Source organism: Phenylobacterium koreense (assembly GCF_040545335.1).
GTDB lineage: Bacteria > Pseudomonadota > Alphaproteobacteria > Caulobacterales > Caulobacteraceae > Phenylobacterium > Phenylobacterium koreense.
Window position 1 is genome coordinate 393411 of the sequence record NZ_JBEPLU010000003.1, and the last position, 55055, is coordinate 448465.

General features: G+C 69.2%; 51 protein-coding genes (1 of these 51 only partly in view). 22 read left to right on the forward strand and 29 right to left on the reverse strand.

Annotated elements, in window-relative coordinates:
- On the reverse strand, window positions 1–402 hold the beginning of the coding sequence (gene argJ, locus ABID41_RS17890; RefSeq protein WP_354298343.1) for a bifunctional glutamate N-acetyltransferase/amino-acid acetyltransferase ArgJ. 1029 nt of this gene lie to the left of the window's left edge; only the first 402 of its 1431 coding nucleotides appear in the window; its start codon is at window positions 400–402; its stop codon lies off the left edge, out of view.
- On the reverse strand, window positions 399–1307 hold the full coding sequence (locus tag ABID41_RS17895; RefSeq protein WP_354298420.1) for a peptidylprolyl isomerase: 909 nt from the start codon (window positions 1305–1307) through the stop codon (window positions 399–401). Before ABID41_RS17895 ends, argJ begins: the two co-directional genes overlap by 4 nt.
- Window positions 1308–1515: 208 nt before the next feature.
- Here ABID41_RS17895 and ABID41_RS17900 point away from each other — a divergent pair, with 208 nt between their 5' ends.
- From ABID41_RS17900 to ABID41_RS17915, 4 genes are all read left to right on the forward strand, one after another.
- Complete coding sequence (locus tag ABID41_RS17900; protein WP_331932817.1) at window positions 1516–2688, forward strand: acetyl-CoA C-acyltransferase; 1173 nt, start codon at window positions 1516–1518, stop codon at window positions 2686–2688.
- A gap of 398 nt (window positions 2689–3086) precedes the next feature.
- On the forward strand, window positions 3087–5795 hold the full coding sequence (gene secA, locus ABID41_RS17905) for a preprotein translocase subunit SecA (RefSeq protein ID WP_435530038.1): 2709 nt from the start codon (window positions 3087–3089) through the stop codon (window positions 5793–5795).
- 121 nt (window positions 5796–5916) lie between these two features.
- Window positions 5917–6714, forward strand: coding sequence for a class I SAM-dependent methyltransferase (locus tag ABID41_RS17910; protein ID WP_354298345.1), 798 nt, complete (start codon window positions 5917–5919; stop codon window positions 6712–6714).
- Between the two features lie 226 nt (window positions 6715–6940).
- Complete coding sequence (locus ABID41_RS17915; protein ID WP_354298346.1) at window positions 6941–8440, forward strand: serine hydrolase domain-containing protein; 1500 nt, start codon at window positions 6941–6943, stop codon at window positions 8438–8440.
- A 34-nt stretch (window positions 8441–8474) separates the two neighbouring features.
- Here ABID41_RS17915 and ABID41_RS17920 read toward each other — a convergent pair whose 3' ends face one another.
- The 3 genes from ABID41_RS17920 to ABID41_RS17930 form a co-directional block, all read right to left on the reverse strand.
- Window positions 8475–8849 carry a nuclear transport factor 2 family protein gene (locus ABID41_RS17920; protein WP_331932821.1) on the reverse strand — a complete coding sequence of 125 codons (375 nt, stop codon included), beginning with the start codon at window positions 8847–8849 and terminating at the stop codon, window positions 8475–8477.
- Window positions 8846–9826, reverse strand: coding sequence for an NADPH:quinone reductase (locus ABID41_RS17925; RefSeq protein ID WP_354298347.1), 981 nt, complete (start codon window positions 9824–9826; stop codon window positions 8846–8848). Before ABID41_RS17925 ends, ABID41_RS17920 begins: the two co-directional genes overlap by 4 nt.
- A gap of 100 nt (window positions 9827–9926) precedes the next feature.
- Window positions 9927–11315 (reverse strand): carotenoid oxygenase family protein, encoded by a 1389-nt coding sequence (locus ABID41_RS17930; RefSeq protein WP_354298348.1) that lies wholly within the window; start codon window positions 11313–11315, stop codon window positions 9927–9929.
- 125 nt (window positions 11316–11440) lie between these two features.
- Here ABID41_RS17930 and ABID41_RS17935 point away from each other — a divergent pair, with 125 nt between their 5' ends.
- The 3 genes from ABID41_RS17935 (at window position 11441) to ABID41_RS17945 (ending at window position 14317) form a co-directional block, all read left to right on the forward strand.
- Complete coding sequence (locus tag ABID41_RS17935) at window positions 11441–12043, forward strand: TetR/AcrR family transcriptional regulator (protein WP_331932824.1); 603 nt, start codon at window positions 11441–11443, stop codon at window positions 12041–12043.
- Window positions 12044–12125: 82 nt separating this feature from the next.
- Window positions 12126–13271: an epoxide hydrolase family protein gene (locus ABID41_RS17940; RefSeq protein WP_354298349.1), complete on the forward strand. Its 1146-nt coding sequence runs from the start codon at window positions 12126–12128 to the stop codon at window positions 13269–13271.
- Between the two features lie 38 nt (window positions 13272–13309).
- On the forward strand, window positions 13310–14317 hold the full coding sequence (locus tag ABID41_RS17945) for a threonine aldolase family protein (protein ID WP_354298350.1): 1008 nt from the start codon (window positions 13310–13312) through the stop codon (window positions 14315–14317).
- Window positions 14318–14398: 81 nt separating this feature from the next.
- Here ABID41_RS17945 and ABID41_RS17950 read toward each other — a convergent pair whose 3' ends face one another.
- Together ABID41_RS17950 and ABID41_RS17955 are read right to left on the reverse strand one after the other, a co-directional pair.
- Window positions 14399–15394, reverse strand: coding sequence for an NAD(P)H-dependent flavin oxidoreductase (locus ABID41_RS17950; protein WP_331932827.1), 996 nt, complete (start codon window positions 15392–15394; stop codon window positions 14399–14401).
- A 207-nt stretch (window positions 15395–15601) separates the two neighbouring features.
- Window positions 15602–16564 (reverse strand): acetyl-CoA carboxylase carboxyltransferase subunit alpha, encoded by a 963-nt coding sequence (locus ABID41_RS17955; protein WP_331932828.1) that lies wholly within the window; start codon window positions 16562–16564, stop codon window positions 15602–15604.
- Window positions 16565–16743: 179 nt separating this feature from the next.
- Here ABID41_RS17955 and ABID41_RS17960 point away from each other — a divergent pair, with 179 nt between their 5' ends.
- Entirely contained in the window at window positions 16744–17598 is an 855-nt protein-coding gene (locus ABID41_RS17960; protein ID WP_354298351.1) for a hypothetical protein, read from the forward strand.
- A gap of 68 nt (window positions 17599–17666) precedes the next feature.
- On the opposite strand, the gene ABID41_RS17965 is transcribed toward ABID41_RS17960, so the two are convergent.
- Together ABID41_RS17965 and ABID41_RS17970 are read right to left on the reverse strand one after the other, a co-directional pair.
- Complete coding sequence (locus ABID41_RS17965) at window positions 17667–18575, reverse strand: site-specific tyrosine recombinase XerD (RefSeq protein ID WP_354298352.1); 909 nt, start codon at window positions 18573–18575, stop codon at window positions 17667–17669.
- Window positions 18572–19885 carry a hypothetical protein gene (locus ABID41_RS17970; RefSeq protein ID WP_354298353.1) on the reverse strand — a complete coding sequence of 438 codons (1314 nt, stop codon included), beginning with the start codon at window positions 19883–19885 and terminating at the stop codon, window positions 18572–18574. The genes ABID41_RS17965 and ABID41_RS17970 overlap by 4 nt, the downstream gene beginning before the upstream one ends.
- Before the next feature lie 64 nt (window positions 19886–19949).
- On the opposite strand from ABID41_RS17970, the gene ABID41_RS17975 reads away from it, so the two are divergent.
- From ABID41_RS17975 to ABID41_RS17985, 3 genes are all read left to right on the forward strand, one after another.
- Window positions 19950–20498: a shikimate kinase gene (locus tag ABID41_RS17975; protein WP_331932037.1), complete on the forward strand. Its 549-nt coding sequence runs from the start codon at window positions 19950–19952 to the stop codon at window positions 20496–20498.
- Window positions 20495–21604, forward strand: a complete 1110-nt coding sequence (aroB, locus tag ABID41_RS17980; protein ID WP_354298354.1) for a 3-dehydroquinate synthase — start codon at window positions 20495–20497, stop codon at window positions 21602–21604. The genes ABID41_RS17975 and aroB overlap by 4 nt, the downstream gene beginning before the upstream one ends.
- Before the next feature lie 151 nt (window positions 21605–21755).
- Complete coding sequence (locus ABID41_RS17985; protein WP_331928415.1) at window positions 21756–22133, forward strand: response regulator; 378 nt, start codon at window positions 21756–21758, stop codon at window positions 22131–22133.
- A gap of 34 nt (window positions 22134–22167) precedes the next feature.
- Here the strand turns inward: ABID41_RS17985 and ABID41_RS17990 are convergent, their stop codons facing one another.
- From ABID41_RS17990 to ABID41_RS18005, 4 genes are all read right to left on the reverse strand, one after another.
- Window positions 22168–24432 carry a xanthine dehydrogenase family protein molybdopterin-binding subunit gene (locus ABID41_RS17990; RefSeq protein ID WP_354298355.1) on the reverse strand — a complete coding sequence of 755 codons (2265 nt, stop codon included), beginning with the start codon at window positions 24430–24432 and terminating at the stop codon, window positions 22168–22170.
- Window positions 24429–25382 carry an FAD binding domain-containing protein gene (locus ABID41_RS17995; protein ID WP_354298356.1) on the reverse strand — a complete coding sequence of 318 codons (954 nt, stop codon included), beginning with the start codon at window positions 25380–25382 and terminating at the stop codon, window positions 24429–24431. The genes ABID41_RS17990 and ABID41_RS17995 overlap by 4 nt, the downstream gene beginning before the upstream one ends.
- Entirely contained in the window at window positions 25379–25885 is a 507-nt protein-coding gene (locus ABID41_RS18000) for a 2Fe-2S iron-sulfur cluster-binding protein (protein WP_331931831.1), read from the reverse strand. The genes ABID41_RS17995 and ABID41_RS18000 overlap by 4 nt, the downstream gene beginning before the upstream one ends.
- A gap of 78 nt (window positions 25886–25963) precedes the next feature.
- Window positions 25964–26239, reverse strand: a complete 276-nt coding sequence (locus ABID41_RS18005) for a BolA family protein (protein ID WP_331931832.1) — start codon at window positions 26237–26239, stop codon at window positions 25964–25966.
- A 52-nt stretch (window positions 26240–26291) separates the two neighbouring features.
- Between ABID41_RS18005 and ABID41_RS18010 the strand changes: the two genes are divergently transcribed.
- Window positions 26292–26948: a J domain-containing protein gene (locus tag ABID41_RS18010; RefSeq protein WP_354298357.1), complete on the forward strand. Its 657-nt coding sequence runs from the start codon at window positions 26292–26294 to the stop codon at window positions 26946–26948.
- 163 nt (window positions 26949–27111) lie between these two features.
- Entirely contained in the window at window positions 27112–28188 is a 1077-nt protein-coding gene (locus ABID41_RS18015; RefSeq protein ID WP_354298358.1) for a flavodoxin family protein, read from the forward strand.
- A gap of 128 nt (window positions 28189–28316) precedes the next feature.
- Here the strand turns inward: ABID41_RS18015 and cobS are convergent, their stop codons facing one another.
- Together cobS and ABID41_RS18025 are read right to left on the reverse strand one after the other, a co-directional pair.
- A complete protein-coding gene (cobS, locus tag ABID41_RS18020; protein ID WP_331932687.1) occupies window positions 28317–29321 on the reverse strand; it encodes a cobaltochelatase subunit CobS in 1005 nt (334 codons plus the stop codon).
- A 117-nt stretch (window positions 29322–29438) separates the two neighbouring features.
- Entirely contained in the window at window positions 29439–30443 is a 1005-nt protein-coding gene (locus tag ABID41_RS18025; RefSeq protein ID WP_354298359.1) for an AraC family transcriptional regulator, read from the reverse strand.
- Window positions 30444–30579: 136 nt separating this feature from the next.
- Between ABID41_RS18025 and ABID41_RS18030 the strand changes: the two genes are divergently transcribed.
- Window positions 30580–31443 carry a TauD/TfdA dioxygenase family protein gene (locus tag ABID41_RS18030; RefSeq protein WP_354298360.1) on the forward strand — a complete coding sequence of 288 codons (864 nt, stop codon included), beginning with the start codon at window positions 30580–30582 and terminating at the stop codon, window positions 31441–31443.
- 3 nt (window positions 31444–31446) lie between these two features.
- On the opposite strand, the gene ABID41_RS18035 is transcribed toward ABID41_RS18030, so the two are convergent.
- Window positions 31447–31929, reverse strand: a complete 483-nt coding sequence (locus tag ABID41_RS18035; protein WP_331932785.1) for a GNAT family N-acetyltransferase — start codon at window positions 31927–31929, stop codon at window positions 31447–31449.
- 233 nt (window positions 31930–32162) lie between these two features.
- Here ABID41_RS18035 and ABID41_RS18040 point away from each other — a divergent pair, with 233 nt between their 5' ends.
- Window positions 32163–33407 carry an MFS transporter gene (locus ABID41_RS18040; protein WP_354298361.1) on the forward strand — a complete coding sequence of 415 codons (1245 nt, stop codon included), beginning with the start codon at window positions 32163–32165 and terminating at the stop codon, window positions 33405–33407.
- A gap of 33 nt (window positions 33408–33440) precedes the next feature.
- Entirely contained in the window at window positions 33441–34358 is a 918-nt protein-coding gene (locus tag ABID41_RS18045) for an SDR family NAD(P)-dependent oxidoreductase (RefSeq protein WP_331932783.1), read from the forward strand.
- Window positions 34359–34452: 94 nt separating this feature from the next.
- Here the strand turns inward: ABID41_RS18045 and ABID41_RS18050 are convergent, their stop codons facing one another.
- On the reverse strand, window positions 34453–35049 hold the full coding sequence (locus tag ABID41_RS18050) for a GNAT family N-acetyltransferase (protein WP_354298362.1): 597 nt from the start codon (window positions 35047–35049) through the stop codon (window positions 34453–34455).
- Window positions 35050–35121: 72 nt separating this feature from the next.
- On the opposite strand from ABID41_RS18050, the gene ABID41_RS18055 reads away from it, so the two are divergent.
- Together ABID41_RS18055 and ABID41_RS18060 are read left to right on the forward strand one after the other, a co-directional pair.
- Window positions 35122–35541 (forward strand): hypothetical protein, encoded by a 420-nt coding sequence (locus tag ABID41_RS18055; RefSeq protein ID WP_331933062.1) that lies wholly within the window; start codon window positions 35122–35124, stop codon window positions 35539–35541.
- Window positions 35542–35745: 204 nt separating this feature from the next.
- Window positions 35746–38616 (forward strand): hypothetical protein, encoded by a 2871-nt coding sequence (locus tag ABID41_RS18060; protein ID WP_354298363.1) that lies wholly within the window; start codon window positions 35746–35748, stop codon window positions 38614–38616.
- An 82-nt stretch (window positions 38617–38698) separates the two neighbouring features.
- On the opposite strand, the gene ABID41_RS18065 is transcribed toward ABID41_RS18060, so the two are convergent.
- The 5 genes from ABID41_RS18065 to ABID41_RS18085 all read right to left on the reverse strand — a co-directional run bounded on the left by ABID41_RS18065 (window position 38699) and on the right by ABID41_RS18085 (window position 43086).
- Entirely contained in the window at window positions 38699–39178 is a 480-nt protein-coding gene (locus tag ABID41_RS18065) for a GNAT family N-acetyltransferase (RefSeq protein ID WP_354298364.1), read from the reverse strand.
- Window positions 39179–39267: 89 nt separating this feature from the next.
- A complete protein-coding gene (locus ABID41_RS18070) occupies window positions 39268–40125 on the reverse strand; it encodes an SDR family oxidoreductase (RefSeq protein ID WP_354298365.1) in 858 nt (285 codons plus the stop codon).
- The gene (locus ABID41_RS18075; protein ID WP_354298366.1) at window positions 40122–41081 is read right to left on the reverse strand and encodes an oxidoreductase; all 960 of its coding nucleotides are present in this window, start codon (window positions 41079–41081) and stop codon (window positions 40122–40124) included. The genes ABID41_RS18070 and ABID41_RS18075 overlap by 4 nt, the downstream gene beginning before the upstream one ends.
- Before the next feature lie 4 nt (window positions 41082–41085).
- A complete protein-coding gene (locus ABID41_RS18080; protein WP_354298367.1) occupies window positions 41086–41865 on the reverse strand; it encodes an enoyl-CoA hydratase-related protein in 780 nt (259 codons plus the stop codon).
- A gap of 156 nt (window positions 41866–42021) precedes the next feature.
- Window positions 42022–43086, reverse strand: coding sequence for an MBL fold metallo-hydrolase (locus tag ABID41_RS18085; protein WP_354298368.1), 1065 nt, complete (start codon window positions 43084–43086; stop codon window positions 42022–42024).
- Window positions 43087–43244: 158 nt separating this feature from the next.
- On the opposite strand from ABID41_RS18085, the gene ABID41_RS18090 reads away from it, so the two are divergent.
- On the forward strand, window positions 43245–44567 hold the full coding sequence (locus ABID41_RS18090; RefSeq protein ID WP_331932006.1) for a hypothetical protein: 1323 nt from the start codon (window positions 43245–43247) through the stop codon (window positions 44565–44567).
- 123 nt (window positions 44568–44690) lie between these two features.
- Here ABID41_RS18090 and ABID41_RS18095 read toward each other — a convergent pair whose 3' ends face one another.
- The 5 genes from ABID41_RS18095 to ABID41_RS18115 form a co-directional block, all read right to left on the reverse strand.
- Complete coding sequence (locus ABID41_RS18095) at window positions 44691–44816, reverse strand: hypothetical protein (protein ID WP_331932005.1); 126 nt, start codon at window positions 44814–44816, stop codon at window positions 44691–44693.
- Between the two features lie 48 nt (window positions 44817–44864).
- Window positions 44865–45278, reverse strand: a complete 414-nt coding sequence (locus tag ABID41_RS18100; protein ID WP_331932004.1) for a four-helix bundle copper-binding protein — start codon at window positions 45276–45278, stop codon at window positions 44865–44867.
- 75 nt (window positions 45279–45353) lie between these two features.
- Window positions 45354–45674: a hypothetical protein gene (locus tag ABID41_RS18105; RefSeq protein WP_354298369.1), complete on the reverse strand. Its 321-nt coding sequence runs from the start codon at window positions 45672–45674 to the stop codon at window positions 45354–45356.
- A 14-nt stretch (window positions 45675–45688) separates the two neighbouring features.
- A complete protein-coding gene (locus ABID41_RS18110) occupies window positions 45689–47230 on the reverse strand; it encodes an acetolactate synthase large subunit (RefSeq protein WP_354298370.1) in 1542 nt (513 codons plus the stop codon).
- 1 nt (window position 47231) lies between these two features.
- Entirely contained in the window at window positions 47232–49001 is a 1770-nt protein-coding gene (locus ABID41_RS18115) for a feruloyl-CoA synthase (protein WP_354298371.1), read from the reverse strand.
- A gap of 275 nt (window positions 49002–49276) precedes the next feature.
- On the opposite strand from ABID41_RS18115, the gene ABID41_RS18120 reads away from it, so the two are divergent.
- Complete coding sequence (locus ABID41_RS18120; RefSeq protein WP_331932519.1) at window positions 49277–50458, forward strand: DUF3089 domain-containing protein; 1182 nt, start codon at window positions 49277–49279, stop codon at window positions 50456–50458.
- A 210-nt stretch (window positions 50459–50668) separates the two neighbouring features.
- Here ABID41_RS18120 and ABID41_RS18125 read toward each other — a convergent pair whose 3' ends face one another.
- On the reverse strand, window positions 50669–51088 hold the full coding sequence (locus ABID41_RS18125; protein ID WP_331932520.1) for a YciI family protein: 420 nt from the start codon (window positions 51086–51088) through the stop codon (window positions 50669–50671).
- A 182-nt stretch (window positions 51089–51270) separates the two neighbouring features.
- Here ABID41_RS18125 and cobT point away from each other — a divergent pair, with 182 nt between their 5' ends.
- Both cobT and ABID41_RS18135 read left to right on the forward strand, forming a co-directional pair.
- Complete coding sequence (gene cobT / locus ABID41_RS18130) at window positions 51271–53223, forward strand: cobaltochelatase subunit CobT (protein ID WP_354298372.1); 1953 nt, start codon at window positions 51271–51273, stop codon at window positions 53221–53223.
- A gap of 62 nt (window positions 53224–53285) precedes the next feature.
- Window positions 53286–54251, forward strand: a complete 966-nt coding sequence (locus ABID41_RS18135; RefSeq protein ID WP_354298373.1) for an esterase-like activity of phytase family protein — start codon at window positions 53286–53288, stop codon at window positions 54249–54251.
- A 214-nt stretch (window positions 54252–54465) separates the two neighbouring features.
- Here the strand turns inward: ABID41_RS18135 and rpmB are convergent, their stop codons facing one another.
- Window positions 54466–54762, reverse strand: coding sequence for a 50S ribosomal protein L28 (rpmB, locus tag ABID41_RS18140; protein ID WP_331932403.1), 297 nt, complete (start codon window positions 54760–54762; stop codon window positions 54466–54468).
- Between the last annotated feature and the right edge of the window lie 293 nt (window positions 54763–55055).

Below are 55055 nucleotides of genomic sequence, written 5' to 3' on the forward strand. Positions count from 1 at the left end.
GAGGTGTTTGCGGCACCAGTCCACCGGCGCCGAACCGATCCCGTGGCGGGTGAAGACCCCGGCACCGGAGGTCCCGCGCGCGAAGCGCATGACCATCAGGTCCTCGCGGTCCTGCTTGTAGAAGCCGGCACGGCCCGTCGCGAGCTGCACGCCGGCGATCGGCGGGATCTTGGGGAACGGCACGGCCAGCGGCGAGACCGGCATGGCGTTCTTCGCCGGCTTCGGCGCGGCCGCCTCGGCCGCCGCCTTCTTCGGCTGCGGCTCGGTCTTCTTGGTGGTCGCGCGCTTCAGGGCGGTGGCCAGCGGGTCGAGGGCGCGTTCCAGCGCCTCCACCGGCTTGGCGGCGGCTTCCAGCGCCTTGCCGGCGGGGGACTTCTTCGGGGCGGCGGGTTTGCGGCTCATGGCGTAGCGGCCTTGGCTGGAGCAGAGATGACCGCGGTCGCGGCCTTGGCGGGCGGAGGGGCGTCGGCCGGTTCCTTGGGTCGCCCAGGAACGTCCTGGGGCTGACCGATCAGGTTTTCGACCTTTGCCCGACTTCGGAGCTTCTCCAGCAGGTCTCGCACCTGGTCATAAGTCAGGAAGCGTACAATCTGCGGCCGCGCCGCCTCGAAGGTGATGGGCTGTTCCAGCCGCTTGTCCTCGACCTTGAGGATCGCCCAGCCGCCGTCGATGGCGAAGGGCCCCACGATGTCGCCGACCTTGGCCGTCTTCAGGTTGTTCGTATAGGCCTCGGGCATGACGTCGGCCGTGAAATAGCCGAGGTCGCCGCCGTTGAACCGCGTCGCCGTGTCGGTGGAGCGCTCCATCGCCAGGGCCTCGAACGAGGCGCCGGTCGCCAGCAGCTTCTGCACCGCCTGGGCCTCGGCCTCGGTGGCCACGACGATCTGGCGGGCGCGGATCTCTTCCGACTGCTTGGCCAGCTTGAGCTGCTCCTGGTAGAGCGCCCGGATGGCGTTGTCGTTGACCGCGTCGGAGACGACGTTCTCCACCAGCATGTCGCCCAGGATGCGCTCGCGCGCCGCGGCCAACCGCTTTTGGGCCGCGGGGTCCTTATCCAGCTTGCGCTTGACCGCCTCGGCGGCCAGCAGCTTCTGGTCCACCACCTCGTCCAGCACCCGGCGGAAGAGGTCCGAGGAAACGTCGAGCGGCTCGCCCTCGCCGATCAGGCCCTGCGCCACGGCCTCGCGCTTGACGTCCGAGGCCCAGACCGTCTTGCCGTCGACCTTGGCCACCGCAGTGTCGCCCGGCGCCGGCGCGCCCTCGCTCGCGCCGCGCTCGCCGCAGGCGCTCAGCGTCACCGCCGCCATGCTGAGTATGGCCAGCAGCGCCAGGGCGTTGGGGACGCGGCGTAAGATTGAGCTCGTCATCGGCGACGCACCTCGAATGCGAAAAGCGCCCACCGGCGCTGTCCGTCCCTAGCCAACTCGGCGCAGGGATGCAAAGGTCGCGCCCGCTCAAACGCCGCGACGGACGGATAACCGCCTTGGCGCTCTCATTTTTTGGAGGAATCATTTCATGACGCGGGAAGCCGTAATCGTCTCCTACGCTCGTACGGGCCTGGCGAAGTCCCAGCGCGGCGGGTTCAACATGACCCCGACGGTCACCATGGCCGCTCACGCCATCAAGCACGCGGTTGAGCGCGCGGGGATCGACAAGGCCACCGTCGAAGACGTCGGTCTCGGCAACGTCGCCCACGGTTCGGGCAACCTGGGCCGCCAGGCCGCCCTGCTCGCCGGCCTGCCGATCACCACCTCCGGCGTGACCGTCAACCGCTTCTGCTCCTCGGGCCTGCAAACCATCGCGGCCATGGCCAACTACATCCGCAATGACGGCGCCGAGATCGCGGTCGGCGCGGGCGTCGAGTCGCTCTCGTTCCCGGGCGGCGGCGGCAGCCGTGAAAACAACGACCCGAACCTGACCAAGCAATACCCGGCGATCCACATGCCGATGATCGACACCGCCGACATCGTCGCCGAACGCTACAAGGTCAGCCGTGAATCCCAGGACGAGTACAGCCTGGAATCCCAGCGCCGCATGGCCGCCGCTCAGCAAGCCGGCCTGTTCAAGGACGAAATCGTCCCGCTCGCGACCAAGATGAAGGTCGTGAACAAGGAAACCAAGGAAGAGAGCATCGTCGACTACGTGGTCGATCGCGACGAATGCAACCGTCCGGACACCACCCTTGAAGGCCTCGCCAAGCTCCAGCCGGTCCGCGGCGAAGGCAAGTTCATCACCGCCGGCAACGCCAGCCAGCTCTCCGACGGCGCCGCCGCCGTGGTGCTGATGGAAGCCAAGGCCGCCGCCAAGGCCGGCATCGAGCCGCTCGGCGCCTTCCGCGGCTGGGCCGTCGCCGGTTGCGCCCCTGACGAAATGGGCATCGGCCCGGTCTTCGCCGTTCCGCGCCTGCTGGAACGTCACGGCCTGAAGATCGACGACATCGACCTGTGGGAACTGAACGAAGCCTTCGCTTCGCAGTGCGTCTACTCGCGCGACCAGCTCCACATCGACCCGGCCAAGTACAACGTCAACGGCGGCTCCATCGCCATCGGCCACCCCTACGGCATGACCGGCGCCCGCCTGACCGGCCACATCCTGCAGGAAGGCAAGCGCCGCGGCGCCAAGTGGGGCGTTGTGACCATGTGCATCGGCGGTGGCATGGGCGCCGCCGGCCTGATCGAAATCTTCTAAATTCGATTTCGATTGAGCGCCAAGGATCGGCCCTCCCTCGCGGGAGGGCCTTTTCTTTTTCTGGCGCTTCCTTCCATTCGTCATGGCCGGGCCGTCGGTCGGGCCAGATGTTCATGGCGCCCATGCGCCCACCCCGCGCCGATGGCAAAAATTGGCAAGAAAGCGCGTACTCGCTCTGCGACCGGATCTGCGTCACTCTTGTCGTGAGACTCCACCCTCGCGTTGACACTGGCATGGGCGCTGCTTAAGTCTCCCGCGCCCTGAAAAGAGCGGAATTTTCGGGCAGGCGGAGGGCTTACGAACGCCGCCGCCGGGCCATCCCCGCAAATCCGGAACGGTTTCCCTTGAGCATCTTCCAACGCTTCTTCGGCTCTTCCAACGACCGCAAGGTCAAAGGCATGAACGCGCGGGTCGCCAAGATCAACGCGCTAGAGCCGCAGATGCAGGCGCTGTCGGACGACGAACTCCGCGCCAAGACCCAGGAGTTCAAGGACCGGCTCGCCCGCGGCGAGACCCTCGACCAGATCCTCGAGGAAGCCTTCGCCGTGGTGCGCGAGGCCTCGCGCCGGGTGCTCGGCCAGCGTCACTTCGACGTGCAGCTCATTGGCGGCATCGTCCTTCACAACGGCGGCATCGCCGAGATGCGGACCGGTGAAGGCAAGACCCTGGTCGCCACCGCCCCGACCTATCTCAACGCGCTGTCGGGCAAGGGCGTCCACGTCATCACCGTCAACGACTACCTGGCCCAACTCCACGGCGACTGGATGGCCCAGGTCTACGGCTTCCTCGGCCTGACCAGCGGCGTCATCGTCCACGGCCTCAGCCAGGGACAGCGCCAGGCCGCCTACCAGGCCGACATCACCTACGGCACGAACAACGAGTTCGGCTTCGACTACCTCCGCGACAACCTCGTCTACGACGCGTCCGAGATGGTCCAGCGCGGCCACAACTTCGTCATCGTCGACGAAGTCGACTCCATCCTGATCGACGAAGCCCGCACCCCGCTGATCATCTCCGGCCCCACCGAGGACCGCAGCGAGCTCTACAAGACCATCGACCTGGTCATCAAAGAGCTGATCAAGGATCCCTCCACCTATGACCACGACGAGAAGCAGCGCCAGGTCATCCTGACCGAGGAAGGCTCCGAGAAGGTCGAGGAGATGCTGGCCGCCGGCGGCCATCTGGAAGAGGACTCCACCGGCCTCTACGACGCGGCGAACGTCTCCATCGTCCACCACGTCAACCAGGCGCTGCGCGCGAACATCCTCTACACGCGCGAGAAGGACTACATCGTCCGCGACGGCGAAGTGGTGCTGATCGACGAGTTCACCGGCCGCATGATGCACGGCCGCCGCCTGTCCGAAGGACTGCACCAGGCCATCGAGGCCAAGGAAAGCGCCAACATCCAGCCCGAGAACCAGACCCTGGCCTCGGTCACCATCCAGAACTACTTCCGCCTCTACACCAAGCTGTCGGGCATGACCGGCACGGCGGCCACCGAGGCGCAGGAGTTCGGCGACATCTACAAGATGGACGTGGCCGAGATCCCGACCAACCGCCCCGTCGCCCGGATCGACGAGGACGACGAGGTCTATCGGACCGAGCGCGAGAAGAACGCCTCGATCATCAAGCAGATCGAGGACTGCTACGTCCGCGGCCAGCCGATCCTGGTGGGCACGGTCTCCATCGAGAAGTCGGAGCAGCTTTCCGAACTGCTGAAGGCTCACAAGTTCGAGGTAAATGGGAAGAAGCAGACCGGCATCCCGCACAACGTGCTGAACGCCCGCTATCACGAGCAGGAAGCCATGATCGTGGCCGACGCCGGCGTGCCCGGCGCGGTGACCATCGCCACCAACATGGCCGGCCGCGGCACCGACATCCAGCTCGGCGGCAACATCGACATCCGCGTGCTCAAGTGGCGCGAGGAGCAGAAGGGCCTGGGCATCGAGGTCACCCCCGAGGCCGCCGCCGAGGAGCGCGCCCGCATCGAGGCCGACACCAAGGCGCTGAAGGAACAGGCCCTGGCGGCCGGCGGCCTCTACGTGCTCGGCACCGAGCGCCATGAAAGCCGCCGTATCGACAACCAGCTCCGCGGCCGGACCGGCCGCCAGGGCGACCCTGGCCACTCCAAGTTCTTCCTCTCCTGCGAGGACGACCTGCTGCGCATCTTCGCCGGCGAGCGCCTGGACGCGATCATGCGCACCTTCGGTGTCCAGGAAGGCGAGGCGATCACCCACAAGTGGCTGAACGCCGCCATCGAGAAGGCGCAGAAGCGGGTCGAGCAGCGCAACTATGAGATCCGCAAGAACCTGCTGAAGTACGACGACGTCGTGAACGACCAGCGCAAGGCCGTCTTCGAGCAGCGCGCCGAGTTCATGACCGCCACCGACCTCTCGGACATCATCGCCGAGATGCGCCACGACACCGTCGAGGACCTGGTCGAACGGCACCTGCCGCCCAAAGCCTACGCCGAGCAGTGGGACATCGAGGGCCTGACCGAGCGCGTGCAGGAACTCCTGGGCCTCGAACTGCCGCTGGCCCAATGGGCGGCCGAGGAAGGCATCGCCAACGAGGAGATCCAAGACCGCCTCATGAAGGCGGCCGACGTCCGCGCCGCCGAGCGCGAGCAGTTGATCAGCCCCGAGCAGATGCGCAACATCGAGAAGAGCTTCCTGCTGCAGATGATCGATCTGCAGTGGCGCGAGCACCTCATGCACCTGGATCATCTGCGCAACGTCATCGGCCTGCGCGGCTATGGCCAGCGCGACCCGCTGAACGAGTACAAGACCGAGGCCTTCTCGCTCTTCGAAAAGCTGCTGGTCGACCTGCGCCAGAACGTGACCCGCTGGCTGATGACGGTGGAGTTCGCCTTCACCGAGCCGGAGCCGGTCTCGCCGCTGGCCGGCCTGACCGAGGTCCACATGGACCCGCTCACCGGCGAGAACGCCGCGCAGATGGGCATGCTTCCCGAAGGGCTCTCGGCCGAACAGCGCGAGGCGCTCCCGATCACCGCCCTTCCGGACGGCTGGGAGCACACCGGGCGCAACCAGGCCTGCCCCTGCGGCTCGGGCAAGAAGTTCAAGCACTGCCACGGCGCGCTGGTCTAGAGCGCGTTCCGCAAAGGTGGGAACCGGCTTTGCGATTAGAACGCGCTCAAATATTTGAATCTAAAACGCGATCCGATCAGGCGATTCCGTCTGATCGGATCGCGCCTTAGGGGAAGGCCTGATGGGACAGTACCGCCTCGAAGTCGAAGGTCACTGCCCCGTTTGCGAAGCCTCGGCGACGTTCGTCGCCGAGGATCCCTGGCTGAGGGACCACTTCCTCTGCGCCGGCTGCGGCTCGCAGCCCCGCGAGCGGGCGCTGTTCTCGGTCCTCTCGACCCTGCGCCCCGACTGGCGCGACCTCGCCATCCATGAGTCCTCGCCCGGCACCGCCGCCAGCCGGCGGCTGCAGGACCAGGCGCCCGGCTATCTCCCCAGCCAGTTCGATCCGAAGCTCGGCTGGGGGAACGTCCATCCCCAGCTCGGCTATCGCGCCGAGGACCTCGAGCGGCAGACCTTCGACGACGCCAGTTTCGACCTGGTCGTCACCCAGGACGTCATGGAGCACGTCTTCGCCCCCGACCTGGCCATGAAGGAGATCGCCCGCACCCTGAAGCCGGGCGGGCTGCACATCTGCACGGTGCCGATCGTCAACAAGGACAAGCCCTCGGTCCGCCGCGCGGCCCGCCGCCCCGACGGGACGGTCGAAAACCTGCTGGAGCCGGTCTATCACGGCAACCCGATGGACCCGAACGGCTCGCTGGTCACCATCGACTGGGGCTATGACATCGCCGCCTACTGGGACGCCGCCAGCGGCCTCTCCACCACCATCTGGACCATCGAGGACCTGAGCCGCGGCATCCAGGCCGAGTACATCGAGGTCTTGGTCTCCCGGAAGACCGGCCTCCCAGACCTCGCCGGCGACACCCCGCCGGCCCCCGCCGCCACCAAGCGCGGCCTGCTCTCCAAGTTCTTCAACTAGCTCCGCCCCGCCCCCCTCCTTCAGGTGTCATCCCGGTTTGCGAAGCAGACCGGGACCCATTCGCGCCGCGCTGGACGAAGGTGGCGCCGCATGGCCACTCCTGAACAATCCGGCGTTCATGGATCCCAGTCTTCGCCATACGGCCGAAACTGGGACGACAACCTCGACTTTGACTCCCCCGCTCCAAGCGACAATCCTGCCCTCCTGACGAGGGGAGCTGATCATCATGCGCATCGTACTGGCCGCGCTGCTGGCCATGGCCCTGAGCGCTCCTGCGCACGCCCAGAGCGCCGACGCCCAGGCCGCTGAGCAGGCCAAGGCCTTCTCCCGTCTCGACCCGATCTTCGCGCGCTTCGCCGCCGAGCGGCACACCCCCGGCCTGGTCTTCGGCGTCGTCGCCGACGGCAAGCTCGCCTATGTGAGGGCGTCCGGCGTTCAGGACACCGCCAGCGGTCGCCCGGTCACGCCCGACACGGTGTTCCGCATCGCCTCGATGTCGAAGAACTTCACCGCCCTGGCGGTCCTGAAGCTCCGCGACGAGGGCAAATTCAGCCTCGACGCCCCCGTCGAAACCATCGTCCCCGAGTTCGCCGGCCTATCCTATACCACCAGCGACAGCCCCAGGATCCGCGTCCGCGACCTCCTGAACCACGCCGGCGGCTTCGTCACCGACGATCCCTGGGGCGACCGCCAGCTCGCTATGTCCGAAGCCGACTTTTCGGCCCTGATGAAGTCTTCGCCGCCCTTCTCGCGCGCCCCGGCCATGGCCATGGAGTATTCCAATTTCGGCTACGCGGTGGCTGGCCGCATCGTCACCAACGCCTCGGGCCAGCCCTTCGCGGCCTATATCGGCCAGAACATCCTGGCGCCCCTGGGCATGGCCGCCTCCACCTACGACATCTCGAAGATTCCCGCTGAGCACCGGGCCGTCGGCTACGACTGGATCGACGAGGAGTGGGTGGAGGAGCCGGTCCTCGGCCCCGGCGCCTTCGGGGCCATGGGCGGCCTCGCTGTCAGCGCCGCCGACTATGCGAAATACGTCGCCTGGGTGCTTGACGCCTGGCCGCCGCGCGATGGCGCCGACGATCCGATCCTGCGCCGCAGCTCCCGGCGCGAGATCGTCCAGGGCTCCAACTTCCCGATGGTCGTGACCCGCTCCGGTCCCGACACCTGCGACCGCGCCCGCACCTACGGCATGGGGATGATCGTCTTCGCCGACTGCATGCTCGGCCCGCACTTCACCCATTCGGGCGGCCTGCCGGGCTACGGCTCCAACGTCCTCTTCCTGCCCGAGCGAGGGATCGCCGTCTTCGCCTTCGCCAACATGACCTACGCCCCGGCCAGCCTCTACGTCCGCGAGGCCGCGCTGGAGCTGGTGAAGTCAGGCGCCTTCCCGGCCCGCGTCCCGCCGGCTAGCCACCAGCTCCAGGCCGCAGCCCGCGACCTCGCCGCAGTCTACGCCGCCGGGGATATCATGAGCCGCAAGGACGCCTTCGCGATGAACGTCCTGCTCGACAGCGACGCGGCCCACCGCAACGCCGACCTCGCCGCGCTTCGAGGCAAGCTGGGGACCTGCGGCGCGCCCGAGCCTTTCGTCTCCGACACCGCCATGTCCGGGACGACCTACCTTCCCTGCCAACATGGCCGCCTGAAAGCCCAGGTCATCCTCGCCCCCACCCGTCCCCCGACCATCCAGAGCTACGTCCTGACCGCCGAGAACCGCTGAGCTGCGAGAAGCCTCAGCTCGGGACGACACAGCCTCACCTTAGCGTCACGAAGGTCTCGCTCTCGATCACCCACTGGCCGCGGTCCTTCTTCCAGACCGCCAGATAAGGCCCGCTGGAGGCCGCGTCCTTCCAGGTCGCCTGCCACTCGCCGACCTCGGCCGCACGGCCGCCGTCTGCGTCCAGGGTCACGTTCTGCGTCGTCCGCAGATAGGTCACGAAGCTCGGATCGCGGAACTGCGCCTCGAAGGCGGCGATGATCGCGCCCGCGCCCATCAGCAGGCCGCCCTCGCCGGAGATCAGGTTCGCCTGCGGATCGAAGAACGGCCGCAGCCGCCCCGCATCATGGGCGGCGATCAGCTTGTTGGTCAGCTTGCGCCGCGCCCGGATGGCGTCCTCGGGCGCCGTCACGGCTCGACGACCACGGTGCCGACCTTGCCGCCCGCCTCGACCAGCTCGTGCGCGCCGGCGCAGTCCTCCAGCGGGAAGCGGCCAGCCACCGACAGGATCCGCTCGCCGGTCCCGATCCAACGGGTGATGTCCGCCTGCGCCCGCCGCCGCGCCTCGTGCGGCGATACCGGCAGGTAGACCCCGTTGATCGAAAGGTTCAGCCGCATCACCTCCCCGGCTGGCGTCGCCGGCGCCCGCGCGCCCTTGGTGGCGTAATAGGCGATCGACCCGTTCAGCCGCAGGCTGGCCAGGGTCGCGGCCAGATTGCCCCCGAAGTCCACGTCCACGACATGGTGCACGCCCTCCCCGTCGGTCAACTCGCGCACCCGGGCGGCGACGTCCTCGCGGCGATAGTCGATGACGTGATCGGCCCCGCCGGCCCAGGCCCGCTCGGCCTTCGCCTCCGAGCTCACCGTGGCGATCACCGTCGCCCCGGCCCAGGCGGCGAGCTGCACCGCGTAGTGCCCCACCGCTCCAGCCCCACCGGTCACCAGCACCGTGCGCCCCTGCACCGGCCCGGCCACGAACAGGCTGCGGTGCGCGGTCATGCAGGGAATGCCCAGTGTCGCGCCTTCTGCGAACGAGACGTCGTCCGGCAGCACGCTCAGGAGGTCGGTGTCCAGCTCGATGTACTCGGCCGCCGAGCCGAACGCCCGGCCGTTGCGCTGGCCGTTATAGAACCAGACCCGCTTGCCGACCCACGAGGCCGCGACGCCCGGCCCCACCGCCTCGACCACGCCTGCGCCGTCGCTGTTGGGCGTGATCCGCGGATAGGCCATCGCCCCCGGCCCGGCTCGCATCCCTGCGTCCGAAGGATTGACCCCGGAGGCCCGCACTCGGATCAGCGCCTGCCCATGCCCCGGCTCAGGCGTCGGCCGATCCCCGAGCTGCAGCACCTCCCGCGCCGGTCCCGTCCGGTCGTACCAGATCGCCCGCATGGCCTCTCCTCCCGATCCCTGTTGTGGCCGACAGGTCTATGGGAAGGCGGCGCGGGGTTCTAGAGGTCCTCCCCCTGGGGGAGGTGGCGCGCACCTCACCTCAATCCGCCACCCAGTTCCCATGGAACCCGAACGGCACGCGCCGCGGCAGCTCGGCGACGCCGATCGGCCCCTTGGCCACGTCCAGCGCGTCGAACACCAGGAAGTCGCTGCGGTTCTCCGCCGCCCGCCAGACCACCGCCGTCAGCCAGCCGTCGCCTTCCTCGGCCGTATCCGACCGCGGCGTGAACACCGGCTCGGAGGTCATGTCCCCGCCGCTCAGGGCGTAGACCTGCCGCTTGCCCGTCGCATGGTCCAGGTGGGCGATGGCGTTCTGCTTGATGGTCTTGGCGCCCGTCGGATCGGCCGCGTACCAGCCGTGGCGATAGGCAAGCCCCGCATAGCGTTCGTCGAAGCGCGGGAACTCCCCGTCCAGGTCGTCGATCGCCTCCTCCTTGATGGCGTCGGAGTTCCCCGCCAGGTCGAAGGTCCAGCGCACCATCCGCGCCGCGCTCTTCCTGCCCGGCGAACCGTCGGCGTTGGGGAACAGCGGGGCGCTGTCATAGCGGAACACGTCGGCGAGAATCTTCCCGTCCTCCTCCCAGGCGTTCATCGGGTGAAAGACATAGCAGGGCGGAGCGTTGAACCAGCGGATGGAGGCGACGTCGGCGTCGCGCCGCATCACCGCCACGTGGCTTCCCTTGTCCGGCTCCCAGGCGAAGGCCGGCAAACCGCCCATCGCCCGCTCCAGGCTGCCAGTCAGCGGCAGCACCGGGAACAGCGCATGGTTCTCGGTCACCAGGAAGTCGTGGATCATCGACGAATAGGGCGCCTGGAAATCGTCGCGCCGCACCACCTCGCCGGCCGCGTCGGTGACCCCGTAGCTGATGCCCGTCCCGAACGGCGCCTCGCCGATCCCATAGCCGAACCAGACCATTTCCCCAGTCTTCGGGTCGATCTTCGGATGGGCCGTCGTGCGCCCCCGGTAGGCTTCGACATAGCCCTTGGAATCCAGCGTCCGCGGCTTCATCTCGAAGGGCATGTGCCCCTCCTCCAGCGCCAGCAGCCTGCCGGCGTGGTGGACGATGTTGGTGTTGCCCACGCCGCTGTCCTTGCCCAGGGCGCTCGGGTCGGTGGCCATCGGATTGCCGAACGACCCGAACAGAGCGCGCCCGGCCTCGTTCTCCAGCCGCCATTTGGGCGTGCGGACATAGCGATTGCGATAGCTGACCTTGCCGTCCTCCACATGGAAGGCATGGATCATCCCGTCCCCGGCGAACCAGTGATACTCGCCCCGCGGCTCGAACTGCGGGTTCGGCCCGGTGCGATAGAGCGTGCCGCGTAGCCCCTTGGGAATCTCGCCCTTCACCACCAGGTCGTAGTCGTCTTCGCTGTGCACCGGCGCGAAGTTGCCGCTCAGATACGGATTGACGCGAACCTCACCGTCCATGGCGCTTCTCCCTGTGTCGGTCTCTGGCTGTCTCGCATGTGCTCAATGGCCACGCCTTTTTACGTTGTAAATTTATTTCGTAAGAGTTAGGCCAGGACAAGCAAATTCTTCATCGAGCACGCTCTATGCCCCGCGTTCTTTCCGAGTCCGACGTCGCCGACTTCCGCGAACGGCTGTGCGACGTGGCCGAGAGGCTGTTCGCCGAGAAGGGCCCGGAGGCGGTCACCATGCGCCAGCTCGCCGCCGAACTGGGCGTCAGCCCCATGACCCCCTACCGCTATTTCGCGGACAAGGAGGACATCCTGGCCGCCGTCCGCACCAACGGCTTCAACCGGTTCGCCCAGGCCCTGGAACGGGCCTATGCCGAGGCTTCCGGCGCCGCCCGGGCCCGCGGCGCGGCGGTCGGCGAGGCCTACCTCGACTTCGCCTTCGAGCATCCCCAGGCCTACAAGGCCATGTTCGACCTCAATCAGCCGCACGAGGAGAACTATCCCGACCTGGTCGCCGCCGGCGCCCGCGCCCGGTCAACCATGACCGAGTACGTGAAAGCTCTCGTGGCCGAGGGCGTCCTCGCCGGCGATCCGGAAGAGATCGGCCGCATGTTCTGGGCCGCCGCCCACGGCGCCGTCGTCCTCGAACTCTCCGGCAAGATCCCCGCCGGCTCCGCCCGCACCCTCCACCGCCACATGAACGGCGCCCTCGCCAAAGGCCTGCGGCCGGGCGCCTAAACGGAGGACGGCCGACAGCGCCCCCTTGACGCCCCTAGCGGCAAGCTCGCCATCCTTCCTGCCGAACAAGGGAGGCCCAGCCATGCCGCAGCCGTTCGAAGCCGTCTGGGCCGCCGATCAGGTGGAGGCCGTCCTGCGCCAGGTGCGCGACTATCCCTGGCCGCCGGCGCCCGACGTCCCCGACGGATGGTCCTATGGCTGCGACGGCGCCTACCTCAAGGCCCTCTGCGAACACTGGACCGAGCGCTACGACTGGCGCGCGGCCTTGGCCGACCTCAACCGCTTCCCGCAGTTCACCGCCAGGGTCGAGGACTACGACCTCCACTTCCTGCATGTGGTCGGCGAGGCTGGCGGCAAGCGCCCGCTGATCCTCACTCACGGCTGGCCGGGTTCGCACTATGAGTTCTGGGGGGTGATCGAGAAGCTCGCCTATCCCAGCCGCTTCGGCGGTTCGTCAGCGGACGCCTTCGACCTGGTCATTCCCTCTCTTCCCGGCTTCGGCTTCTCCTCAAAGCCCGCTCGCCCGATCGGCCAGAGGACCACCGCCCGCCTCTTCAACACCCTGATGACGCAGGAACTGGGCTATTCGACCTATCTTGCCCAGGGCGGCGACTGGGGCGCGATGGTCACCTCATGGCTCGGCCACGACCACGGCGAGCACGCCCGCGCCATCCACCTCAACATGATCGGCTTCCGCCCCTTCGGCGGCCCCAAGGACGAGGCCGAGATCGCCTGGATCACCCGCCAGGGCGCGATGATGGACCTGATGGGCGCCTATTTCCGGCTGCAGGCTTCCAAACCCCAGTCACTGGCCTGGCTGGGCGCGGGCAACCCCGTCGGCCAGGCCGCCTGGATCGCCGAACGCTTCCACGACTGGTCAGACCTGCGTGCAAAGCCCCTCGACGACGTCCACCCCAAGGACCGCCTGCTCACCAACATCATGCTCTATGTGATGAGCGGCAGCTTCACGACCGGCGCCTGGTACTACCGCGGCCTGCTGGAGGAAGGCGGTGTCGTCTTCCAGGAGGGCGAGCGCTGCGAGACGCCCACCGCCTTCGCCAACTTCCCGGGCGAGCCGCTCTATTCCGCCCCGCCCCGCTCCTGGGCCGAGCGCGCCTACAACATCGTCCGCTGGAGCGACCAGCCCCGCGGCGGCCACTTCGCCGCCATGGAGGAGCCGGACCTCTTCGCGGCCGACGTCCAGGCCTGGGGCCGTGAGGTTTCTTAGCTTCGCAGCGGGGCCGACAGGGCGTAGTTAGCCTCGCCATGGCCCGCTACGATTTCGCCTCCGACAACACCGCCCCCGCTGCGCCCGAAGCCCTGCAGGCGATCATCGAGGCCAACCACGGCTTCGCCTCCGGCTATGGCTCCGACCACATCAGCGCCAAAGCCGCCGACGCCGTTCGCGCCCTGCTCGACGCCGATGCCGAGGTCCGGTTCGTCGCCTCCGGCACCGCCGCCAACGCCATCTCGCTCGCCGCCCTCTGCCACCCGTTCGAGGCCGTGGTCGCTCACGAGCACGCCCACATCTGCACCGACGAGACCGGCGCCCCCGGCTTTTTCGGTCACGGCGTCGGCCTCATCCCGCTGGACGGGGCCTCTGGCCGCATCGAGCTTCCGGCGCTCAAGGAAGCCCTGGCCGCTCCCGACCAATCGCATCGCCAATCGCCCGCCGCCCTCTCGCTGACAAACGCCACCGAGTACGGCACGGTCTACGATCGCGACGACCTCGTCGAGCTGATCTCTGCGGCCAAGGCCAAGGGCCTGGGCGTCCATCTCGACGGCGCGCGCCTGGCCAACGCCGCGGCCGCCGGCTTCGACCTGAAGTCCATCGCCAGGCTCGGGGTCGACATCCTGGTGGTCGGCGGCACAAAGGCCGGCATGACCCCCACCGAGGCGGTGGTGATCTTCGACCGCAAGCTCGCCCATCGCTTCGACGCCCGCCTCAAGCAGGCCGGCCAGCTTCCTTCCAAGGGCCGGTTCTACGCAGCTCCCTTCATCGGCATGCTGGAAAGCGGCGCCTTCGTCGAGCGCGCCGCCCACGCCAACGAAATGGCCCTGCGGCTCAGCGCACTCTCGCCCTTCCCGCTCCGACACAAGGTCCAGGCCAACGCGGTGTTCGTGGAGATGGACGAGCCGACCCTGGCGCGCCTGCACGCCGCGGGCTGGTTCGTCTACCGCTTCCTCGACGGCTCGGTCCGCTTCATGTGCTCCTGGGCCACCACGCCTGAAAGCGTCGATGAGCTAGGCGCCGTCCTGCAGTCCGTCGCCTGACCGCAAAGTGGGCTGACGCAGTCCTCCTCTGAGGGGGAGGTGGCGCGCGCAGCGTGGCGGAGGGGGCGGCCGCGAGGCGGCCTAAGCCACCACCGCAGCCCTCGACGTCACGAACCGCGCCAGCCGGCCCTGGATGATCTCCTCGGCCTCCCGGACGATGCGGCCGACCAGTTCCTGGCAGGATGGAATGTCGTGGATCAGGCCCTGGATCTGACCGGCCGACCAGATGCCCGCGTCGTTGTCGCCCACCTCGTAGACGCTCCGGCCACGGACTCCGGCCACCAGTTCGCGCACGTCCTCGAACTTGGCGCCCTCCTTCTCCAGCGCCACCACCTGCTGGCTGATGGCGTTCTTCGCCACCCGGCTGGTGTTGTGCATCGTGCGGAAGATGAGGTCGGTGGAGCGCTCGTCGTTGGCGACGATCTGTTCCTTGATCGCCTGGTGGATCGGGCTTTCCTTGGTGCACATGAAGCGGGTGCCCATGTTGATCCCCTCTGCGCCCAGGGCCAGGGCCGCCGCCAGCCCGCGCCCGTCGCCGAAGCCGCCCGAGGCGATCATCGGGATCTTCACCTTGTCGGCCGCCGCCGGAATCAGGATCAGGCCGGGCACATCGTCCTCGCCCGGGTGACCGGCGCACTCGAAGCCGTCGATCGAGATCGCGTCCACCCCCATCCGCTCGGCCGACAGGGCGTGGCGAACGCTGGTGCACTTATGGACCACGACGATCCCGTGCTTCTTGAACTCGTCCACGTGCTCCTGCGGCTTGTTGCCGGCGGTCTCGACGATCTTCACCCCGGAATCGATGATCGCCTGGCGGTATTCGGCATAGGGCGGCGGGTTGATCGCCGGCAGGATGGTCAGGTTCACGCCGAACGGCTTGGTGGTCAGCGACCGGCAGCGCTCGATCTCCTCGCGCAGCGCCTGCGGGGTCGGCTGGGTCAGGGCGGTGATGAAGCCCAGGCCCCCGGCGTTGGCCACGGCCGCCACCAGTTCGGCGCGCCCCACCCACTGCATCCCACCCTGCACCACGGGGTGCTCGACGCCGACGAGCTCGGTGAAACGGGTTTTCAAGGCCATGGCGCTCTCCCAAACGATTGTTGGAAGACACTGAACCCGCGGACGCTGGGGCAGGCAAGCCGGTTTAGATCGGATTGGAGATCCTCCCCCCATTGGGGAGGTGGCGCGCGCCGCACAAAGGGGCTGCAGCAGGCCGCAGTCCTGCCCTGATGGCGAGGCCCCTCGGTCAGTTTCGCGGACAGCTCCCCAAGCGGGGGAGCATCTTTCCTACTGCAGCCCGTTGCGGCCGATGGCGTAGAAGCGGTCGGCGCGCTGCTTCTTCAGTTCGTCCACCGACATTCCGACGATCTCGCCCAGCTCCTGCTCGACCGCGTCGCCCACCGCCTTGATCGTCGCTTCCTTGTCGGCGTGCGCACCGCCGGCCGGCTCGTCGATGATCCGGTCGACGATCTTCATGCCGATCAGGTCCTGGGCCGTGATCTTCATGGCCTTGGCGGCCTCTTCGGCCGTGCGAGCGCCGCGCCACAGGATCGAGTTCGCGCCTTCCGGCGCGATCACCGAATAGATGGCGTGTTCGAGGATCAGCACGCGATTGGCCGCGGCCATGGCGATGGCGCCGCCGGAGCCGCCCTCGCCGGTCACCACCGCCACCATCGGCACGTCGAGCAGCAGACACTTCTCGGTCGAACGCGCGATGGCCTCGGCCACGCCGCGCTCCTCGGAGCCTACGCCAGGATAGGCGCCGGCGGTGTCCACGAAGCTGATGACCGGCAGGCGGAACCGCTCGGCCAGCTCCATCAGGCGGATGGCCTTGCGATAGCCCTCTGGGCGCGCATAGCCGAAATTGTGCTTCACGCGGGAAACGGTGTCGCGGCCCTTCTCGTGGCCCATGACCACCACCGGCTGGCCGCGGAACCGGCCCAGCCCGCCCATGATCGCCTGGTCGTCGGCGAACTTGCGGTCGCCCCGCAGTTCGACGAACTCGTCGATCAGGCCCGAGACGTAGTCCACAAAGTGCGGCCGGTCGGGATGGCGCGCGACCTGGGTCTTCTGCCAGGCGTCCAGCTTGGAATAGGCTTGGCGGCGGACCTCCTCGGCCCGGGCGCGCAGGGCCTCGATCTCGGCGTCCAGGGTCACCGAACCCGTCGTCTCCGACAGCTTCGACAGTTCCTCGATCTTCGCTTCGAGGTCGGCGATGGGGCGCTCGAACTCGAGATAGTGTGCGGCCATTCGAGGAATCTTCCCTCTGTCCGTTGCAGAAGCGGGCGAACCTAGGCGCGAAGCTTACGGCTCACAAGTGGAGGAACCGCGATCCGGTTGCGTGCGTCAAGTCGCCTTGCCGCGAGCTTGACCGCAACCTGCCCTCCACGCCTTGCGTTTCAACCCTCAGAAGCTCGAGGAGTCCGCCAATGCGCGCCGCAAAGATCGCCTTGGCCGGGACCGCAGCGCTCTCTCTCGCCGCGCCGGCCGCATTCGCCCAATACCCGACACCCTACCAGCCGACCGAGCAATACCGACAAGACCTGCAGCAGTATCAGGGCGACCGCGCCGACTACGACGCCGCCCGCCAGGACTACGAGGTCCGCCGCGCCCAGTGGGAACGCGCCCGCGAGCAGTATGACCGCCAGTATGGCTATGGCGCCTATGCCCGCGCCTATGGCCCGGCTCCGGTCTGGACCGATCCCTACCTGCCCGCCGCGGGCGCGCCCTACGATCCGGCCCGGGCCGACTATGAGCGCCGCTTGGCCGACTATGATCGCGCCCGGGCCGACTACGACCGCCGCTGGGGCCCAGGCGCCTATGCCCGAGCCTACGGGCCGCCGCCCGCCTGGAGCGCCGGCGACTACGCCACCGACACCAGCGCCTTCGTCAGCAACGACCCGTCCTGCACCAACAGCAAGACCAACCGCTCCATAGCCGGCAGCGTCATCGGCGCTCTGATCGGCAGCGCGCTGGGCTCCAACATCGCCGCCCGCGGCGTGCGGACCGAAGGGGCGGTCCTCGGCGCCCTGGTCGGCGGCGGCGTCGGCCTCGGAGTCGGCCGCGCCTCGGCCAGGTGCGACGAGCACGGCTATTATTTCAGCTACGACCAGACCGTGCCCTACCGCGAGAGCGACTATGACCGAGCCCGCCGGTCGGGCCAGTACGACTACAGCTACTACGACGCCCAACGCTGCCGCCTCGCCCCTGCGCCCGCCGGCGACCAGTACCGCTACGTCCGCGTCTGCCCCGACAGCCAAGGCCGCTACCGGATCACGTCTTAGAAGGCCCAGATGCTCCCTCGTTCGGGAGCTCTGTCCGCAAAGCGGGGCCGCGCCGCAAGGCGCTCCCCCTACTTCTTCGCCAGCGGATGCTTGGTCTCCACCACCTCGCGCAGGCGGTCCTCGGCCACGTGGGTGTAGATCTGCGTGGTGGCGATGTCCGAGTGGCCCAGCAGCTTCTGCACCACCCGCAGGTCGGCCCCGCCCTCCAGCAGGTGGGTCGCGAAGGCGTGGCGCAGCACGTGCGGACTGACCCGCGCCGGATCGATCCCGGCGTCCGCCGCCGCCTCGTCCAGCAGTTGCGCGAACCTTCGAGGCGTCAGTCGCCGCGTCTTGCCGCGCGAGGGGAACAGCCAGGGATTGGCGGCGTCGCCCCTGGGCAGGAAAGTCTCGCGGACCTCCAGATAGGCCTTCACCGCCTGGCGGGCTGCGGTGTTCAGCGGCGCCAGCCGCTCCTTGCCGCCCTTGCCCTTGATGATCAGGTAGGCCGGGTCGCGCGCCAGGGCCGCCATCGGCAGCCCGGTCAGCTCAGAGATCCGCAGGCCCGAGGCGTAGGCCAGCTCCACCATGCAACCCAGCCGCAGGCCCTGCGCCCCGTCCCGCGCGCCCGCCGCGGCCATGATCGCGTCGATCTCGGCCCGGCTCAGCACCTTGGGCAGCGGCCGGCCCTTCTTGGGCGCCTCCACCCGCCGGGAGGGATCGTCCTGCCGCCACCCCTCCCCCAGCACGAACCGGTAGAACTGCCGCACCGCCGAGCGCCGCCGCGCCGCCGTGGCCGGCGACAGGCCCCGATCGCTGAGGGCCGCGAAATAGGCCTCGACGTCGGCCGCCGACGCGCCGGCCAGATCGCTTCCCCGCGCTCTCAGGAAGGCGCCGGCGTCGGCCAGGTCCTTGCCATAGGCGGTGATGGTGTTGCGGGCGCTGGCGCGTTCGCCCGCCATCATCTCCAGGAACGCCTCGGCCCAGCCCTCGCCGCTCATCGCTGCGCCAGCAGGCCTTCGACCGCAAAGGCCCGCGCATCCTCTTCCAGCCCCGCGGCGCGCAGGGCCCGCACGATCCGCGCCCGATCCCCCACCGCCGGTCCGCCCGCCCCGGCGTCGGCCGAGATCCACAGGGCCAGCATCGCCGCCTCGCCCGGCAGTCTGGCCTCCCCCGCCAGGTCAAGGGCCATGCCTCGCGCCACCGTCGCCTTGCCCGATTCCGCCCCGGCGAACTTGGCGAACTCGCCCCTGGCCTGTGGGCTCATCGGCGCCCCGAAGGCCGCCAGCACGATGGCCGCGTTCTGCATCTTCCCGCGGACCTTGGCATCGCCCACCGAGCCGCGCTCGATCAGCCGGTCCAGGGTCGGCCCGTCCGGCCGGCCGGTCGCCGCGGCGATCAACCCGTCGAGCAGGGCCAGGTCGTTCACCGGCGTCGCATCGGCCACCAGCCCGGCTCGCAGCGCCTGGGCCTGGGCGAGGTCCCCGCTCGCGACCGCCGCCATGGCGGCCTTCAGCTCGCCCGGCCCGCCTTCGATCGTCCAGCGCGCGGGGCCTGCTTCCTTGCCGGCCAGCGCCGCCGCCACGGCCGGGGCCGGCGTCGCTTCGCTGACGTCCAGCCCCAGGTTCCGCGACAGCGCATAGTCCAGCCCGTCCCGCAGCGAGGCTGCGCCCGGATCGCCCGCGCCCGCCAGCTTGGCCCCCATCAGCCGGCCGAAGACCGCATCGCGAGCCACGCTCTGCGCCAGATCGAAGGTGAGTTGCGCCTCGGCCTTGCCGGCCCTCGCCTCGCAATAGGCCCTCAGCCGCAGCCAGTAGGCCTCGTCCCGGCCCGTCGCCAGGCCATCAGCGATCGAACAGGCGCGGTCGTCCTCGCCGGCCAGCAGCGCCGCCTCGGCGCCCGCCCGCGCCAGGCCCGGCGATCTTTCCAGGTTCGAGGTCCGCGAAAGTATGGCCGAGGCGTCCTTCACCGCGCCGGCCGCGATCAGGGCGTTGATCCGCGCGCCGGCCACGTCGGGATCGCCGCCTGCGCCCTCCGGTCCGTTGGCGCCGGTGGTCAGCACCCGCCGCGCCAGGGCCTGCGCCGCCGGCGACAGGGGCTTCTCCGCCAGCATCGGCAGCACGGTCCGCAGGGTCTCCCCCGAAGCGCCCCGCCAAAGATCGCCCGAGAGCCCGGTCTCACCCGACCCGATGGAAAAGAAATCCGGCGCGGCCAGCGGCCTGACCTCGACCTCCTGGGCCCAAACAGCGCCCGCGGCCAGCGCCCCGCAAAGCGCCGCGCCCAAAGCCCAGCCGCCGAACCTCGTCCGCATCGTCGTCGCCCCTACGCCCGAAACTTGGCGCAAAGCCTTCTGCTCGTGTAGACCTGCGCCGTTCATGGACCGTTACACACCGTTGCGTGCTCGCACCATCACCCTGGTTGGACTGATGGGAGTCGGCAAATCAAGCGTAGGGCGCCGCTTGGCGCATGCGCTCGACCTGCCGTTCAAGGATGCCGACAACGAGATCGAGGCCGCCGCCGGCCGGTCCATCCCCGACATCTTCGCCGAAATGGGCGAGCCGGCCTTCCGCGAGGGCGAGCGCCGGGTGATCGCCCGCCTGCTCGACGATCCGCCCCACGTCCTGGCCACCGGCGGCGGCGCCTTCATGAACGACGAGACCCGCGCCCTCATCAAGGAACGCTCGATCTCGGTCTGGCTGAAGGCCGACCTCGACATCCTCGCCCGCCGCGTCGGGCGCAAGGACACCCGCCCCCTGCTCTCGGGCAAGGACCCGCTCGTAGTGCTCACCGAGCTGGCGGAGAAGCGATACCCCATCTACGCCCAGGCCGATCTGATGGTCGAAACCGGCGATACGGCGCACCATGTCGCCGTCAATCAGGTCATCAGCGCCCTGAGCGCCTATCTGCAGGAACACCAGGCATGAGCCGCACCGTTCGCGTCGGGCTGGACGATCGGGCCTATGACGTCGTGGTCGGCCAGGGCCTGCTCGAGAACGCCGGCAAGCTGATCGCCCCATTCGCAAAGCGCGGCCGCGTGGCCATCGTCAGCGACGAGACCGTCTGGTCGCTGCATGGCCAGGCGCTGATGACCGCCCTGCGCGCCGCCGACATCGCCGCCCAGCCGATCGTCGTGCCTCCCGGCGAGCCGACCAAGAGCTGGGAGGGCCTTTCCCACGTCTGTTCGCGGCTGCTGCAGCTCGAGCTCGACCGCGGCGACCTGATCGTCGCCTTCGGCGGCGGCGTGGTCGGCGACCTCGCCGGCTTCGCGGCCGCGATCTACAAGCGCGGCATCGACTTCATCCAGATCCCCACCACCCTGCTGGCTCAGGTGGATTCCTCGGTCGGCGGCAAGACCGCCATCGACACTCCCCAGGGCAAGAACCTGATCGGCGCCTTCCACCAGCCGCGCCTGGTCCTGGCCGATCTCGACGTGCTTTCGACCCTCTCCGACCGCGAGATGCGCGCCGGCTACGCCGAGGTCATCAAGTACGGCCTGCTCGGCGACTTCGCCTTCTTCGAGTGGCTGGAGGCCAACGGCGCCAAGGTGCTGGCCCGCGATCCGGACGCCCTGGCCTACGCCGTCGCCCGCTCGGTGGAGATGAAGGCCGAGATCGTCGCCGAGGACGAGAAGGAAGCCGGCCGCCGCGCCCTGCTCAATCTCGGCCACACCTTCGGCCACGCCCTGGAAGCCGAGACCGGCTACGGCGAGGCCCTGCTGCACGGCGAGGCGGTGGCGGCCGGCTCGGCCCTGGCCTTCCGCTTCTCCGCCGCCCAGGGCCTCTGCCCCAGCCAGGACGCCGAGCGCGCCGTGGCCGCAATCGCCGCCTCCGGCCTGCCCACCCGCCTGCAGGAGGTCGGCGCCGGCGCGTTCCAGGCCGCGCCCCTCGTCCGTCATATGGGCCAGGACAAGAAGGCCGAGGGCGGCAGGCTCACCTTCATCCTCGCCCGCAAGCTTGGTGAAGCCTTCGTAGCCAAGGACGTGGACGCCGGCGCCATCGAGGCCTTCCTTTTGAGCGAAGGCGCCGCCTGAGCGCCGCAATTGCGGCCGAGTGTCGGAAACCAGACAGACGACCCCGCCTGGCCGAGGTTGATGTTCGCTGGCGGCTCTCGCCTCTCAGGCGAACCTGAACTATGATCCCCAAGGGTCCCCCACTGTAGTCGGAGTCTTCCAAGTGACCGGACTGAGTGATCTTTCTGGCCTCCGCGTGCTTGTCGTCGAGGACGAGATGATGGTCTCGATGCTGATCGAAGACATGCTCGAAGACCTCGGCTGCAAGGTCGTCGGCCCCGCCTCGCGGCTGGAGGAAGCGATCGAACTGGCCAACAGCGCCGAACTCGACTGCGCCGTGCTCGACGTGAACCTGGGCGGCCAGCCGATCTTCCCCCTCGCCGACCTGCTCCGCGCCAAGGGCGCTCCCTTCGCCTTCGCCACCGGCTATGGCGACGCCGGCCTGCGCGACGCCGACAAGGGCTCCCCGGTCCTCCAGAAGCCCTTCCGCGAAGGCGACCTCGCCCGCATCCTCGCCGAACTCCGCGCCAAGGCCAGCCCGGCGCCCTGACCTTTCCTTGCCCAGATGGCGAGGGGACCGCGCTCTAGCGCCCTGCCGCCACCAGCCCCTCCAGCACCCTGGCCGGGGTCATCGGATAGTCCCGCAGGCGCACGCCGCTGGCGTTGTAGATGGCGTTGGCGATGGCCGCCCCGGCGCCGGAGATGCCCAGCTCGCCGACCCCCTTGATGCCCATCGGGTTGGCCTTGTCGTCGGCCTCGTCGAGGAACACCGAATCCAGCTCGACGATGTCGGCGTGGACCGGGACCAGATAGCTCGCCATGTCCTGGCTCATCAGCGAACCGAAGCGCGGATCGACCAGGTTGGACTCGGTCAGCGCCGTGCCCACGCCCCAGATCATCCCGCCGGTGATCTGGCTCTTGGCGGTCTTGGCGTTGAGGATCCGCCCGGCTGCGAACACCCCGAACATCCGGCGCAAGCGCACCTCGCCGGTCACCGTGTCCACCCCGACCTCGGCGAAGTGGGCGCCATAGGTGTGCTGCGAATAGTCCCGCGCGTCGGCGGCGGGCGTGATCGCGCCCTCCACATAGACGCCCTCCGGCTGGGCGCGAGCCACCAGGGCCGCCAGGGTCTCGCTGCGATTCTCGATGGCGATGTTGCCGTTCTCGAAGGTGACCAGCTCGGCCGGCCCGCCATAGAGCGGCGAGCCGGGATCGCCCACCGCCAGCTCGGTCAGCGCCTTGCGCAGGTTCATGGCCGCCTCGAACGCCGCCGAGCCGGCCGTCGCCGCCCCGAACTGGCCGCCGGAGCCGGGCGCCGGCGGGAAGTCGGAATCGCCGATCTCCACCCGCACCTGTTCCAGCGGCGCGCCCATGGTCTCGGCCGCGATCTGGGCCAGGATCGTGTAGGTCCCGGTGCCGATGTCGGTCATCCCCTGGCGCAGGGTGACGGTCCCGTCTGCGTCGATCCGGATCCCCGCCTTGGCCGGCAGCAGGAAGTTGCCGCGGATCGCTGCGGCCATGCCCATCCCGACCATCCAGCGCCCGTCGCGGGTCTGGCCCGGCTTCGGATTGCGCCGCTCCCAGCCGAAGCGCTGCGCGCCCTCGGTCATGCAGCGCACCAGTTGCCGGGTCGAGAACGGCTTGCCGCTCTCCGGATCGACCTTGGGTTCGTTGCGGATGCGCAGCTCGATCGGATCGAGCCCCAGCTTCTCGGCCAGCTCGTCCATGGCGCACTCCAGGCTGAGCATGCCCGAGGCCTCGCCCGGCGCCCTCATCGGGCCGGCGTGCGGCAGGTCCATCCGCACCAGCCGGTGGCCGGTCAGGCGATTGGGCGCCGCATAGAGGCTGCGCGAGAAATTGGCCGCGTGCTCGGTGAAGGTCGCCTCGCGCGCGCAGTGCGTCACCGCCTCCACCGCCATGGCGGTCAGCCGCCCGTCGGGCTCGGCGCCCAGCCGCACCCGCATGCTCACCGCCGGCCGGTGGATGGTGCCGTGGAACATCTGCTGGCGCGTATAGGTGACCCTCACCGGCCGCCCAAGCGCCCGGGCCGCCAGAGCCGACAGCGTCAGGTCGTCATAGGACTGGCCCTTCCCGCCGAACCCGCCGCCGATGTAGCGGGTCAGCAGGTGGACATGATCGGACGGGATCATCAGCGTTTCGGCCAGGGCATGCTGCCCGCCCTTCACCATCTGGATCGAGGTGTGGACCGTGACCTTGTCGCCCTCCCACCAGGCGAGCGTCGCGCAGGGCTCCATCTGCACGTGGTTCTGCAGCGGACTGAAATAGGTCTCGTCCACGCTGACCGGCGCCTTGGCCATGGCGGTCGGCACGTCGCCGATATGCACGTCCTCTTCGCCCGGCGGCGGCTGGGCCAGGTCGAAGCTGGCGGCGAAGTCCACCACCGCCGGCTCGGACTCGTAGCTCACCTCGACCAGTTCGGCTGCGGCCCGCGCCGCCTCGAAGGTCTCGGCGACCACGAAGGCGATGGTCTGCCCGAAATACTCCACCCGCTCGCTCGCCAGGGCCGGGTTCGAGGCCCGCTGATGGCGCGGGTTTTCCTTGTGCCCGCGCGGCGCCTGGGCCGGGACGTTCCGGTAGGTCCAGGCCAGCAGCACGCCGGGCGTCGCCTCCGCCTTGGCCGTATCGATGCGCGCGATCCGCCCGTGCGGGATCGAGGCCGTCACCAGCACCCCGATGGCCGCCTTCGACGGCGCCGGCGTGTCATAGGCGTAGGGCGCGGTCCCGGTGACCTTCAGCGCCCCTTCGTAGCGGGCGACGCCCTTGCCGATCAGCCCGCCCCGGTTCTCGGTGACCGGATTGGGGGCGGCCCAGTCGTGAACCGAACTCATGCCGTCCTCCCGTCGCGGGCGTCCTCGACCGCCGCGGCCGCCAGGCGGCCGATCAGCGTCACGCGGAACGCCGTCCGCTCGTTCTTCTGCGCCCCGTCCAGTTCGGCCTGCACGGCGTCGGCCGGGCTCGCCCCGCCTGCCAGGGCCGCCTCCATCGCCTCGGCGCGCCAGGGCTTGGCAGCCACCGCGCCCAGAGCCACCTGGCCGCCGGCCACCGCCACCATGGCCAGGCCGTGGGCGTAGGACGCCCGGTCCCGCACCTTGCGATAGCTCTGCGCGCCTTCCGGCGGCGGCGGCACCACCACCGCGGTGATCAGTTCGCCGGCCGCCAGGTCGGTCTCGACATGCGGCGTGTCGCCCGGCAGGCGGTGCAGGTCGCGGACCTTGATCGTCCGGCCCTGCCCTTGCGGCGTCAGGGTCTCGACGCTGGCGTCCAGCGCGGTCAGCGCCACGGCCATGTCCGAGGTGTGGGTGGCGATGCAGGCCTCGCTGGCCCCGAAGATCGCCCCATAGTGATGCGGCCCGCCCAGTGCGCTGCAGCCCGATCCCGGCTGGCGCTTATTGCAGGGCTTGGTGGTGTCGTAGAAATAGTCGCAGCGGGTCCGTTGCAGCAGGTTCCCCGCCGTCGTCGCCTTGTTGCGAAGCTGGCCCGAGGCCCCCGACAGGATCGCCCGGGTCAGCACCGGATAGCGCTCGCGCACCTTCGGATGGGTCGCCAGCTTGCTGTTCGTCATCGCCCCGCCGATGCGAAGCCCCCCCTCGGCCGTCTCCTCGATGCCCGCGAAAGGCAGGCGGCCGACGTCCACCAGATGGATCGGCCGCTCGATCTCCAGCTTCATGAGGTCGAGAAGGTTCGTCCCGCCGGCCAGGAACTTCGCCCCGGGGTTCTCGGCCACCGCCTTCACCGCCGACAGGGCGTCGCTGGCGCGCTCGTAGGTGAAGGGCTTCATGCCACCTCTCCGGCCAGGTCGCGGATCGCCGCCAAGATCTGCGGATAGGCCGAGCAGCGACAGATGTTGCCGCTCATCCGCTCGCGGATTTCCGCGTCGGTCAGGGCCACCTGCGCCGCCAGGTCCGCGGTCTCCTTGCTGGGCCAGCCGTCGGCGGCCTCCTGCAGCATCCCCACCGTCGAGCAGATCTGCCCCGGCGTGCAGTAGCCGCACTGGAAGGCGTCGTGTTCCAGGAACGCCTGCTGCACCGGATGCAGCTCGTCGGGCGTTCCCAGGCCCTCGATCGTCGTCACCTGGTCGCCGTCGTGCATGGCCAGGATCGAGAGACAGGAATTCACCCGCACCCCGTTCACCAGCACCGTGCAGGCTCCGCATTGGCCATGGTCGCAGCCCTTCTTGGAGCCGGTCAGGCCGAGGTGCTCGCGCAGAGCGTCCAGCAGGGTGGTGCGGGTGTCGACGTCAAGCGTCCGCACCTGCCCGTTGACAGTGATCGTCGTCTTCAAGCGTCACCTCCCGGATGTGAGCACTCACACGCTTTACGCTCGGACCGGCAGGCGACGCAAACCGCCCGACCTGTCTTTTTAGTCGGCCTCGCCGGGCGCCAGCGCCTTCACCGTCAGGGCGTGCACCGGCCCGGCGAGTTCATCGGCCAGCGCCTTGTAAACCAGCCGCTGTCGCACCACTTTCGGGGACCCGGCGAAGGCCGCCGACTCGATCAGCACGTTGAAATGGCTTTCGCCGCCCGGTCTTGATCCCGCATGACCGGCGTGCCGGTCGGAGTCGTCGACGACCTCCAGTCGGGTGGGCGAAAACGCCTCAGTGAGCTTGTGGTGGATAGCCTCGAATATGGCGCCCATCGGACTGATGTTCAATTCTTGAAAGGGACTAAGGGAGCCTCATACTCGGCCCATGCCCGGCGCGTTTCAATACAAGCCTAAGTTCGTCGATATCCGCGTGCGCCCGCCCTCCAAGGACGAGGCCAAGCAGGACGACGACGTCTATGCGCTGAAGCCCGGCGAGCGGGCTTGCGACCATCCGGGCTGCCGGACGGCGGCGACCGCGCGCGCGCCCAAGTCCCGCGACATGCTCAACGAGCACTACTGGTTCTGCCAGCCTCACGCGGCGGAATACAACAAGCAGTGGGACTTTTTCGCCGGCATGAGCGAGGGCGAGATTCGCAGGCGCCAGGCCGAGAGCGCCGTCGGCGACCGGCCCACCTGGCAGTTCAAGGCCAGCAAGTTCTCCCGCGAGTCCGCCGCCGCGGCCCACAACTTCGGCACGGGCGGCCCGGGCTTTTCCGATCCCTTCAGCCTCTTCGGCGCCGGCGCCAAGCCCGCGCCCCGCCCCGAAGCGGCCAACGCCCGGCGCCTGGGCAAGCTCGAGCGCAACGCCCTGGCCGACCTCGACCTGGACGAAGACGCCGAAGGCCCCGCCATCCGCGCCCGCTACATCGAGCTGGTCAAGCGCACCCACCCGGACTCCAACGGCGGCGACCGCTCCGCCGAACACAAGCTCCAGCGCGTCATCAAGGCCTACCAGACCCTAAAGAAAGCCAAGCTGGCCTAGCTTTTACTCCTCTCGGGGAAGGCCCCGCGCCGAAGCCCCCACTGGGAGAGATGGCTCGCCTAAGGCGAGACGGAGGAGGCCGCCGCCAGGCGGTCCCGCCTCACCACCGCGCTCCCCGGAACTGCGCCATACCCCCGGCGTTGCCTCCGCGAGGAGGAGCCCCATGCGCGTCCCCGAACCCCGCAAGGGAAGCCCCAGCCCGGAACTCACCGAGCGCGAGTTCCGCCGCCGCTATCTCTCGGCCTTTGCCGATCCAGCCTTCTCACCGCTGCACGCCGAGCTCGACAGGATCGCCTCGGCCGCCTGGGACGCCTATTCGAAGGGCCGCAAGGCGCCCCGCACCTTGAGGGCCGGCCGCGGCTACGCCGATCCCGACTACGAGCTCTCCATCGACTGGATCGAGTCCCGGCAGGCCGTCGAGGAGGCCCAGGCCCGTCACGACGATAAGGCCGGTCCCTGCCGCGTCCTGCTGATCAGCGCCTCTGCCCGCAGCGAGCACACCTGCCCTGGCGAGGTCTCCAAGTCCTACCGCCTGGCCCAGATCGCCCACGGGGAACTGGCCATCGAGGGCGTCGAAGTGAACCTCTTGGACCTCAGCCGCCTGACCTCGGAGTACGGGCGCGAAATCCACCCCTGCAAGGCCTGCTTCTCCACCGCCCCGGCCCTCTGCCATTGGCCGTGTTCCTGCTACCCCAACTACGCCCTGGGCCAGGTCCATGACTGGATGGCCGAGATCTATCCCATGTGGGTGGAGGCGCACGGCGTGATGATCGTCACCCCGGTCAACTGGTACCAGGCGACCTCGCCCCTGAAGCTGATGATGGACCGCATGGTCTGCGCCGACGGCGGCAATCCCGACCCCACCCTCACCCACGGCAAGGACGCCAGGAAGGCCAAGGAGGAGGAACTCAAGGGCTGGCCCTACCCCAAGCACCTCGAGGGCCGGGTCTTCTCGGTCGTCGTCCACGGCGACGTCGAGGGCGCCGAGAACGTCCGCCGCAGCGTCTCGGACTGGCTGCGCTTCATGGACCTGGCGCCGGCCGGAGTGAACGCCGAACTCGACCGCTACATCGGCTACTGGGAGCCCTACGCCACCAGCCACGAGGCGCTCGACGCCGACCATGCCATCCAGGAAGAAGTCCGCAACGCGGCCCGCACCCTGGTCGAAGCCTCCAAGGCGGTCCACCAGGGCAAGATGCTGATGGCCGGCCGCAACCTGAAGCCGCCACGCCAGAAGTAATCCATGAGACTCAGATTCTCCCCGCTGGGGGAGGTGGCTCGCCAAAGGCGAGACGGAGGGGGCCGCCGCAGGCGGTCTCACCCATCCGCAGCAGCCTCAGCTCCCCCAGCGCGGGAGCATCTACATCCTTAAGCCACCCGGACTCGGGCAGTGCTTTCCGGGAGGTCCTGGCCGAAGGCGCGCTGGAAGAACTCGGCGACCGTGCCGCGCTCCAGCTCGTCGCACTTGTTCAGGAAGGTCAGGCGGAAGGCGAGCGCCAGGTCGCCGCCGAAGATCTCGGCGTTCTGCGCCCAGGTGATCACCGTCCGCGGGCTCATGACCGTCGAGATGTCGCCGTTCATGAAGGCGTTGCGGGTCATGTCGGCCACCCGGACCATGGCGGCGATGGTGCGCTTGCCTTCCGGGGTGTCGTAGTGCGGCGACTTCGCCAGGACGATCTCCGCCTCCACGTCGTGCGGCAGGTAGTTCAGCGTCGTGACGATCGACCAGCGGTCCATCTGGCCTTGGTTGATCTGCTGGGTGCCGTGATACAGCCCCGTCGTGTCGCCCAGGCCGATGGTGTTGGTGGTCGAGAACAGGCGGAAGAAGGGGTTCGGCCGGATCACGCGGTTCTGGTCCAGCAGGGTCAGCTTGCCCTGCGCTTCCAGGATGCGCTGGATCACGAACATCACGTCCGGACGGCCGGCGTCGTATTCGTCGAACACCAGGGCCACCGGCCGCTGGATCGCCCAGGGCAGGATGCCCTCGCGGAATTCGGTGATCTGCTTGCCGTCCTTCAGGACGATGGCGTCCTTGCCGACCAGGTCGATACGCGAGACGTGGCTGTCCAGGTTCACCCGGATCAGCGGCCAGTTCAGGCGCGCGGCCACCTGCTCGATGTGAGTCGACTTGCCGGTGCCGTGATAGCCCTGGACCATCACCCGACGGTCATAGGCGAAGCCGGCGCAGATGGCCTTGGTGGTCTCGGCGTCGAACTTGTAGGCCGGGTCGATGTCCGGCACGTGCGCGTCGCGCTCGCTGAAGGCCGGAACGGTCATATCCACGTCCACGCCGAACGTGTCGCGAACCGACACTTTCTTGTCCGGCGTCAGAGCGATGAGCTTGTCTTCTTGGGTATCGGCGAAAGAGGTCATGACGCGGTTTCGATTACAGGGTTACGGACGCAATGCAAACGGCTGTTTGCGCCTGAAAGGTCCATGCCGCAACGGCAGGAGAAGGCCTGGGCGCGAAAGCCTCACAGTACTCGCCGGCTATCCCGGCGCGTTGCGGCGGACCTGCCGGGGCGAGGCGCCCCACCAGAGGCGGACAGCGCGGGAGAAGCCGCTTTCCTGAGAGTAGCCGAGCCTGTGGGCGAGGTCCGGCAGGGGAAGCTGCGATTGGGTGAGGAGGATGAGCGCCTCGCCCATCCGGCTCTCGTCGCGCAGCTTGGAGAAGCTGACCCCCGCCTCGGTTAGGCGGCGCTGGAGGCTGCGGGCCGAGAGGCCGAGCTCGGCGGCGACCGCCGGGACGGTGGCGGTGTCGAAGCCCGAGCGGCGGATGGCGGCCTTGACCTCATCGCACAGGGCCTGGGAGCGGTGATGGTCACGCAGGAGGCTGTCGGCATAGGCCATGTTCAGCTCCAGCAGCCGGGGATCGGCGCCGCGGATGGGGGTGGCGAGATCGGCCTCGGCGAATTCCAGGCCGGCCTTGGCGGCGAAGGAGACCGGGAGGCCGAGGAAATCCTCATAGGCGGCGGCCGGCGCGGCGCCATGGGCCATCAGCACCACCCGGCGCGGCCGCACGCCCGAGGCGAAGACGGAGCGGCGGGCGGCGGTCGTGCCCAGCACCGATTCCACCTGCAGGCGGGACACCTCGACCGCATCGGCGGCCGGCTCGTAGGTAAGGGTGAGCAGGCCCGGCTCCCGGCCGACGCGATAGCGGCCGCTGGCGCTGACCAGGGTCTGGTAGCGGCAGAGCATGTCCAGGGCCTGGCCGACGGTGGCGCTGTGGGCGGTGAGGACCGAGACGACGTTGCTCGCCTGCATGGGCAGGGCGCCGCCGACCTTGAGGCCGAGGAGCGGGTCAGGGTTGAGGCGCGCGGCGCGCCGCCAGACCCGGCGGGCCGAGCCTAGGTCGACATGGGAGTTGCGCGCGGCTTCACCGCCCTCGAAGCCGCGAAGTCCCTGGGTCAGGGCCCGGCGGTCCAGACCCTCGCGCTCCAGGCCGTCCAGGGCCGCGTTCATCCAGCCGGCCATGATGGTGAGGGCGTTGCTCATCGGCCCGCACGATAGGCATGCGCCAATCGAAGCCAAGGAAAATGGCGCATGATGTCAAGAAATCGGCGTCCGTCATCAAGCGCCCGGGCCTAGCCTGCTCGTCGAACCGGCGACCGTCCGTGCGGAGGAGACGACCATGACAGAGACCCTGGCCAGCCCGATCAAGATCGCCCCGGAGCCCAGCGGGTTCGGCGCGCAGATCACCGGCCTCGACCTCTCGCGTCCCCTGAGCCCCGAAACCCTCAAGGCCGTGAAAGCAGCCTGGGCCCGTCACGGCGTCGTCGCCTTCCCCGACCAGCCCCTGTCGCTGGAGGCGCTGGAGGCCTTCACCCTCCAGATCGGCCCCTTCGGCGTCGATCCGTTCATCAAGCCGATGGAGGGCCACCCCAACGTTCTGGAGCTGCGCCGCGAGCCCGACGAGAAGGCGACCAATTTCGGCGCCGGCTGGCATTCGGACTGGAGCTTCCAGAAGGAGCCGCCCGCCGCCACCCTGCTCCGCTCGGAGGTGACGCCTCCGGTCGGCGGCGACACCCTTTTCGCCGACTGCGCCCGGGCCTACGACGCCCTTTCCGACACCATGAAGGCCGTGCTTGAGCCGCTGCGCGCGGTCCATTCCGCCTCCCGCGCCTACGGGACCCAGGGCGTCTTCGCCAAGGAGACCTCCAAGCGGACCATGGAGATCATCGTCTCGGCCGAGGCCGACAAGACCCTCTCCCACCCCCTCGTCCGCACCCATCCGGTGACCGGCCGCAAGGCCCTCTTCGTCAGCCCAGTCTACACCGTCGGCATCGAGGGCATGACCCTCAAGGAAAGCCAGGCCATCCTCGGCTTCCTCTTCGCCCACATGACCCAGGACGAGTTCGTCTACCGCCACAAATGGCGCCAGGGCATGCTGCTGATGTGGGACAACCGCTGCACCGTCCACTTCGCCGAAGGCGGCTACGACGGCCACCTCCGCGTCATGCACCGCACCACCGTCGCCGGCGAAGTTCCGGTCTGAGCCCTATGCGGTGACCGGCCCGGCCAGTTCGCCGCCCAGGACCAGCACCCGGCGCTGGTCCACCGGTCCCGGCAGCCGCGCCTCCTTCGCCGGCGCGGCGGAAAAGCCGAACCGCCCGAAATAGGGAGCGTCGCCCACCAGCAGCACGCGGTAGCCGGCCGCCTGGGCCGCGTCGCAGGCCATCCGCACCAGTTCGCCGCCGACCCCGGACTTGCGCCCGTCGGCCATTACCGCCAGCGGCCCCAGGAAGATCGCCGGCGTCCCGCCCACATGCACCTTCCACATCCGCACCGAGCCCACCAGCCGGCGCCCATCCCAGGCGCAGAACGACATCTCCGGGCGGAACTCGGCGAACTCGCGCACGCGCTCGGAGGCCTTCACGAAGCGGCCGGGCCCGAAGGCGTGGTCCAGCAGCGCCTCGATGACGTCGGCGTCGGCTGGCTGTTCGTTGAGGTAGGAAAGGGCCTGTTCGGCAGGAACGGTCATTTCAGATGGCCTTGTGATCGGCGAAGTGACGAAGCCGCGCGCGGGATCGGCGCGGGCGAGGGGCTCTTAGGCGCGGCTGGCGCGCCCGGTTCGTCGCTGGCGTCGCATGACGGCGTCCCGAGCAATCACAAGGAAGCGCGCGCATAAGGCCATGACGCTCCCGCGTCAATCGCGCGTTGCGGCGCAGGCCAAGGCGCGGCAAGTTGCCCGCCCTCGCCGCAGCCCGAGACCCCATGTCCGACAATCCGCCTTCCACAGCCCTCGAGCTGCTTCGTATCCGCGATTACATGATGTTCTGGTCGACCCGCGTGGCCTCGACCCTGGGTGTCCAGATCCAGAGCGTGGCGCTCGGCTGGCAGGTCTACGCCGTCGCCCGCCGCACCCATTCGGTCGCCGAGTCCGCCTTCTATGTCGGCATGATCGGGCTGGTCACCTTCATCCCGGTCCTGCTGCTGGCCCTCTGGGCCGGCGAGGCGGCCGACCGCTACGCCCGCAAGCGCATCCTGCAGCTCTGCTATCTCGGCGAGACCTTCTCGGTCCTGGTGCTGCTGGCCGCCAGCCTGTTCGATTTCGCCAGCATTCCCCTGCTGCTGAGCGTGGCCCTCCTCTTCGGGACCTCGCGGGCCTTCATGGGGCCGGCCGGCACCGCCCTGGGCCCGATGCTGGTGCCGCGCAGCCTGCTGGCCCGGGCCATCGCCTGGAACTCCCTGGCCTGGCAAGGCGGCTCGATCGTCGGCCCGGCGCTCGGCGGCGCCCTGGTCTCGCTCTCCCCGGCCCACGCCTATGGCGCGACCACCGTGCTCTACATCATCGCCCTGGCGACGGTTTCTGCGATCCGCATGGACACCCGCCCCGAGGTCCAGGCCGGCTCGCGCTGGGCCCTCATCAAGGAGGGGCTGGGCTATGTCTGGCATAACAAGATCGTCTTCGGCGCGATCTCGCTGGACCTCTTCGCCGTCCTGCTCGGCGGCGCTACGGCCCTCCTACCGGTCTATGCCCGCGACATCCTGCACGTCGGCCCCGAGGGATTCGGCATGCTGCGCGCGGGCCCGGCCATCGGCGCCACCGCCATCGCCTTCTGGCTGGCCGCCAACCCGATCCGCACCAACGCCGGGCCGATCATGTTCGCGGGCGTCGCGGTCTTCGCCATCGCCACCATCGTCTTCGGCTTCTCGGACGTGTTCTGGCTGTCGGTCGTCGCCCTGGCGGTCCTCGGCGGCGCCGACATGCTCAGCGTCTATGTCCGCCAGACGCTGATTCAGATCGTCACACCCGACCAGATGCGCGGTCGCGTGGCTGCGGTCTCGTCGCTGTTCATCGGGGCCTCGAACGAGCTGGGCGAGTTCCGCACAGGGGTTGCGGCCCGCTTCATGGGCGCTGTCGGGGCCGCCGTTTCGGGCGGCGTGGCGGCGTTGATCGTCACCGGTCTATGGGCAAAGCTGTTTCCCGCCTTGCGCAAGGCCGACCGGCTCGAATAACAAATCACGGCATTCTTTTATGGAGATAGGTTGATGGGCGTACTTTCAGGGAAAGTTGTTCTGGTCACCGGCGGCGGCAACGGCATTGGCCGTGATTGTGCGCTGATCGCCGCGGCCGAAGGGGCCAAGGTTATCGTCAACGACCTGGGCGGTGGCCTGGGCGGCGGCGACGAAGGTTCGGCTGGTCCGGCCGAAAAGGTCTGCGAGGAAATCCGCGCGGCCGGCGGCGAAGCCGTTTCGAACTCGGACAGCGTCACCAACTACAAGGCCGTGCAAGGCATGGTCGAACAGGCCCGCGACACCTTCGGCGGCCTGCATGCGGTCATCAACCCGGCCGGCATCCTGCGTGACGTCATGTTCCACAAGATGACCGAAGACGACTGGGATCGCGTCATCGACGTCCACCTGCGTGGCTCGTTCAACGTCGCCCGCGCCACCATCGAGCTGTTCCGCGAACAGAACGACGGCTCCTACATGTTCTTCACCTCGACCTCGGGTCTGCTGGGGAACATCGGCCAGGCCAACTACGGCGCGGCCAAGATGGGCATCGCCGGCCTCTCGCGCATCCTCGCCATGGAAGGCGCTCGCAACAACGTGCGCTCGAACTGCCTGGCCCCGGTCGCCTGGACCCGCATGACCCAGTCGGTCCCGGTGAAGGACGAAGCCGCCGCCGCCCGCCGTGCGGTGATGGCCGAGAAGATCCGCGCCGACCAGCCGGCCCGCCTGTCGGTGGCCCTGGTTTCGCCGGCCGCGGCCCACATCTCGGGCCAGGTGTTCGGCGCCTCGGGCGAGAACATCATCCTCTACAGCCAGCCGCGTCCGATCGACACCCAGACCAAGGAATCGGGCTGGACCGTCGAGACCATCCTGTCGGAAGCCATGCCGGCCATGGAGAGCAAGTTCTTCCCGCTCTCGCGTCCGGCTCCGGCCCCGGCTCCGGCCAAGGCCTAAGCCCCGCAAGGCTGAGCTCTGACGAAGGCGGCGGACCTCAAGGTCCGCCGCCTTTTTCTTGCCTGAAAGGTGAAACCGCCTGACGGCGACGCCCTTACAGCCGATGCCGCAGCATCCACTCCTCCCGGGTCATCTCCCAGTAGAGCGAGCGGCGCACCGAACCGTCCGGCCGCAGGCTCTCCCGCTCGCCCATCCGGCGGAAACCCGCCCCGTCGATGGCCGCGGCCGAGCGCACATTGTCCAGCGCCGCGGTCAGGCCGATCAGCCGCACGCCCAGGTCCTCGAAGATCCGCGCGATCGAGCGCGCCACGCCGGCCCGGCCCTGGCCGCTGTTCTGGCGGTCGGCCCGCGCCGCGCCCGCCAGTTCCGCCGACGAGCGCTCGGGCCAGACCGTGATGCGGCTGTAGCCGGCCACCTCTCCAGCCGCGTCGCGGCTGACGGTCAGCAGGCACTCGCCCTTCTCCGCCAGGGCCGCGCTCTCGGCGACCCAGCGCCGTACGTTCTCCTCGTCGATCGGCCGCGGCAGGTCGTAGATCGGATCTGAGACCCGCGGATCGGCCAACAGCCGCGTCAGCCCGGGCACGTCCTGCGGCCCGGCGATCCTGTCCCTGGCCGCCGCCCGCACCGCCGCGCGGATCGCCGCCGCTTCCTCGGGACTGGCCTGCAGAACCGTCTTCGGCGGGGCGCTCATGGCCTCTCCTCCCTCACGACCTCCGGTTGGCCCGGCTCTTGCTGCAGCTTAGCCCAGCAGAGGAGCCTTCGCATGCAAGTCGATAAATCCAGCCTCGCCACCAGCCTCTTCGGCGCCGGACCGGCGGGCGCGCTCGGCCAGGTGGGCAAGATCGACTCGGCGAAATCGGCCGAGGGGAGCAAGGCGCCCAGCGCCGCCGACATCGCCGCCCGCAAGGCGGAGGTCACCCGGCAGAACCAGCGCGCGATCCTCGACCAGATCCGCGACAAGGGCATCTACGCCTGGGCCCAGGAGCAGAAGCTCGAGAAGCTGAAGGAAAAGATCCGCGCCCAGGTCATGGAAGCCAACCCGGACGCCGACCCGGCCACCATCGAGAATGAGGTGGCCCGCCAGGTTCAGGAAGCGATGAAGGAGGCCCTCAAGGCCGAGTCCGACGCCGCGGCCAAACGCGGCGAAGCCCCCCGCCCGATGATCATCGACATCTCGGTCTAAACCTTAACGGCATTAACCAAGGCGCCACAATTTAACATTGCGGCCGTTTTAGAAGCTTTGCCATAAAAGCCTTCGGCTCCGTTTTGCACGGAGCCGCACACCGGGGCGTCTTCACATATCCGGCGCGGCGATCCTGCCGCCAACGACCGCTCCCGAAGCGGGCGATCCCTCGCCCGCGCCACTCCAGCCTACGGAGCGCTTTCAATGGCGATCGACGTCACCGTCCCGACGGCCAACTTCACCGAAGACTCCCCCGCGCCCCTGAGCGGCATCGTCATCACCGATGTGGACACCACCATCTCCGCGACCGCGACCTTCAGCGTGACCCTGGGCGTCCTGTCGGCGACCGACGCCGGCGGCGTGAGCGTCAGCGGAAGCGGCTCCAGCACCCTCATCCTCTCCGGGACCATCGACGACATCAACGCCTTCGTCGCGGCCGCCGGCGTGAATTATGCGCCCGCCGCGAACGACGACGTCACGCGGATTCTCACCGTCACCGTCGACGATCTCATGGGGGGCACCGACATCGCCAACGGCGACCTCGTCATCGCCGCCGTCAACGACGCGCCGGTGGTCTCGGTCCCAGGCGGCGCCATCACCGTGACCGAGGACGTTCCCACCGCCCTGACCGGGATCAGCTTCAGCGACGCCGACGCCGGCTCAGCCTCGATGACCGCCACCTTCAGCGCCCCGACCGGCCTGCTGTCGGCGATCTCCGGCCTCGGCGTGGTCGTGGGCGGGACGGCCGAAGCCCTGACGCTCACCGGCTCGGCCGGCAACATCAACAGCTTCATCGCCTCCAGCAATCTGACCTACACCACCGCCGCGAACGCGACCGCCGATGTCGTCCTCACCGTCAACATCAACGATGGCGGCGGCGCGGGCAGCGGCGGAGCCCTGTCGGACTCGAATACGGTGACGCTCCAAGTCAGCGCGGTGAACGACGCCCCGACCATCCAGGCGCCGCCGTCGCTCACCCTGTCGCCCGGTTCCGGCCAGACCATCACCGGCATCCACTTTTCCGACGTCGACGTCGGCGACGGCGAGATGCTGGCCCAGTTCAGCTTCGACTCCGGATCGACGTTGGCTTCCCTCCAGGGCGACGGCGGAACTCCGGTGTCCGTCAGCATCGACACCAGCCTGGGCATGCTGTTCCTCGCCGGCACGCTGACCGAGATCAACGATTTCATCGCCGGCGGCCATCTGCACCTCGACACCCCGATCGGGACCGACGCCGACCTGACGCTCAACGTCTCCATCCACGACACCGGGTTCAGCGGCTCCGGCGGCCCGCTGGGCGCTACGACGGCGCTGCCGATCCACGTCGGGACGCCCAACGCCCCGCACGCCGGCGGCGTCACCATCGACGGCGACCTCGAACAGGGCGCGACGCTCACCGCCCTGCACACCCTCACCGATCCCGACGGCATGGGCGTGGTCAGCTACCAGTGGCAGGCGGACGGCGAGGATATCGACGGCGCCACCGACGTGGATTTCGTCCTCACCCAGGACGAGGTCGGCAAGGCCGTCACCGTGATCGCCAGCTTCCAGGACGGGCTAGGCGCCATCGAAACCGCGGTCTCGCCCGCGACCGGCCCGATCACCAACGTCAATGACGAGCCGACCGGCGGCGTGGCCATCTCGGGCGCGGCCCAACTCGGCCGCCTGCTGACCGCCGACACCTCGCACCTGGCCGATCTCGACGGCCTGGGCCTGTTCACCTACGAGTGGTACGCCGACGACGACGTCGTCGGAACGGGCGCGACCCTGGCTCTCGGCTCCGAAATGCTGGGCAAGTCCATCACGCTCACGGTGCGCTATCAGGACGACTTCGGCGCGAACGAGGAGGTGAGCTCCGATCCGGTGACCGTCACCGCCGCGCCCTCCCCGCCGTCGGAGCCGCCGCGAACCGTCGAGACCGTCGTCATCGGCGGCCGCACCATCACCTTCGAGACCTTCATCGGCCCCGACGGGCTCGAGCACCGGTCCATCGACCTTCCGCCCAACGGCAGTTCGGCGCAGGCGCCGATCCAGATTCCCCTGTTCGACAATCCAGACGCCCTGGTGCTGACCCTCCCGTCGGGCCTGGGCCTCCTGGCCAGCGGCCTGACCGCGCCGGCCAGCCTGCCCAGTCTCGGCGGCCTGATCTCCCAGGCCAATCCGGAGCTCCCGGACGATGTCATCCAGGGCCTTATCGGCCGGCTTGGCCAGAGCGCGGGCTTCTTTACGGACGTGCTCCTTCCGTCCGGCCCGTTCCAACCCGTCGCTCCGGTTCTGTTCAACGGCGATCCCAGCTCCCTGCTGGCGATGACGCTGCATGGGATCGGCGGGGTCACTGACGGGTTCGACGGCGCCGACCTGCCCAATTTCGAGCTGAACTATCTCGACTTCGTCGCGCTCGTCGGTTCGGCCCGGCTCACCGGCGGCCTCGGCCAGAACTTCGTCGTCGCCGACGCCGCCAGGCAGTACATCGTCCTGGGCGAGGGCGACGACGAGCTGCATGGCGGCGGCGGGGCCGACACAATCGGCTCGGCCGGCGGGAACGACGGCCTCTTCGGGGACGACGGCGAAGACACGGTCTTCGGAGGCGAAGGGGACGATCAGGCGTTCGGCGGCCAGGGCGGCGACACCGTCCAGGGCAATGTCGGGGCCGACCTCGTCCACGGAAACCAGGGGAACGACCTGCTCTATGGCGGCCAGGGCGACGACATCGTCCGCGGCGGCCAGGGGAACGACATGGCCTTCGGCGACCTCGGAAACGACCTCGTCTTCGGCGATCTCGGAAACGACACCCTCCACGGCGGCGAGGGCGCCGACACCCTCTCGGGCGGCCAGGGTGACGACATACTGTCCGGCGGCGCGGGCGCCGACGTCTTCCGGCTGGCGGCGGGTGAAGGCCTTGACCGGGTGACCGACTTCACCGCCGCCGACCACGTGGTCCTTGCCCAGGGCGTCGCCTTCACCCTGCGCCAGGAAGGCGCCGACACCGTCATCGACCTCGGCGACGAGGGCCGCATGACCCTCACCGGCGTCCAGCTCGGCCTTCTCCCCGAAGGCTGGCTCACCGTCGCCTGACCGAACCGCGCAGAAATCCTCCCCCTTTGGGGGAGGCGCCGCGAAGGTGAGACCGCGAAGGCGGTCTCATCCCTCACATTCGTCACTCCGCCAGCGCGGCCAAGGGCCCATCCGTCAGTCTACGGACAGTCCATCCGCTCTGCGCGCTCGCCCCCAGCGAATCGTAGAACGCGATCGACGGCGCGTTCCAGTCCAGCACCGACCATTCCAGCCGCGCCAGCCCCTCCTCCCGGCACCGCTGCGCCAGCCGCCGCAGCAGCGCCTTGCCCGCGCCCAGGCCGCGAGCCTCTGGAACCACGAACAGGTCCTCCAGATAGATTCCGTGCCGCCCACGGAAGGTCGAGAAATTGTAGAACCACAGGGCGAAGCCCACCGGCCGCCCATCCGCCTCGGCGATGTCGCAGAAGGCCCGCGGAGCCTCGCCGAACAGCGCCTGCGCCACGTCCGCCTCGGTGGCGTCCACCTCGTCCAGCAGCTTCTCGTACTCGGCCAGCGCCCGGATGAAGCCATAGATGACCGGCGCGTCCGCCGGCGTGGCGGAACGGATCTCGACGCGCGCCATGAAGTCTCCTCAACACAAAAACGCCCCCTCAGTCCAATGGGGGGAGCATCCGAAGCCAGGCCGGGGGCCCCGCCACAAGGCGGCCTTGCCTACCCCACCACCACTCCGGGCGGCGGCTTGCTGCTCTCGGGCACGAAGAAGTCCGGCATCAGCCGGGCGGTCGGATCGACCCGGTACTTGTCGAAGTCCCGCACGCCCTCCTCGTAGAGGAAGCTGTCGTCGATCAGGAAGTTGCCGGTGAACTCGCGGCTCGGCTTTACGAAGATCGCGTGGGCGGCGTCGGCCATGATCTCCGGAGTCCGGCACTGCTTCATGCCTTCCTCGCCGGCCAGGGCGAACTGGATCGCCGCCGTGGCGATCCCAGTGCGCGGCCACAGGGCGTTGAAGGCTACCCCGTCCTTCCGGAACTCCGCAGCCATGCCCAGCACGCACATGCTCATGCCGTACTTGGCCATGCTGTAGGCTACATGCCCCTCGAACCAGCGCGGGTTCATGTCCAGGGGCGGCGACAGCATCAGCACGTGCGGATTGGCCGCCTTGAGGAGGTACGGCAGGCAGGCCTTGGAGGTCAGGTAGGTCCCGCGCGCGTTCACCTGGTTCATCAGGTCGTAGCGCTTCATCTCGGTCGCCAGGGTGCCGGTGAGCTGAATCGCCGAGGCGTTGTTCACGCAGATGTCGATGCCGCCGAACTTGGCCGCCGTCTGCTCCACCGCCTCGTAGACGCTGGCCTCGTCGCGCACGTCCACCACCAGCGGCAGGGCCTTGCCGCCGGCCTTCTCGATCTCCGCCGCGGCGGTGTAGATCGTGCCCGGCAGGTGTTTGTGCGGCTCGGCGGTCTTGGCGGCGATGGCGATGTTCGCCCCGTCCTTGGCCGCCCGCAGCGCGATGGCCAGGCCGATGCCCCGGCTCGCGCCGGTGACGAACAGGGTCTTGCCTTGCAGGCTCATAGGCTAACTCCGGTGATCTCTTCGGACAGCATCCACAGGCGGTCGGCCGCCTCGGGATCGACGGCGTAAGGCATGACGCCCTTCATCGGGTTGGCCTGCGACCACATCGGCGCCTGGGCGCAATCTTCCAGATAGAGCCCGCCGATGCCTTCCAGCTCCTCGCCGACCGCGGCCCAGACGCTGGTCGAGGCGCCCTGCTCGGGCGTCTTGAAGCCCTCGCGGACATTGCCCTCGTCGTCGATCCAGCCCATCGCCTTCATCTCGTCTTCGGAGAGGTAGCGCTGCAGCGGGGTCATGATGCCGCCCGGCATGACTGCATTGGCCGTCACCCCGTGCTCTTCGAACCGGTCGTTGTAGCCCACGGCGAACAGGGCGTTGGCGGTCTTCGACTGGCCATAGGCCTCCCACTTGTCGTAGGGCCGCGAGAGATAGTTCGGGTCGTCCCAGTGGATGTCGCTGCGCCGGTGGCCGATGGACGACAGCACCACCACCCGCGCCGTGCGGTCCTCCTCGGCGGCGTTCAGCATCGCCCGGGTCAGCCCCACGGTCAGCACGAAGTGGCCGAAGTGGTTGGTGCCGATCTGCAGCTCCAGGTCCTCTGCGGTCCGCAGCAGTGGGGTCGCCATCACCCCGGCGTTGTTGATCAGGATGTCCAGCGGCGCGTCGCCCCAGGCGTCCACGAACGAGCCTACCGACGACAGGCTCGCCAGGTCCAGGGTTCCGGCGACCACCCGGTCGGCGCCGATGCTCTCGTTGATCTCCACCGCCGCCTTCTCGCCGGCCGAGCGGTCGCGCACCGCCAGCATCACGTCGGCCCCGGCGCCCGCCAGGGCCCGGGCGGTCTCCAGCCCGATGCCGCTCGCCCCGCCGGTGACGATGACGTTGCGCCCCGAAAGGTCGTGGTCGGCCACCACCAGGCGGGCCGGGGTGAAGGCGCCGAAGCGCGAACGGATCATGGTCTCAGGAAACCTTGCTGAAGTCGGGGGCGCGCTTCTCGGCGAAGGCGGCGAAGGCCTCCTTGGCCTCGGCGGACTTGAGTTGCGCGCCGAAATGCACGCCCTCCTCGTCCATGCGCGCCGACAGCGCCGCCTCGTCGCGCATCAGCGCCTTGGTGATGGTCACCGCGGCCGGCGGGCGCGCCGCCACGGCGTCCGCCGCCGCGCGGGCCCTGGCGCGAAGCTGGTCCAGCGGAACCACCTCGTTGGCGATGCCCCACTCCACCGCCTTCCTGGCGTCCACCGCTTCGCCCAGCACGAACATGGCGAAGGCCCGCGCGTGGCCGATCCGGCTCGGCAGCGTGATGCTGGAGGCCGCCTCCGGCACCAGGGCCAGGTTCACGAACGGCGTGGTCAGCAGCGCGTTCTCGGCCACATAGACTAGGTCGCAGTGCAGCAGCATAGTGGTCCCCACGCCCACCGCCCGGCCGTTGACCGCCGCGATCAGCGGCGTCTTGGCCCGCGCCAGCGCCGCCAGCAGCGGATTGCCGCCCCGCCGCGCCTCCCCCGCCGCCCGGTCGCCGGCGTTCACCGCCGCGAAGTCGGACAGGTCGTTGCCGGCCGTGAACATGTCGCCATTGCCCTGGATCAGGATGCAGCGCACGTCCTTGTCGAACTCGGCCTGATCGATGGCGTCGCCCAGCGCCTGGTACATCTCCCGGGTCAGGGCGTTCTTCTTCTCCGGCCGGTTCATGGTCAGCGTCAGCACGCCCCCGGCCTTCTCGATCAGAATATGTTCGGACATGAAGATGCGCTCCGGCTGGACAACTTACGCCGTATGCTAGCGCGCGCCGTCGCGAATGAAATCCACAATCCAGCGCCAAGATCCTCCCTCGCCGGGGAGGTGGATCGAAGGGAGACGGAGGAGCCGCCGTAAGGCGGTCCCACCTATCTGCGAGCCTCACACCGCCCGATACCAGGCCACCCCCGCCTCATCCTCCTCGCGCACCGCCATCCCGCGGGCGATCAGGCAGTTGAGGTGCGCCAGGCTCTCGCCGGTCGCCAGGCCCAGCACGTTGTGGTCGATCTTGCGGCGGAACAGCACCGGGAACACGTCCACCACCCGCCTGGGCTCGGCGATCAGCCGGTGCAGCCGCGCCAGGCCCCGCTCGTGCCCGCCGATCAGGTGATCCACCCGCGCGTGCAGCCCATGGAACGGGTCGTTGTGAGCCGGCAGCACCAGCACGTCGTCGCGCACCCGCGCCTTGATCCGCGCCAGCGAGCTCAGCCACTCGCTCAAGGGGTCGCCCTCCGGCTCGGTGGGGAACACCGAGACGTTAGAGGAGATCTTCGGCAGCACCTGGTCGCCCGAGATGAACAGCTTCAGGTCCGGTTGCCACAGGCACACGTGCTCGGGCGAATGGCCCGCCCCGATCACCACCTCCCAGGGCCGGCCGCCGATCTCGACGATCTCGCCGTCGCTCACCCGCCGGAACGAGTCCGGCAGGGCGTGCAGCCCCTTGCCGAAGCCGCCGAACCGGACCCGGTAGTTCTCCAGCGCCTCCTCGTCCCAGCCGGCGGCGCGATAGAAGGTCAGCGCGTCCTCCGGCGCCTCGCGTCCGGTGTCGGCCGCCAGCGAGCGGCACATCAGGAACTCCAGCCGGCTGATCCAGAGCTGGCAGCCGTACTTGCGGGTCAGCCATCCGGACATGCCGATATGGTCCGGATGCATGTGCGTCACGAAGACGCGGCTGGCCGGCCGCGCGCCCAGCGGACCGGCGAAGACCGTGCGCCAGGCCTGCTGCGTGTCTGGCCCGCCCATGCCGGTGTCGACGATGGCCCAGCCGCCGTCTTCCTCGATCGCCCACACGTTGATGAAGGCCAGCGAGCCGCCCAGCGGCATGCGCATCCACCTTACGCCAGCAGCGATCTCGACGCTCTCGCCGACCGCCGGCCCCCGCTCGAAGGGGTAGTTGAGCTTTGGCCGCGGCGACTGAACCTCGATATCTTGAAAACCGTCGCGCAACGGCCGCTCCCTCTTGTTGTTTGCCCCATTGTCCGGCGCCCCGCCCTCGGGGGCAATGCAACCTGAGCCCTCATTCAGCCATCGTTCACGCTGATCTTGACCCACTGACGCGGTGAAGGCTTATGTCCGCCGTCAAGGGAACCCAGGAGTATCTTCATATGAAGCCATTCATCACGGGGCTGGCCGCCACCTTGGCCGTGCTGGCCTTGGCGCCGGCGGCCGTCTCGGCGTCCAAGAAGCCGGCCGAGGTCTCGGAAAAGGCGCGCACCCAGGGAATGGCCGAGGCTCCGGCCCTCGCCAAGGCCGCTGGCGTGGCCTGCAACGTCACTGACGCCCGCTTCGTCGGCAAGGTCGCCGACAAGAAGGCCAAGACCAACACCAACTTCTACGAGATCGACTGCGACCAGGGCGTCGGCTTCGTCCTCTCGGCTGTCGAAGGCGGCGCCACGACAACCTTTAGCTGCATCGAGGCGAACACCCCGCAGCCGGACGGCAAGGAATCCAGCCTGAAGTGCGAACTGCCGGGCAACGCCGATCCGAAGGCCGACCTGGCCCCGATCCTCGCCGCCGCCAAGGTCCAGTGCACCCCCGAAGCCGTTCGCGGCATCGGCCAGAGCGCCACCGCCGCCTATCTCGAAGTGGCCTGCCAGGGCTCTTCGCAGGGCTATGTGGTGAAGACCAGCTCTCCGATGGACCCGGCCAAGCCGGTCGAGGCGACCGACTGCCTGCTCTATGACGGCGGCCAGTCGAACATCTCCTGCACCCTGCGGACCAAGGAAGATCGCCTGGCGGTGATCGACACCTACATCACCGCCGCCAACAAGGGCTGCACGCCCAAGGACAAGCGCTACATCGGCATGTCGCAGTCCGGCTCGGCCTTCTTCGAAGCCGCCTGCACCGACGGCAAGGGCTACCTGCTGCGCGTCGACAACGGCAAGTTCGCCGAAGCCTACGACTGCGCCAAGGCGCAGGGCGTGATGGGCGGCTGCACCCTGACCGACACCACCCAGGCGGTGACCGAGCAGAACGGCCTCTACACCAGGCTCGCCAAGGCGGCTGGTTTCAACTGCGACGTCTCGAAGTACGCTCCGTTCCCGGCCGCGGCCGGCAAGGACGTCGTCGAGATGGCCTGCTCGAACCGCCCGGACGGCGCCGTCGGCGTCTTCGGCGGCCCGAACGACAAGCCGATGGTCTATGACTGCGCCCGCGCCCCGATCGCCGGCTACCGCTGCTCCTTCACCAAGCTGGACGCCAAGAGCTACGGCCTGGTGACCGCCGACCTGAAGAAGCTCGGCAAGGCCGCCTGCGACGTCTCCAACGCCCGCGTGATCGGCAAGACCGCCAAGGGCACCACCTACATGGAAGTCGCCTGCGCGGACGGCCTGAAGGGCTACATCATCGAGTACCAGACGGACCTGACCCCCGTCGCGACCACCGGCTGCGCCTTCTCGAAGGACTGCAAGCTGCCGGGCAACGTCTAGGCCCGGCTCCGAAGCCAAAGCGAAAAGGCCCGGAGGAAACTCCGGGCCTTTTCTTGTGTCGTCGAATCGAAAAGGCCCGCGGATCGCTCCGCGGGCCTTTCTCGTCAGGCGCCTGAGATGGCCTTAGGCGGCCGAGGGAAGGTGGGCATGGCCATGGAACACGCGGGCCAGCAGCTTCTGCACGAAGCTGTAGACGATGCGTTGGAGCTCCAGGTGACCCTCGACGGTCCCGAAATCGACAAACAGCATGATCGCCTCCAATTGCTGATGCGAACTTATGCTGCGACGCACAATAAATCAATGCTGCGTTGCGAAATTTTCCTGCAACGCCTGACGGCAGGCCATCTCGCACCTGCGGCAGGCCTCGGCGCAGATCCGGCAGTGCTCCATGTAGGCGGCGTGCCGCTCGCATTCCTCGGCGCAGATCCGGCAGGCTTCCTCGCAGAGCTGCAGCATCCGCCCGACCATGAGCTGGTTCGAACCGGTCCGCCGGCTGGCCAGCGTGCCGGTGGTGGCGCAGATGTCGGCGCAATCCAGGCAGGTGCGCACGCACTGCGCCAGCTCGGCCACCCTGTCCTCGCCCAGGCAGGCGTCGGCGCAGGCCGTGCAGCTCTGGGCGCAATCGTAGCACTCCTCGATGCAGGCGATCAGCGCGCTGTTGGCCGCTCCCCTCGCCTGCGGGTGCGTGGAAATGATCTGCTGGACGTGCATGGGAGAGCTCCTGTCGGCTGGACACCTCCCCAACCGCCCCGCCCCGCGCGAGTTCCCCCATAAGCCCAGAAGAGACTAGTCCTGCGGCGCGCTCTCGGCCGGCGCGCTCGGGGCGTAGGGCGAGCCGGGCTGCAGCCACAGCGGCGTCTTCGGCGCTTCCGGCGGCGTCTGCGCCGGCTGCGCCGCGTCGCCGGAGGGAGGAGCCGCCACAGCCGCCACCGGCGCGCCTTCGTTCAGGCTCCGGATGGTGCGGGCCTGCTCGGCCTCCCCGCCGGCCCGCTCGGCCCCCACGCGGACGTTCGTCGCGACGCGAACCACGTCGGCCCGCGAACAACCGGCCATCGCCGCCAGGACGACCAGCGCACCGACCACCTGAAACCCACGCCTGGCTGACATTCCGCTATCCTGCCCTAGATCGCCGCCTCGATGAACTTCGGCCCCGGCTCGGCCATGGCCCTGGCGAAGGCGGCGTCGAATTCCTCGGCGGTCTCGCAGCGCACCGCCGGCACGCCCATGCCCTTGGCCACCGACACCCAGTCGATCTTCGGGTCGCCCAGGTCCAGCAGCTTGCTCGCCGAGGGTCCCGGATCGCCCGAGCCTGTGCGGCCCATCTCGATGTTGAGGATGCGATAGGAGTGGTTGGCGAACACCACCACCGTCACGTCGAGCTGCTCGCGCGCCATCGTCCAGAGACTCTGCACCGTATACATCGCCGAGCCGTCGCCGTTCAGCGACAGCACCTTGCGCCCGGGCGCGGCCACCGCCGCCCCGATCGCCAGCGGCCCGCCGATGCCGATCGCCCCGCCGGTCAGGGCCAGCACGTCGTGCGGCCTGGCCGTGGAGCAGGGAACCGCAACCCCGCCGCCCGAGGTGACCGAGTCGTCGCAGATGATCGCCCCTTCCGGCAGGTGCCGGGCCACCGAGAGCCCGCACGCCTGCGGCGTCAGCGGTCCGGTCGGAGCCCCGTCGGCCACCTTGAACGGCTGGGCCGGTCCGCTCGCCGGCGCGCCCAATGCATCCGCCAGGGCCGCCAGCCCCGCCACCGAGTCTTCCGACCGGGTGGTCAGCGTCGTGGTCTCGCAGCCCTCGGGGACCAGCACGCTCGGCCGGCCCGGATAGGCGAAGAACGCCACCGGAGTCACCGTCCCGACGAACACCATCAGGTCGGTTCCGGCCAGGTCCGCCAGGGCCGCCTCGCCGAAATACTGCATCCGGCCGGGCTGGAAGACGCCCGCCCCGCGCGGCTGGCGGGCGATGAAGGTGTCGGCCAGGACGCGCACGCCCGCCGCCGCCAGGCGCGCGGCCTGGGCCAGGCCCTCGGCGCTGGTCGCCTGGGCGCCCAGCAGGATCACCGGCTTGGCCGCCTCGCGGACCCTCTTGGCCACCGCCTCGATGGTCGTCCCGGCCGCCGCGGCGCGCACCGGCACGTCCGCCTTGACCACCCCGTTCCTGGTCTCCAGCCAGGCGGAGTCGGCCGGCAGGATCAGGCTGACCGGGCCCCCGGGCGGGCCGTAGCTCGCCGTGACCGCCTCGGCCGCCAGGGCCGAGACCGTGTCCGGGCTGTCGGCCGACTTCACCCACAGCGAGTTCGGCCCGACGATGGTCGGGATGTCGGAGTTCAGCGGCGCGTCGTACTGCCGGTGATAGGTCGCATGGTCGCCGACCACGTTGACCACCGGGGTGAAGGCCCGCCGCGCATTGTGCAGGTTGGCCAGGCCGTTGCCGTAGCCCGGCCCCAAATGCAGCAGGGTGCAGGCCGGCTTCCCGGCCATCCGCCCATAGCCGTCCGCCGCCCCCGTCGCCACGCCCTCGAACAGGCACAGCACCGGGCGCATAGCCGGCGCCCGGTCCAGCGCCGCCACGAACTGCATCTCGCTGGTGCCCGGATTGGCGAAGCAGGCGGTCACCTCATTGGCGACCAGAGTCTCGATCAGGGCGTCAGCGCCATTCATGTCAGAACACCATCACGTCAGAGGAATCGGAAAACAGTCGCTCGGCCGCCGCGGCCCGCAGCGTGCGGGCGACGGGCTGGGCGATATAGCCCTTGTCGGTGATCTCGCCGGCGTTGGCGTCCGGAGCGCTGTCCAGCACCAGGGCCCGCGCCACCTTGCCGCCCGAGCCCTTGGCCTGGGCGTTGAACCGCTCGATCCCGGCCCGCACCGCCGCCTCGACGGCCGCGCGGTCCATGTGCGGATTGGGATAGAACAGCAGGCCCACGGCCTCCTTGCCCTCCCCGCAGACCACCGCGTCCGTGACCGCGTCGCCCACGGCCGAGACCGCCTTCACCCGCAGGTCGCCCACGGTGACGAAGGTGCCGCTGGCCAGCTTGAAGTTCTCGGAAATCCGCCCGTCGAAGGCCAGGCCCGCGGCCGGGTCGGCCGGCTCGACGAACCGGGCCGCATCGCCCAGCAGGTAGAAGCCGTCCTCGTCGAAACTCTGAGCCGACAGTTCCGGGCGCCCCAGATAGCCCGGAGAGACCTGCGGCCCCTTCACCCGGAACTCCAGCTTGCCCGCCGCCGGCCGCAGCTTCACCTGCGTGCCCGGAGCCGGCAGGCCGATCAGCCCCATGCGCTCGTTGTGCCAGTGCACATTGCAGGCGGTCGGCCCGGTTTCCGTCGCGCCGTAACCTGAGGCGAAGCTGATCTTCTCGCCCACGGTCGCCACCGCCACCGCCTGGATGCGGTCGCTGGTGTCCTGCCCCAGGGCCGCGCCGCCGTACTGCAGCACCCGCACCTTCTCAAAGAAAGTCCGCGCCAGGTCCTTGTCGCGCTCCAGCTCCGCGGCCAGCAGCATCCAGCCGGCCGGCACCATGTTGTGGTAGGTGGTCGCCACCTCCTTGAGGTTCCGCACCGTCTCGGCGAACCGCCCGGCCACCGGCTGGCCGGCGTCGATATGCAGCGTCCCGCCCCGGTGCAGCGCCATGTGCAGGATGGAGTTGGCCCCCAGGCTGTGGCTCCAGGGCGCGGAGTTCACCATCACCGGCGGCTCGTCGTCGTCAAAGCACGCGGCGATCTGGGCCGAGTTCACCGCGATCCCCCGGTGCAGGCAGATCACCGCCTTGGGCAGGCCCGTCGAACCTGAGGTCAGCAGGTACTTCGCATGGTCGTCCGGCCGCGCCGTCGCAGCCGCGCCTCCGGCCGCCAGCAGCCGCGCCAGCGGAACGTCCCCCTGTCGCGCGTTCTTGCCCGCCACTACCGGCAGGCCGGCCAGGAACGGCGCCTCCAGCGCCTCGGAAAACAGCGCCGCGTCCTCGGTATAGACCGCCGCCGGGCGCAGCACCTCCACCGCATGGGCCAGCCGCGAAAGGTTCGCCCCCGGCAGGCCGTACTGCGGCGAAACCGGCGCCACCGGCATCCCCTGGCTCATCGCCGCATAGGCGATCAGCGCATGGTCGATCCCGTTCCGCGCCAGGATCAGCAGCGGCCGCGCGCCCACCACCCCCAGTTCGCGCAGGCCCCCGGCCAGGGCCCGCACCTGCTCGGCCGCCTCAGCGAAGGTCGTCGCCCGCCAGCCCTCGCCCGAACGCTCGGCCAGCCAGGCCCGCCCCGGCGCCTCCCGCGCCCAGCGCTCCAGAGCCTGGCTCGTGGTGGTGAAATCGGTCGCATGCGGCGTCGGATTGGTCAGGACCAGCTCGCCCCCGCCCCGATCCTCGATCTCCAACCTGCGCGGCGCATAGCGCGCATCGCGGAAGGGGGCGTCGATCGAGCGGATTCTGGCGTCCATGATCCCTAAGCCTTAGCCGCCCAATTCACCGGAAGGAAGCGCCCCCTTTTCCTCCCCCAGTTGCGCAGAGGAGGAAAGTCGCCGGATTCTCCCCGTTGGGGGGAAGTGGCGCCCGAAGCGCGGGGCGCAGGGAGCCGCCGAAGGCGGTCTCACCCATCCCCCAGACTGCAACCGCAAAGCCGCACCCGAAGAACGCCGCTATCCCCCTGGACCTCCCCGGCCCTTCGGCGCCATCTTCGCCGCCATTGCCAAGCATATATTTTAGGTGGGGAAACATGTTCAGCACGAAGCTCGCAGGCGGCGCGGCCGCCCTGCTCCTCCTGGGCGCGGCTGCGCCCGTCGCCGCCCAGGCGCCGGCGACTGAGGCCCGTAACGACTATTCGAAGGGCGAGAACTGGCTCTGCCTGCCGGGCCGCGACGACGCCTGCGCGATCGACAACACCGCCACCATCGTCAAGGCCGACGGCTCCATGTCCAAGGAGACCTGGAAGGCCGACCCGAACGCTCCGATCGACTGCTTCTACGTCTATCCGACCGTCTCCCTCGACAAGGGCGTGATCTCGGACATGACCGCCGGCCCCGAAGAGCGCCGCGTGATCGAGCAGCAGTTCGCCCGCTTCGCCTCCAAGTGCAAAGTCTACGCCCCGCTCTATCGCCAGTTCACCCTGACGGCCCTGCGCGCGGCCGCCATGCCCGGCGCGACCCCGCCGGCCGGTCCGCGCCCGCAGACCGGCTACAACGACGTGGTCGACGCCTGGAACCACTACCTGCAGCATGAGAACAAGGGCCGCGGCGTGGTGCTCATCGGCCACTCCCAGGGCTCGGGCGTACTGACCCAGCTCATCGCCAACGAGATCGACGGCAAGCCGGTCCAGAAGCAGCTCGTCTCGGCCCTGCTGCTGGGAACCAATCTCCCGGTCGAGGCCGGCAAGGATACCGGGACCTTCAAGTCCGTGCCGCTCTGCCGCTCGACCAGCCAGGTCGGCTGCGCCGTGGCCTATGCCAGCTTCCGCGCCAACTCCCCGCCGCCGGCCAACACCCGCTTCGGCCGGCCGCGCGAGCCGGGCTCGACCATGCAGGCGGCCTGTGTGAACCCGGCCGCCCTCGGCGGCGGCAAGGGTGAGTTGCACGCCTACCTCTCGTCGGGCGCCCTGATCGCCGCCGAGTCGGGCGGCCCGCCCCGCTGGACCACCACGGGCGCCAAGGTCGAGACGCCCTTCGTCTCGGTCCCCGGCCTGCTCAGCGCCGAATGCGCCAGCGCCAATGGCCTGAACTACCTGGCCATCCACGTGAACGCCGACCCCAACGATCCGCGCACGGACGACATCACGGGCGACGTGATCGCCGGCGGCGTCGTCCAGAAGGACTGGGGCCTCCACCTCATCGACGCCAACCTCGCCATGGGCAACCTCGTCGACCTGGTCGGAACGCAGTCCAAGGCCTACCTGGCGAAGTAAAAGAGGGGGCCGCCGAAAGGCGGTCCTCCCAACAAGTGTCATCCCGCCTGGAGCGAAGCGGAAGGCCGGGACCCACTCCCTCGAGCGGCAGAGGGGCTCGGCGACCGCCCTATCCTGCAAGATCAGGCGTTCATGGGGCCCGGTCTTCGGCCTGCGGGCAAAACCGGGATGACACTGGTGGTTTGGGTTCTCTCCCTCAGGGCGCCGGCCTCACCCCGACAGCTTGTCCTGCACCCGCTGGTGCACCGCCTCGGCCTCAGGCGTCATCGCCTCGGCGAAGTCCTCCATCTCGTAGAGCGGCCGGATCTCGATCTCGCTGGGGCCGGGCATCGGATTGGGGCAGCGCTTCACCCAGGCGACCGCCTCGTCCATGTCCTTGACCTCCCATAGCCAGTAGCCGGCCACGACCTCCTTGGTCTCGGCGAACGGGCCGTCGATGACTGTGCGGCCAGGACCGTCGAAGGCCACCCGCTTGCCGGCGGACGAAGGCTTCAGGCCCGCGCCTTCCTTCATGATCCCGGCCTCGACCAGTTGCTCGTTGTAGCGGCCCATCGCCTCGAGCATCTCGCCGGTCGGCGGCATGCCTTCCTCGCTGTCGACCGTCGCCTTCACGAAAACCATCACACGCATGGCAATTCTCCTGTGCTTCACCCCCAGGACGCCCCACCAACCCGCAACCCGACAAACCCGCCGCAAATTTCTCGGATCCTCCCGCTGGGGAGCATCCGCGCCGGGCCATGCACGCCATCTAACCGCCCCCTTGAGGCGCTTTCCCCCTTGGGTGCGGCGAACCGTCGTTCTAAATGTCGACCATGGCCAAGAACCCGGAAAGTCCCCTCGAACCCTTCAAGCGCGCCCTGGCCCACGCCGCGCGCTCCCTGGCTGAGAAGCCCGATCTCGAGATCGTCTATTCGGGTGAGGGCCCGGTCCTTTCCGGCAACCGCGCCGTGCTGCCGCATCCGCCGCGCGACCTGAACCCCACGGACGCCGCCCGTATCCGCGGCCTGGCCGACCAGATGGCCCTGCGCCTGTCGCACCACGACGCCGCCGCCCACGCCAAGAGCCGTCCGTCCTCGGCCCTCGGCGGCCCGGTCTACGACGCCCTGGAGCAGGCGCGGATCGAGGCCATCGGCGCCAACGCCCTCGGCGGGGTGAAGTCCAACCTGCGCGCGGTCCACGAACACGCCTGGGCCAAGAAGCCGTTCAACCAGCTCGAGGCCCTGGCCAATCCGCCGATGGCCGAGATCGTCGGCCTGCTGGCCCGCGAGCGCATGACCGGCGAGCCGCCGCCCGCCATGGCCAAGCCGCTGGTGGATCTCTTCCGGGCCGAGGTCGAGGCCAAGGCCGGCGCCGAGCTCGACAAGCTGGCCGACGCCGCCGACGACCAGAAGGCCTTCGCCAAGATCGCCCGGATGATCCTGCGCGACCTTTCCATGGGCGACGACCTCTCCGACGCCCCGGACCAGCCGGACGACGAGGAAGGCGAAAGCGAAGAGGGCGAATCCGAGAGCCAGGAAGACGGCGAAGAGGGCGAGGGCGAAGGCAAGTCTCCGCAACAGGCCGCCATGGACGAGAACGAGGCGACCCACCGCGAGAGCGAGGACGCCGACAGCCAGATGATGCAGGCTGAGGACGACCCCAACGCCGAGGACACCGAAGAGCCCCCCGAGATGGGCGAGGGCGAACAGCCGGCCCGGCCCGAGCTGAGCGGCGACGCCAAGCAGGCCACCTACAAGGTGTTCACCACCGCCCACGACGAGGTCGTCGCGGCCGAGGAGCTCTGCGATCCGGAAGAGCTCGGCCGCCTGCGCGCCTATCTCGACCAGCAGCTTTCCAGCCTGTCCAGCGTCGTCTCGCGCCTGGCCAACAAGCTGCAGCGCAAGCTGATGGCCCAGCAGAACCGCTCCTGGACCTTCGACCTTGAGGAAGGGATTCTCGACGTCGCGCGCCTGACGCGGGTGATCGTCGACCCCACCGCGTCGCTCGCCTTCAAGGAGGAGGAGGACACCGAGTTCCGCGACACGGTGGTCACCATCCTGATCGACAATTCCGGCTCCATGCGCGGCCGGCCGATCATGGTCGCCGCGGTCTGCGCCGACATCCTGGCCCGCACGCTCGAGCGCTGCGGCGTCAAGACCGAGATCCTCGGCTTCACCACCCGCGCCTGGAAGGGCGGCGCCTCCCGCGAGGACTGGCTGAAGGCCGGCAAGCCGCCGCAGCCGGGCCGCCTGAACGACCTGCGCCACATCATCTACAAGGCCGCCGACGCCCCCTGGCGCCGCGCCCGCCGCAACCTCGGCCTGATGATGCGCGAGGGCCTGCTGAAGGAGAACATCGACGGCGAGGCCCTGATGTGGGCCCACCAGCGCCTGATCGGCCGCCCGGAAGCGCGGCGCATCCTGATGGTCATTTCCGACGGCGCCCCGGTGGACGACTCGACCCTGTCGGTGAACTCCGGCCACTACCTGGAGCGCCATCTGCGCGAGGTGATCGCCGAGATCGAGAGCAAGAGCCCGGTCCAGCTCATCGCCATCGGCATCGGCCACGACGTCACCCGCTACTACCGGCGGGCCGTCACCATCGTCGATGTGGAGCAACTGGCCGGCGTCATCGTCGACCAGCTCGCCGAGCTGTTCGACGAAGAGGTCCGCAAGGTCACCCGCCGCAACGCCAGTATCCTGCCCCCACCGCCCAGCACCCAAGGCCCCCAAGGCGGCCCCGCCCGCCGCTCTACCTTCAAGGAAGTCCGGAGAGCCGTGGCGTGAGGGCAAAGGAGGGAACCGCCCTTCTCCCCTTGCGGACGAAGGTGGCCCGCGCAGCGGGACGGATGCCGCCGTCGACGGCGCTCCTCGCCGCCCTCGCCCTCGCCGCCTGCGCTCAGCAGCCGACGGCCGTTCCGCCGGCCGCCCCCGTCGCCGCCGGTCCGGCCATCACCGTCGACGCCAATCCCGTCCCGCTCAACGCCGCAGATCCTGCCGCCGACCGCATCGGCGACTTCCGTTACGCCGGCGGCCTGGTCCTCACCTCGACCGCCACCGCCCGCCTGCACGGCCTTTCCGACATGGCCGTCCGCAACGGCGCCGACCTGACCGCGGTCTGCGACGAGGGCGACCTCCTGAAGGCCCGGCTCGTCCTCGACGCCGGCGGCCGGCTCATCGGCCTCACCGACGCGCGCCTTTCCTTCCTGGCGGGCGAGGACGGCAAGCCCCTGCCCGGCAAGCTGGAGGCCGATTCCGAGGGCCTGGCCCTGATGGAGAGCGGCGACATGCTGGTCTCCTTCGAGCAGCGCCACCGCATCTGGCGCTACCCGGCCGACGGCGCCCCGCCGCGGCCGGCGCCCTCGCCCGACGCGGCCTTTCCCCCCAATGGCGGCATGGAGGCCCTCGGCCCCGATCCGTTCGTCGCTCCCGACGCCTACATGACCGGCGGCGAGGAAAGCGGCCAGGTCTGGAGCTGCCGGCTGTCGGCCGCCTGCACGCCCGCCGGCGCGGTCGCCAAGCCGTCCGAGTTCGGCCTCGTCGCCCTCGCCCGCCTGTCAGCGACTCGTACGGCCTGGCTGCTGCGCGCCTGGGATCCGCTGCGCGGCAGCCGGATCACCCTGACCATCCGCGAGGGCGAGCGCGAGGTCGCCCGCCTCGACCTTTCCCGCCCCTACACGGTCGACAATTTCGAGGCCCTGGCCGCCGTCCCGGCCGCGAACGGCACGACCCGATTCTACCTGCTCTCGGACGACAACTTCCAATCCAGCCAGCGCACCCTGCTCCTGGCCTTCGACTGGACGCCCGGCGCCTGACCCTTTCCTCCCCTGCGCAGTGGAGGAGCATCTGATCCCCCCAACCGGCGCTTTCCTGCGCCCATCGGCAGGAAACCTGCCCATAGGCCCGCTATCGGCAGGCTATCGGCGCGAAAGCCGCCCTAATCGGCAGGTTTGCCGATCCGAACCTGCCGAAACGAAAAAGGCCGCCCCGAAGGACGGCCTTTTCCAAATTCGATGGCGCCTGAGCGGCTTAGGCGGCCGCTTGAGCCGACAGCTTCGCTTTGACCTGACGCTTGATCTTCAGGGCGCGAGCCGAAAGCTGCTCGTCGCGGGCGCCGACCAGGAAGGCGTCGAGGCCGCCCTTGAAGTCCAGGGTGCGCAGCGCGGCGTTGGTCACGCGCAGCTTGAAGGACTGGCCGAGCGCTTCCGACTGCAGGGTCGCCGGCGACAGGGCCGGGAGGAAGCGACGCTTCGTCTTGATGTTCGAGTGGCTGACGTTGTGGCCGACCATGGGACCGACACCGGTGAGTTCGCAACGACGCGACATGGCTTTATGACCTACGCGAGAAAAGAGATGTGCGGCGGGCGGACCCGCGCGAAGGAGCGGGCGATATAGTCGAAAGCCCCGTCCGGCGTCAAGGCGCGGCTGCCGCGCTGATCCGATTTCGCTTCCGACCCCTGCCCGCGGGCTTGGATGGATTGTGGCTCCGGGGCCTTCAGATACAATAGCTTGTAGGGAACAAAGGCTGAATCGGCGCGAGTCGCTGATTCGGACCCGGTTTGTTTCGCCCGCGTTCCCGGCAGTTCCGAAAACCCGAACATGTTCGTTGAGCGAGGACG

Excerpts from the sequence above, each read along its gene's own strand:
- ABID41_RS17895 (WP_354298420.1), bottom strand. The coding sequence starts at position 1,307 with ATGGCGGCGGTGACGCTGAGCGCCTGCGGCGAGCGCGGCGCGAGCGAG.
- ABID41_RS17900 (WP_331932817.1), top strand. The coding sequence starts at position 1,516 with ATGACGCGGGAAGCCGTAATCGTCTCCTACGCTCGTACGGGCCTGGCG.
- secA (WP_435530038.1), top strand. The coding sequence starts at position 3,087 with ATGAACGCGCGGGTCGCCAAGATCAACGCGCTAGAGCCGCAGATGCAG.
- ABID41_RS17910 (WP_354298345.1), top strand. The coding sequence starts at position 5,917 with ATGGGACAGTACCGCCTCGAAGTCGAAGGTCACTGCCCCGTTTGCGAA.
- ABID41_RS17915 (WP_354298346.1), top strand. The coding sequence starts at position 6,941 with ATGCGCATCGTACTGGCCGCGCTGCTGGCCATGGCCCTGAGCGCTCCT.
- ABID41_RS17925 (WP_354298347.1), bottom strand. The coding sequence starts at position 9,826 with ATGCGGGCGATCTGGTACGACCGGACGGGACCGGCGCGGGAGGTGCTG.
- ABID41_RS17930 (WP_354298348.1), bottom strand. The coding sequence starts at position 11,315 with ATGGACGGTGAGGTTCGCGTCAATCCGTATCTGAGCGGCAACTTCGCG.
- ABID41_RS17935 (WP_331932824.1), top strand. The coding sequence starts at position 11,441 with ATGCCCCGCGTTCTTTCCGAGTCCGACGTCGCCGACTTCCGCGAACGG.
- ABID41_RS17940 (WP_354298349.1), top strand. The coding sequence starts at position 12,126 with ATGCCGCAGCCGTTCGAAGCCGTCTGGGCCGCCGATCAGGTGGAGGCC.
- ABID41_RS17945 (WP_354298350.1), top strand. The coding sequence starts at position 13,310 with ATGGCCCGCTACGATTTCGCCTCCGACAACACCGCCCCCGCTGCGCCC.
- ABID41_RS17950 (WP_331932827.1), bottom strand. The coding sequence starts at position 15,394 with ATGGCCTTGAAAACCCGTTTCACCGAGCTCGTCGGCGTCGAGCACCCC.
- ABID41_RS17955 (WP_331932828.1), bottom strand. The coding sequence starts at position 16,564 with ATGGCCGCACACTATCTCGAGTTCGAGCGCCCCATCGCCGACCTCGAA.
- ABID41_RS17960 (WP_354298351.1), top strand. The coding sequence starts at position 16,744 with ATGCGCGCCGCAAAGATCGCCTTGGCCGGGACCGCAGCGCTCTCTCTC.
- ABID41_RS17965 (WP_354298352.1), bottom strand. The coding sequence starts at position 18,575 with ATGAGCGGCGAGGGCTGGGCCGAGGCGTTCCTGGAGATGATGGCGGGC.
- ABID41_RS17970 (WP_354298353.1), bottom strand. The coding sequence starts at position 19,885 with ATGCGGACGAGGTTCGGCGGCTGGGCTTTGGGCGCGGCGCTTTGCGGG.
- ABID41_RS17975 (WP_331932037.1), top strand. The coding sequence starts at position 19,950 with ATGGACCGTTACACACCGTTGCGTGCTCGCACCATCACCCTGGTTGGA.
- aroB (WP_354298354.1), top strand. The coding sequence starts at position 20,495 with ATGAGCCGCACCGTTCGCGTCGGGCTGGACGATCGGGCCTATGACGTC.
- ABID41_RS17990 (WP_354298355.1), bottom strand. The coding sequence starts at position 24,432 with ATGAGTTCGGTTCACGACTGGGCCGCCCCCAATCCGGTCACCGAGAAC.
- ABID41_RS17995 (WP_354298356.1), bottom strand. The coding sequence starts at position 25,382 with ATGAAGCCCTTCACCTACGAGCGCGCCAGCGACGCCCTGTCGGCGGTG.
- ABID41_RS18005 (WP_331931832.1), bottom strand. The coding sequence starts at position 26,239 with ATGGGCGCCATATTCGAGGCTATCCACCACAAGCTCACTGAGGCGTTT.
- ABID41_RS18010 (WP_354298357.1), top strand. The coding sequence starts at position 26,292 with ATGCCCGGCGCGTTTCAATACAAGCCTAAGTTCGTCGATATCCGCGTG.
- ABID41_RS18015 (WP_354298358.1), top strand. The coding sequence starts at position 27,112 with ATGCGCGTCCCCGAACCCCGCAAGGGAAGCCCCAGCCCGGAACTCACC.
- cobS (WP_331932687.1), bottom strand. The coding sequence starts at position 29,321 with ATGACCTCTTTCGCCGATACCCAAGAAGACAAGCTCATCGCTCTGACG.
- ABID41_RS18025 (WP_354298359.1), bottom strand. The coding sequence starts at position 30,443 with ATGAGCAACGCCCTCACCATCATGGCCGGCTGGATGAACGCGGCCCTG.
- ABID41_RS18030 (WP_354298360.1), top strand. The coding sequence starts at position 30,580 with ATGACAGAGACCCTGGCCAGCCCGATCAAGATCGCCCCGGAGCCCAGC.
- ABID41_RS18035 (WP_331932785.1), bottom strand. The coding sequence starts at position 31,929 with ATGACCGTTCCTGCCGAACAGGCCCTTTCCTACCTCAACGAACAGCCA.
- ABID41_RS18040 (WP_354298361.1), top strand. The coding sequence starts at position 32,163 with ATGTCCGACAATCCGCCTTCCACAGCCCTCGAGCTGCTTCGTATCCGC.
- ABID41_RS18045 (WP_331932783.1), top strand. The coding sequence starts at position 33,441 with ATGGGCGTACTTTCAGGGAAAGTTGTTCTGGTCACCGGCGGCGGCAAC.
- ABID41_RS18050 (WP_354298362.1), bottom strand. The coding sequence starts at position 35,049 with ATGAGCGCCCCGCCGAAGACGGTTCTGCAGGCCAGTCCCGAGGAAGCG.
- ABID41_RS18055 (WP_331933062.1), top strand. The coding sequence starts at position 35,122 with ATGCAAGTCGATAAATCCAGCCTCGCCACCAGCCTCTTCGGCGCCGGA.
- ABID41_RS18060 (WP_354298363.1), top strand. The coding sequence starts at position 35,746 with ATGGCGATCGACGTCACCGTCCCGACGGCCAACTTCACCGAAGACTCC.
- ABID41_RS18065 (WP_354298364.1), bottom strand. The coding sequence starts at position 39,178 with ATGGCGCGCGTCGAGATCCGTTCCGCCACGCCGGCGGACGCGCCGGTC.
- ABID41_RS18070 (WP_354298365.1), bottom strand. The coding sequence starts at position 40,125 with ATGAGCCTGCAAGGCAAGACCCTGTTCGTCACCGGCGCGAGCCGGGGC.
- ABID41_RS18075 (WP_354298366.1), bottom strand. The coding sequence starts at position 41,081 with ATGATCCGTTCGCGCTTCGGCGCCTTCACCCCGGCCCGCCTGGTGGTG.
- ABID41_RS18080 (WP_354298367.1), bottom strand. The coding sequence starts at position 41,865 with ATGTCCGAACATATTCTGATCGAGAAGGCCGGGGGCGTGCTGACGCTG.
- ABID41_RS18090 (WP_331932006.1), top strand. The coding sequence starts at position 43,245 with ATGAAGCCATTCATCACGGGGCTGGCCGCCACCTTGGCCGTGCTGGCC.
- ABID41_RS18095 (WP_331932005.1), bottom strand. The coding sequence starts at position 44,816 with ATGCTGTTTGTCGATTTCGGGACCGTCGAGGGTCACCTGGAGCTCCAA.
- ABID41_RS18100 (WP_331932004.1), bottom strand. The coding sequence starts at position 45,278 with ATGCACGTCCAGCAGATCATTTCCACGCACCCGCAGGCGAGGGGAGCG.
- ABID41_RS18105 (WP_354298369.1), bottom strand. The coding sequence starts at position 45,674 with ATGTCAGCCAGGCGTGGGTTTCAGGTGGTCGGTGCGCTGGTCGTCCTG.
- ABID41_RS18110 (WP_354298370.1), bottom strand. The coding sequence starts at position 47,230 with ATGAATGGCGCTGACGCCCTGATCGAGACTCTGGTCGCCAATGAGGTG.
- ABID41_RS18115 (WP_354298371.1), bottom strand. The coding sequence starts at position 49,001 with ATGGACGCCAGAATCCGCTCGATCGACGCCCCCTTCCGCGATGCGCGC.
- ABID41_RS18120 (WP_331932519.1), top strand. The coding sequence starts at position 49,277 with ATGTTCAGCACGAAGCTCGCAGGCGGCGCGGCCGCCCTGCTCCTCCTG.
- ABID41_RS18125 (WP_331932520.1), bottom strand. The coding sequence starts at position 51,088 with ATGCGTGTGATGGTTTTCGTGAAGGCGACGGTCGACAGCGAGGAAGGC.
- cobT (WP_354298372.1), top strand. The coding sequence starts at position 51,271 with ATGGCCAAGAACCCGGAAAGTCCCCTCGAACCCTTCAAGCGCGCCCTG.
- ABID41_RS18135 (WP_354298373.1), top strand. The coding sequence starts at position 53,286 with ATGCCGCCGTCGACGGCGCTCCTCGCCGCCCTCGCCCTCGCCGCCTGC.
- rpmB (WP_331932403.1), bottom strand. The coding sequence starts at position 54,762 with ATGTCGCGTCGTTGCGAACTCACCGGTGTCGGTCCCATGGTCGGCCAC.